Source organism: Aeromonas sp. 603607 (assembly GCF_049171595.1).
Taxonomy (GTDB): domain Bacteria; phylum Pseudomonadota; class Gammaproteobacteria; order Enterobacterales; family Aeromonadaceae; genus Aeromonas; species Aeromonas veronii.
This window is the reverse complement of sequence record NZ_JAAKOV010000005.1, coordinates 1-56,471: the sequence shown is the minus strand read 5'-3', so window position 1 is coordinate 56,471 and position 56,471 is coordinate 1. Positions and strand designations below refer to the sequence as shown.

Annotated in this window: 51 protein-coding genes (1 of these 51 running past the window's edge); 28 read left to right on the top strand and 23 right to left on the bottom strand. The window is 61.0% G+C overall.

All coding sequences use genetic code 11. From position 1 onward, the window contains the following. A protein-coding gene (pulA, locus tag G5315_RS06810) for a pullulanase-type alpha-1,6-glucosidase (RefSeq protein ID WP_421332790.1) crosses the window boundary here: on the bottom strand, window positions 1-1,290 show its start. It extends 2,775 nt beyond the left edge of the window; the window shows 1,290 of its 4,065 coding nt (coding positions 1-1,290); the start codon lies at window positions 1,288-1,290; the stop codon falls past the left edge of the window. 262 nt (window positions 1,291-1,552) lie between these two features. Between pulA and G5315_RS06805 the strand changes: the two genes are divergently transcribed. Then, on the top strand, window positions 1,553-1,966 hold the full coding sequence (locus G5315_RS06805; RefSeq protein ID WP_216952830.1) for a hypothetical protein: 414 nt from the start codon (window positions 1,553-1,555) through the stop codon (window positions 1,964-1,966). Between the two features lie 142 nt (window positions 1,967-2,108). Here the strand turns inward: G5315_RS06805 and G5315_RS06800 are convergent, their stop codons facing one another. Together G5315_RS06800 and zntB are read right to left on the bottom strand one after the other, a co-directional pair. Continuing rightward, a complete protein-coding gene (locus G5315_RS06800; RefSeq protein ID WP_005354921.1) occupies window positions 2,109-2,621 on the bottom strand; it encodes a mechanosensitive ion channel domain-containing protein in 513 nt (170 codons plus the stop codon). A 13-nt stretch (window positions 2,622-2,634) separates the two neighbouring features. Further along, entirely contained in the window at window positions 2,635-3,600 is a 966-nt protein-coding gene (zntB, locus tag G5315_RS06795) for a zinc transporter ZntB (protein WP_421332831.1), read from the bottom strand. A gap of 139 nt (window positions 3,601-3,739) precedes the next feature. Between zntB and G5315_RS06790 the strand changes: the two genes are divergently transcribed. Beyond that, window positions 3,740-4,189: a YaiI/YqxD family protein gene (locus G5315_RS06790; protein ID WP_005335916.1), complete on the top strand. Its 450-nt coding sequence runs from the start codon at window positions 3,740-3,742 to the stop codon at window positions 4,187-4,189. Between the two features lie 125 nt (window positions 4,190-4,314). After that, window positions 4,315-4,815 carry a metal-dependent hydrolase gene (locus tag G5315_RS06785; RefSeq protein ID WP_139430446.1) on the top strand — a complete coding sequence of 167 codons (501 nt, stop codon included), beginning with the start codon at window positions 4,315-4,317 and terminating at the stop codon, window positions 4,813-4,815. Between the two features lie 64 nt (window positions 4,816-4,879). On the opposite strand, the gene G5315_RS06780 is transcribed toward G5315_RS06785, so the two are convergent. After that, on the bottom strand, window positions 4,880-6,085 hold the full coding sequence (locus G5315_RS06780; protein ID WP_005363118.1) for a NupC/NupG family nucleoside CNT transporter: 1,206 nt from the start codon (window positions 6,083-6,085) through the stop codon (window positions 4,880-4,882). Window positions 6,086-6,627: 542 nt separating this feature from the next. Between G5315_RS06780 and dbpA the strand changes: the two genes are divergently transcribed. Both dbpA and G5315_RS06770 read left to right on the top strand, forming a co-directional pair. Further along, window positions 6,628-8,007 (top strand): ATP-dependent RNA helicase DbpA, encoded by a 1,380-nt coding sequence (dbpA, locus tag G5315_RS06775; protein ID WP_421332789.1) that lies wholly within the window; start codon window positions 6,628-6,630, stop codon window positions 8,005-8,007. A gap of 89 nt (window positions 8,008-8,096) precedes the next feature. Continuing rightward, window positions 8,097-8,387, top strand: a complete 291-nt coding sequence (locus G5315_RS06770) for a YkgJ family cysteine cluster protein (RefSeq protein ID WP_005363120.1) — start codon at window positions 8,097-8,099, stop codon at window positions 8,385-8,387. Between the two features lie 172 nt (window positions 8,388-8,559). Here G5315_RS06770 and G5315_RS06765 read toward each other — a convergent pair whose 3' ends face one another. Beyond that, window positions 8,560-8,967, bottom strand: coding sequence for a hypothetical protein (locus tag G5315_RS06765; RefSeq protein WP_421332788.1), 408 nt, complete (start codon window positions 8,965-8,967; stop codon window positions 8,560-8,562). A gap of 273 nt (window positions 8,968-9,240) precedes the next feature. Between G5315_RS06765 and G5315_RS06760 the strand changes: the two genes are divergently transcribed. Continuing rightward, the gene (locus G5315_RS06760; RefSeq protein ID WP_421332787.1) at window positions 9,241-10,635 is read left to right on the top strand and encodes a PepSY-associated TM helix domain-containing protein; all 1,395 of its coding nucleotides are present in this window, start codon (window positions 9,241-9,243) and stop codon (window positions 10,633-10,635) included. Between the two features lie 75 nt (window positions 10,636-10,710). On the opposite strand, the gene G5315_RS06755 is transcribed toward G5315_RS06760, so the two are convergent. After that, window positions 10,711-11,616: a 1,4-dihydroxy-2-naphthoate polyprenyltransferase gene (locus tag G5315_RS06755; RefSeq protein WP_005363134.1), complete on the bottom strand. Its 906-nt coding sequence runs from the start codon at window positions 11,614-11,616 to the stop codon at window positions 10,711-10,713. Between the two features lie 208 nt (window positions 11,617-11,824). Here G5315_RS06755 and G5315_RS06750 point away from each other — a divergent pair, with 208 nt between their 5' ends. The 8 genes from G5315_RS06750 to G5315_RS06715 all read left to right on the top strand — a co-directional run bounded on the left by G5315_RS06750 (window position 11,825) and on the right by G5315_RS06715 (window position 22,995). Next, window positions 11,825-13,147 (top strand): isochorismate synthase, encoded by a 1,323-nt coding sequence (locus tag G5315_RS06750; RefSeq protein WP_421332786.1) that lies wholly within the window; start codon window positions 11,825-11,827, stop codon window positions 13,145-13,147. A 32-nt stretch (window positions 13,148-13,179) separates the two neighbouring features. After that, window positions 13,180-14,925: a 2-succinyl-5-enolpyruvyl-6-hydroxy-3-cyclohexene-1-carboxylic-acid synthase gene (gene menD, locus G5315_RS06745; RefSeq protein WP_421332785.1), complete on the top strand. Its 1,746-nt coding sequence runs from the start codon at window positions 13,180-13,182 to the stop codon at window positions 14,923-14,925. After that, window positions 14,885-15,682, top strand: a complete 798-nt coding sequence (menH, locus tag G5315_RS06740; protein WP_421332784.1) for a 2-succinyl-6-hydroxy-2,4-cyclohexadiene-1-carboxylate synthase — start codon at window positions 14,885-14,887, stop codon at window positions 15,680-15,682. Before menD ends, menH begins: the two co-directional genes overlap by 41 nt. Next, window positions 15,675-16,535 carry a 1,4-dihydroxy-2-naphthoyl-CoA synthase gene (menB, locus tag G5315_RS06735; RefSeq protein ID WP_042081860.1) on the top strand — a complete coding sequence of 287 codons (861 nt, stop codon included), beginning with the start codon at window positions 15,675-15,677 and terminating at the stop codon, window positions 16,533-16,535. The genes menH and menB overlap by 8 nt, the downstream gene beginning before the upstream one ends. Then, a complete protein-coding gene (gene menC, locus G5315_RS06730) occupies window positions 16,535-17,464 on the top strand; it encodes an o-succinylbenzoate synthase (RefSeq protein WP_421332783.1) in 930 nt (309 codons plus the stop codon). The genes menB and menC overlap by 1 nt, the downstream gene beginning before the upstream one ends. Next, window positions 17,457-18,884 (top strand): o-succinylbenzoate--CoA ligase, encoded by a 1,428-nt coding sequence (menE, locus tag G5315_RS06725; protein WP_421332782.1) that lies wholly within the window; start codon window positions 17,457-17,459, stop codon window positions 18,882-18,884. Before menC ends, menE begins: the two co-directional genes overlap by 8 nt. A gap of 216 nt (window positions 18,885-19,100) precedes the next feature. Beyond that, window positions 19,101-21,860 (top strand): collagenase, encoded by a 2,760-nt coding sequence (locus G5315_RS06720; protein ID WP_421332781.1) that lies wholly within the window; start codon window positions 19,101-19,103, stop codon window positions 21,858-21,860. Window positions 21,861-22,047: 187 nt separating this feature from the next. Beyond that, entirely contained in the window at window positions 22,048-22,995 is a 948-nt protein-coding gene (locus G5315_RS06715) for an ElyC/SanA/YdcF family protein (protein WP_421332780.1), read from the top strand. Between the two features lie 84 nt (window positions 22,996-23,079). Here G5315_RS06715 and G5315_RS06710 read toward each other — a convergent pair whose 3' ends face one another. The 3 genes from G5315_RS06710 to G5315_RS06700 all read right to left on the bottom strand — a co-directional run bounded on the left by G5315_RS06710 (window position 23,080) and on the right by G5315_RS06700 (window position 25,382). Then, window positions 23,080-23,694 carry a superoxide dismutase gene (locus G5315_RS06710; RefSeq protein ID WP_421273719.1) on the bottom strand — a complete coding sequence of 205 codons (615 nt, stop codon included), beginning with the start codon at window positions 23,692-23,694 and terminating at the stop codon, window positions 23,080-23,082. A 17-nt stretch (window positions 23,695-23,711) separates the two neighbouring features. Next, window positions 23,712-24,191, bottom strand: a complete 480-nt coding sequence (locus G5315_RS06705; protein WP_005354955.1) for a hypothetical protein — start codon at window positions 24,189-24,191, stop codon at window positions 23,712-23,714. A 174-nt stretch (window positions 24,192-24,365) separates the two neighbouring features. Then, window positions 24,366-25,382: a chemotaxis protein gene (locus G5315_RS06700; protein ID WP_005335957.1), complete on the bottom strand. Its 1,017-nt coding sequence runs from the start codon at window positions 25,380-25,382 to the stop codon at window positions 24,366-24,368. Window positions 25,383-25,583: 201 nt separating this feature from the next. Between G5315_RS06700 and G5315_RS06695 the strand changes: the two genes are divergently transcribed. Beyond that, a complete protein-coding gene (locus G5315_RS06695) occupies window positions 25,584-26,303 on the top strand; it encodes an SDR family NAD(P)-dependent oxidoreductase (protein ID WP_421332779.1) in 720 nt (239 codons plus the stop codon). On the opposite strand, the gene G5315_RS06690 is transcribed toward G5315_RS06695, so the two are convergent. Both G5315_RS06690 and G5315_RS06685 read right to left on the bottom strand, forming a co-directional pair. Continuing rightward, window positions 26,290-28,356, bottom strand: a complete 2,067-nt coding sequence (locus tag G5315_RS06690) for a tRNA(Met) cytidine acetyltransferase TmcA (RefSeq protein ID WP_421296589.1) — start codon at window positions 28,354-28,356, stop codon at window positions 26,290-26,292. The genes G5315_RS06695 and G5315_RS06690 overlap by 14 nt on opposite strands. Continuing rightward, window positions 28,353-28,664, bottom strand: coding sequence for an HlyU family transcriptional regulator (locus G5315_RS06685; protein WP_005354958.1), 312 nt, complete (start codon window positions 28,662-28,664; stop codon window positions 28,353-28,355). The genes G5315_RS06690 and G5315_RS06685 overlap by 4 nt, the downstream gene beginning before the upstream one ends. 137 nt (window positions 28,665-28,801) lie before the next feature. Between G5315_RS06685 and G5315_RS06680 the strand changes: the two genes are divergently transcribed. The 3 genes from G5315_RS06680 to G5315_RS06670 all read left to right on the top strand — a co-directional run bounded on the left by G5315_RS06680 (window position 28,802) and on the right by G5315_RS06670 (window position 30,259). Continuing rightward, window positions 28,802-29,008 carry a bacterioferritin-associated ferredoxin gene (locus G5315_RS06680; protein WP_374838865.1) on the top strand — a complete coding sequence of 69 codons (207 nt, stop codon included), beginning with the start codon at window positions 28,802-28,804 and terminating at the stop codon, window positions 29,006-29,008. 144 nt (window positions 29,009-29,152) lie between these two features. Further along, window positions 29,153-29,629, top strand: coding sequence for a bacterioferritin (gene bfr / locus G5315_RS06675; protein WP_421332778.1), 477 nt, complete (start codon window positions 29,153-29,155; stop codon window positions 29,627-29,629). A gap of 171 nt (window positions 29,630-29,800) precedes the next feature. Beyond that, entirely contained in the window at window positions 29,801-30,259 is a 459-nt protein-coding gene (locus tag G5315_RS06670) for a methylglyoxal synthase (protein WP_005354960.1), read from the top strand. Between the two features lie 89 nt (window positions 30,260-30,348). On the opposite strand, the gene G5315_RS06665 is transcribed toward G5315_RS06670, so the two are convergent. Beyond that, window positions 30,349-31,500 (bottom strand): iron-containing alcohol dehydrogenase, encoded by a 1,152-nt coding sequence (locus G5315_RS06665; protein ID WP_335838276.1) that lies wholly within the window; start codon window positions 31,498-31,500, stop codon window positions 30,349-30,351. 244 nt (window positions 31,501-31,744) lie between these two features. Between G5315_RS06665 and G5315_RS06660 the strand changes: the two genes are divergently transcribed. After that, on the top strand, window positions 31,745-32,323 hold the full coding sequence (locus tag G5315_RS06660) for a hypothetical protein (RefSeq protein WP_421206062.1): 579 nt from the start codon (window positions 31,745-31,747) through the stop codon (window positions 32,321-32,323). Window positions 32,324-32,507: 184 nt separating this feature from the next. On the opposite strand, the gene G5315_RS06655 is transcribed toward G5315_RS06660, so the two are convergent. Continuing rightward, window positions 32,508-32,933 carry a hypothetical protein gene (locus G5315_RS06655; RefSeq protein WP_421332777.1) on the bottom strand — a complete coding sequence of 142 codons (426 nt, stop codon included), beginning with the start codon at window positions 32,931-32,933 and terminating at the stop codon, window positions 32,508-32,510. 474 nt (window positions 32,934-33,407) lie between these two features. Here G5315_RS06655 and G5315_RS06650 point away from each other — a divergent pair, with 474 nt between their 5' ends. Then, window positions 33,408-34,880, top strand: coding sequence for a C69 family dipeptidase (locus G5315_RS06650; protein WP_421332776.1), 1,473 nt, complete (start codon window positions 33,408-33,410; stop codon window positions 34,878-34,880). 61 nt (window positions 34,881-34,941) lie between these two features. Here the strand turns inward: G5315_RS06650 and G5315_RS06645 are convergent, their stop codons facing one another. Genes G5315_RS06645 through G5315_RS06635 form a run of 3 tightly spaced genes read right to left on the bottom strand, consistent with a single transcriptional unit; the run spans window position 34,942 to window position 36,544 of the window. Next, window positions 34,942-35,688, bottom strand: a complete 747-nt coding sequence (locus tag G5315_RS06645; RefSeq protein WP_156853662.1) for an SDR family oxidoreductase — start codon at window positions 35,686-35,688, stop codon at window positions 34,942-34,944. A 57-nt stretch (window positions 35,689-35,745) separates the two neighbouring features. After that, window positions 35,746-35,991: a DUF3624 family protein gene (locus tag G5315_RS06640; RefSeq protein WP_421332775.1), complete on the bottom strand. Its 246-nt coding sequence runs from the start codon at window positions 35,989-35,991 to the stop codon at window positions 35,746-35,748. Window positions 35,992-36,022: 31 nt separating this feature from the next. Continuing rightward, a complete protein-coding gene (locus G5315_RS06635; RefSeq protein WP_421332774.1) occupies window positions 36,023-36,544 on the bottom strand; it encodes a GNAT family N-acetyltransferase in 522 nt (173 codons plus the stop codon). A gap of 186 nt (window positions 36,545-36,730) precedes the next feature. Here G5315_RS06635 and G5315_RS06630 point away from each other — a divergent pair, with 186 nt between their 5' ends. Next, the gene (locus G5315_RS06630) at window positions 36,731-38,170 is read left to right on the top strand and encodes a RimK family alpha-L-glutamate ligase (RefSeq protein ID WP_005335988.1); all 1,440 of its coding nucleotides are present in this window, start codon (window positions 36,731-36,733) and stop codon (window positions 38,168-38,170) included. 83 nt (window positions 38,171-38,253) lie between these two features. Here the strand turns inward: G5315_RS06630 and G5315_RS06625 are convergent, their stop codons facing one another. Beyond that, complete coding sequence (locus G5315_RS06625; protein WP_421332773.1) at window positions 38,254-39,882, bottom strand: alpha-amylase family glycosyl hydrolase; 1,629 nt, start codon at window positions 39,880-39,882, stop codon at window positions 38,254-38,256. Window positions 39,883-39,991: 109 nt separating this feature from the next. After that, window positions 39,992-41,959 carry a TonB-dependent copper receptor gene (locus G5315_RS06620; protein ID WP_421332772.1) on the bottom strand — a complete coding sequence of 656 codons (1,968 nt, stop codon included), beginning with the start codon at window positions 41,957-41,959 and terminating at the stop codon, window positions 39,992-39,994. Between G5315_RS06620 and G5315_RS06615 the strand changes: the two genes are divergently transcribed. Beyond that, window positions 41,948-42,208: a hypothetical protein gene (locus G5315_RS06615; RefSeq protein ID WP_421294726.1), complete on the top strand. Its 261-nt coding sequence runs from the start codon at window positions 41,948-41,950 to the stop codon at window positions 42,206-42,208. The genes G5315_RS06620 and G5315_RS06615 overlap by 12 nt on opposite strands. On the opposite strand, the gene G5315_RS06610 is transcribed toward G5315_RS06615, so the two are convergent. After that, a complete protein-coding gene (locus G5315_RS06610) occupies window positions 42,205-42,462 on the bottom strand; it encodes a DUF2442 domain-containing protein (protein WP_005335997.1) in 258 nt (85 codons plus the stop codon). The two genes, G5315_RS06615 and G5315_RS06610, sit on opposite strands and share 4 nt — an antisense overlap. 259 nt (window positions 42,463-42,721) lie before the next feature. On the opposite strand from G5315_RS06610, the gene G5315_RS06605 reads away from it, so the two are divergent. Continuing rightward, entirely contained in the window at window positions 42,722-44,686 is a 1,965-nt protein-coding gene (locus G5315_RS06605; protein WP_421332771.1) for an LTA synthase family protein, read from the top strand. Window positions 44,687-44,777: 91 nt separating this feature from the next. Here the strand turns inward: G5315_RS06605 and G5315_RS06600 are convergent, their stop codons facing one another. Further along, the gene (locus G5315_RS06600; RefSeq protein ID WP_005336001.1) at window positions 44,778-45,248 is read right to left on the bottom strand and encodes an Lrp/AsnC family transcriptional regulator; all 471 of its coding nucleotides are present in this window, start codon (window positions 45,246-45,248) and stop codon (window positions 44,778-44,780) included. Between the two features lie 143 nt (window positions 45,249-45,391). Here G5315_RS06600 and G5315_RS06595 point away from each other — a divergent pair, with 143 nt between their 5' ends. Beyond that, a complete protein-coding gene (locus G5315_RS06595; protein ID WP_216980033.1) occupies window positions 45,392-45,910 on the top strand; it encodes a cyclin-dependent kinase inhibitor 3 family protein in 519 nt (172 codons plus the stop codon). Here the strand turns inward: G5315_RS06595 and metA are convergent, their stop codons facing one another. Next, window positions 45,911-46,858, bottom strand: coding sequence for a homoserine O-acetyltransferase MetA (gene metA, locus G5315_RS06590; RefSeq protein ID WP_227341866.1), 948 nt, complete (start codon window positions 46,856-46,858; stop codon window positions 45,911-45,913). A gap of 144 nt (window positions 46,859-47,002) precedes the next feature. Here metA and G5315_RS06585 point away from each other — a divergent pair, with 144 nt between their 5' ends. The 4 genes from G5315_RS06585 (at window position 47,003) to yidA (ending at window position 52,310) form a co-directional block, all read left to right on the top strand. After that, window positions 47,003-48,241, top strand: a complete 1,239-nt coding sequence (locus G5315_RS06585; RefSeq protein ID WP_201937853.1) for an HD-GYP domain-containing protein — start codon at window positions 47,003-47,005, stop codon at window positions 48,239-48,241. Window positions 48,242-48,294: 53 nt separating this feature from the next. After that, window positions 48,295-49,446, top strand: coding sequence for a competence/damage-inducible protein A (locus tag G5315_RS06580; RefSeq protein WP_421332770.1), 1,152 nt, complete (start codon window positions 48,295-48,297; stop codon window positions 49,444-49,446). Window positions 49,447-49,731: 285 nt separating this feature from the next. Next, window positions 49,732-51,399 (top strand): DUF342 domain-containing protein, encoded by a 1,668-nt coding sequence (locus tag G5315_RS06575; protein ID WP_421263139.1) that lies wholly within the window; start codon window positions 49,732-49,734, stop codon window positions 51,397-51,399. 101 nt (window positions 51,400-51,500) lie between these two features. After that, on the top strand, window positions 51,501-52,310 hold the full coding sequence (gene yidA / locus G5315_RS06570; RefSeq protein ID WP_421332769.1) for a sugar-phosphatase: 810 nt from the start codon (window positions 51,501-51,503) through the stop codon (window positions 52,308-52,310). 109 nt (window positions 52,311-52,419) lie between these two features. On the opposite strand, the gene G5315_RS06565 is transcribed toward yidA, so the two are convergent. Both G5315_RS06565 and tmaR read right to left on the bottom strand, forming a co-directional pair. Further along, window positions 52,420-55,503 carry a transglycosylase domain-containing protein gene (locus G5315_RS06565; RefSeq protein ID WP_421332768.1) on the bottom strand — a complete coding sequence of 1,028 codons (3,084 nt, stop codon included), beginning with the start codon at window positions 55,501-55,503 and terminating at the stop codon, window positions 52,420-52,422. 208 nt (window positions 55,504-55,711) lie between these two features. Further along, window positions 55,712-56,029 (bottom strand): PTS system regulator TmaR, encoded by a 318-nt coding sequence (gene tmaR / locus G5315_RS06560; RefSeq protein ID WP_005336024.1) that lies wholly within the window; start codon window positions 56,027-56,029, stop codon window positions 55,712-55,714. Between the last annotated feature and the right edge of the window lie 442 nt (window positions 56,030-56,471).

Sequence of the window (56,471 nt, the reverse complement as noted above, 5' to 3'; positions counted from 1 at the left end):
GGGCGCCTTGAGGCTGTCCCACCCTTCCGGTTTCAGGGCCGGGTCCTCGAGATCCACTACCTGACTGAACTCGGAGTTCATCGCGAGGCTCAGGGAGTAGGGATCGGTCACCTCGTAGTGCTCAACCTTGCGGCTCAGCGGATGGTAGACCTCCATATCGTAGCGATAGAACTGGCCGATCAGCTCGCTGCCCCCTTCATAACTCCAGCTGCCGCTGGCGCTGTCAAAGGTCATCGCTACCTCGCCACTCTTCTGGTGGCTGGCGTTGTAGAGGGCCAGCTTGACCGACTTGGCGGTCGGCGCCCAGAGACGGAAGGTCACCCGATTGCCCTCTACCACGGCGCCATAGCTCAGCTTGGTCGCCTCGGGAGCATAGAGCGCATCGAGGGCGCCGGCGCTCTGCACCAGGGTGGCTCCTTGCAGGATACCGTCGGCATCGGTGCCGATAGCCACCAGCTCACCCTTGAGCAGGGGCTTGAGATCTTTCCCGGCAGGCAGGGCAAAGGCGGCCGCATCCTTGAGGTGCGGATATTTGGCCTGCTGCTCGGCAGTCAGGCTGGTCGCGGTCAGGCTGATATAGGGGAAATCGAACACCCCATCGGCATTGGCCTTGATGGTGCCCGAGTCGGTGTAATAGAGGCGAACGTGGGGCTTGTCCTTGCCCCCTTGCCAAATCAGGGTATTGCCATCGATCAAATGAGCGCTGGCCCCCGCCACGCCAAAGGCGGCGGTAAAGGCTTCGGCACGGCTGCCAAACAGATCTTTCTTGCCCGCGACAATGGCCACGGTGCGATCCGGGTGCTCACTGAAGATCACCTTCATATCGCTGCCGGTCAGGTTGGCCAGATCGCCGTTGCGGGCGATAAAGTTGATGCACCCTTCCACCTTGTTGAGCGGAACGACCCAGGCCGGACCAAAGCTGTCGGCGGTGGCCGGTGTCTTGCTCTTGTCATCCCACCCGGTATTCAGGCCGCTATCTGCCGTTGCCTTGCAGGCGTCGTTGTTCCAAAGGTGCAGGCTGTAGCTGTCAAACGGTGCCTTGGCGCCTTTGGCTGCCGACTGGGTATCCACCAGTGCAATGACCACCTGATTGTCGCCGGCAACCAGCAACTCTTTCGGGGGATCCATCTTGGGCAGACGAGCGACAGGCCCATCGGTGACTTCAGGTGTAGGCGGTGTAGGGGGGACGGGGTTCACACCGGAGGCATCAGAGCTGTTGTCATTACAGCCAGACAAAAGCGCGAGCAGTGAGGCTGTTACCAGCGCCACTTTGGTCTTTTTCATATCCATATTTTTATAATTCCCGCTGTAGTTAGTCTCGATAGTCGAGCACCCGGTCATTGCCAGGCGGTGCCATATTAATCAGCGGTAATCGATTCAAATGTGAGCGAGAGGGCAAAAAAACCATCCAGTTTCAACAAGATAACGTTTTCAGACTGAAACTTCGATCCGGCTCACAGACCTCGCGGCCATTTGGCCTCATATCTGGAAAACGGCAGTCACGGGGTCAGAAAAGCAATGTCTGATCAAGTGGATAGACAAGGAGTAAGCAATGAAACGGATTGAAGAGCAGGCAAGACGACTCGATCAGGAGTATCAGGCGATCGGGCAGCTGTTCGACCAGTTCTGCCAGCAGGCAGGCGCCCTGGCCGAACAGTATCACTTCTTCAACTGGCCCGATTATGAAGACTCACCCCCGCTGAGCCGCGCCTTTACCCTGCTGGGGGAACCCCGCGAACTGCGGCTGCGCTGTCAGCCCGGTGAGCGCTCCGCCCTCAATGGCCTGATCCAGGTGGTCTCGGAGGATGGCACCATAGATGCCAGCCTCGGATTTCGCGCCGATGGCCAGTTGCTGCTGGAGTCCGGCAAACTGCTGGACAACCCGCCCGGACTGCTGCTCAAGTTGCTGCTCGGCGCAATCTGGCAACACAAGCCGCAGGCCGATCTCTCACAACAGGAGATCTAGCTGCGGAGCCAACTGTTGAGTCGTTCTGGCTATTGTGGCCGCAGCACGCATCCACAATAGCCTGTGTCGAATGAAGGCGTGGTGGATTTACACCAGAGCATCACTCCTCGCTACGCCCAGCCCCCCGGCAGCAAATGTCCTGCTACTCCGGTTGCAGCGGTTCCGCCACCTTGCCCTCCAGCTTTCTGACCGGCTTTTGCAGGATCAGGTTGGCCGGATAGGTGACCAGATCGCCGTTGTCATCACGCACCCGCACATAGAAGAGGCCAATCTCGGTGATGACGCCGGTGACCGAATCATCCTTGTCAAGGATGCGGATCCGGTCGCCAATCTTGTAGGGGAAGGCAAAGAAGATGGTGATGCTGGCGGTGATGTTGGAGAGGATCGACCACTGGGCCACCATGGCGACCCCCAATACCGCAAAGAAGGAGGACGCGAGCACCACCAGTCGGGAGAAGTCGAGCCCCCACACCCCGGCCAGTACCAGCAAGGTGGCGCAGCCGAGCAGGAAGTGGAACACATGGGCCACGTAGAGCACCCGGTTCTCGCTCACCTGCCTGCTCTGACCGAGCGCCAGCAGGCTCTTGTGAATCAGCCGCCGGATCAGGGTATGACCCAGCAACAGCAGCAGGGTCAGGCCAATTGATTGCCACATGGGTTACGCCTCCTTACCACCAGCGCCGATGTTTGAGCCAGATAGCCAGCGCGCTTGCCAGCGCCACCAGCGAACCACAGAAGACCCAGAATGCGGTCGGATTCTCGGCACCGGGGATACCGCCGAGGTTGATGCCAAACAGACCGGTCAGGAAGCTGGCAGGCAAAAAGAGCAGCGCCATCACCGACATCTGGTAGGCGCGGCGATTGGTTGCCTCCGCCATCAGATTGTTGATCTCGTCTGCCAGCACAGCGGTGCGCGCCACCCCGGCATCGAGGTCATCGAGCCAGCGCCGCAGCCGATCGGCGATATCGAGCAGACGACGGCGGTCATCCTCATCCAGCCAGCTGATCTTCTCGTTGGCCAGCCGCGCCACCAGATCCCGCTGCGGCGAGAGGTAGCGGCGGATCATGATGAGCTGCTTGCGGATCAGCGCCAGCCGGCCATTGGCGGGCATGTCGCGCATCAGCACCATCTCCTCAAGATCGAGGATCTTGTCGTGCAGCTCCTCGACAAACTCCCCCGCCCGATCGGTCAGGGCATCGCAGATCTCCACCAGCCAGTCGGCCGGCGTATCGGCGCCGCCCCCCAGCTTGAGCTGGTTGAAGACATCCTGTTCGGAGAGCAGCGGACGACGACGGCTGCTGATGATGAGATCCGGGGTGATGAAGATGCGCAGCGCCACCATCTCTTCGGGCCTGTGATCCTTGTTGTGGTTGATGCCGCGCAGGATCAGCAGCACCGTCTCCCCCATCCGCACCAGCTTGGGACGATTGCTCTGGCCGAGCAGCGACTCCCTGGCAGCCTCGCTGAGCAAGGGGGTCTGCAACAGCCAGCGCGCCGAATCGGGATTGCCGTAGTCCAGATGCAGCCAGCCGGGATGCGCCGCCGGGACTTCACTTCCCGCCGTCAGCGGCGCCATGCCACCCTTGCCATCCAGGGTCAGGGCATAAATCACTTCACCGGGCACCCGATCCATCTCGTCTCCTTCTCGTTTCATGTGCTGGCCCCAGCTTACACCAAAGGTTGGGCCGACTCAGCCCCGCGCCGGGAAGGGAGGCCTGTGTTAACATGCCAGCTCTCGTTTTCCATCCGCTTTTACTACAGGAAACCATGCCATGCCCATCTGGGTTGATGCCGATGCCTGCCCCATTCCGGTCAAGGAGATCCTCTACCGCGCCGCCCACCGCGCCCAGGTCGTCACCACCCTGGTGGCCAATCAGGGATTGCGGGTACCCCCCTCGCCCTTCATCAAAACCCAGCAGGTGGAGAAGGGATTCGATGTGGCAGATCATGTCATCGCCCAGCAGGTTCAGCCCGGCGATCTGGTGATCACCGGCGACATCCCCCTCGCCTCCTGGGTGATCGATGCCGGTGGCGAAGCGCTCAATCCCCGCGGCGAGATCTACACCCGCGAGACCATCAAGGCGCGGCTCGGCATGCGCAACTTTATGGAAGAGCTGCGCTCGGCCGGAGTACAAACCGGCGGCCCGGCCCCCTTCAATGCTGCCGACAAGCAGCGTTTTGCCAATGCCCTCGACAAGTGGCTGGTCAAAGGCAAGCTGTAAAGAGATCCTAAAGGCGCCCTGCCTGGGCGCTTTTTCGCCGTAACATCCTGATTTTTAAAATAAGAGCTGACCACAACCGTCAGGCTGGTAAGATGCGCCGCCATCTTGTCCACGCCGTAATCATCATGACCGCCCAAGGGCACCTGCTCTTCTCCGTTACCTGCACCCTGATCGCCCATAAACTGCAGCTCACTCCGGCACTGGCCGATGCCAGCCTGTGGCAGACCATCCCTGCCGCGCTGGCCAGCGCCCTGTTGCCCGACCTCGACCACCCCAAATCTGTGCTGGGGCAGCGCCTGCCGTGGATCTCGAAACCTCTGTCGCGGCTGTTCGGCCATCGCGGCTTCACCCACAGTCTGCTGGCAGTCGCCGCCGCTATCTGGGGACTGAACCAGAGCCTGCCGCCGGACACCCTGCCCATGGGGGTCAAGGATGCACTCATCGTCGGCTACCTCAGCCATCTGCTGGGGGATTGGCTCACCCCGGCGGGCATTCCGCTCTTCTGGCCCATCAAACGCCGCTTCCGGCTGCCGGGCTGGCCGCTGCGCAGTGGCGGCGCCATCGAAACCGGCTTTTGCACCCTCACCCTGCTGGTTGCCGGCTGGTGGTGCGGCTGGCAGCTGTAAGCCAGAAACAAAAAAGCCCCTGACGAGGTCAGGGGCCCAAGCAGTGGTGCGAACCACTAGAGGATCAGATCATGATGCCTGCGATAACAGCAGAGAGCAGGCTGACCAGGGTAGAACCGTAGACCAGCTTCAGACCGAAGCGGGAAACCATGTTTCCCTTCTCTTCGTTCAGCGCTTTTACCGCACCGGCGATGATGCCGATAGAGCTGAAGTTGGCGAAAGAGACCATGAAGATGGAGAGGATGCCGACGGTGCGCGGAGAGAGCTCGGCAGCCACCTTGCCCAGATCCATCATCGCCACGAACTCGTTGGTCACCAGCTTGGTCGCCATGATGGAGCCGGCTTGCAGCGCTTCACCACTCGGGATACCCAGGATCCAGGCGATCGGGTAGAAGAGGTAGCCCATGACGAACTGGAAGTTCACGCCAAATGCCATCTCGAACAGGTAGTTGATCAGGGCAATCAGGGCGATGAAGCCCACCAGCATGGCACCCACGATCACGGCAACGGTGAAACCGGCCATGATGTACTCGCCCAGCATCTCGAAGAAGTTCTCTTTCTTCGGGGTGTGGTGCTCGTCACCTTCGGCAATGGCCTTGATGTCGGTCACGGAGTTATCCGGCTCGTAGGGGTTGATCAGAGAGAGCACCACAAAGGTACTGAACATGTTGAGCACCAGCGCGGCGACCACGTAGCGCGGCTCGATCAGCTGCATATAGGCACCGACGATGGACATGGAGACGGTAGACATCGCCGTCGCAGCCAGGGTGTACATCTGCTTCTCGTTCAGGTGCGGCAGGATGTTCTTGAGGGCGATGAAGTTCTCGGACTGGCCGACGATCATCGAGCTGATGGCGTTGAAAGACTCCAGCTTGCCCATGCCGTTGATCTTGGCCAGCACGGTACCGATACCGCGGATCACCAGCGGCAGCAGACGGATGTACTGCAGAATACCGATCAGCACGGAGATGAAGACGATGGGCATCAGCACCATCAGGAAAAAGGAGAAGGCCCCTTCGTTGACCAGACCACCGAACACGAAGTCGGTACCCTGTTTGGCAAACTCCATCAACTTGGTGAAGCCGGCCGCGAAGCCCCCCACCACCGCCAGACCCACTTCGGAGTTCAGCATGAACCAGGCCAGCGCCAGTTCGACCACCAGCAGTTGGCCGATATAACGCAGTTTGATCTGTTTCCAGTTGTGGCGGTTCGCCAGCAGAGAGAGAGCAAGGACCATCACCAGTCCGAGCACAAAGTGAACGTATTCCATACCTGTAGCACCTGAGTAAATTGTAATTTTTGACCGGCGCCATCATAGACATTTGCACATTTAAAAATCAGATAGCCATCACAATCCCGCGCAATATTATGGAGGCAGGATAATACAAACGTTTTTAAATTAATTGTGCAATGAACTGATATTAATCGCGCAACACAGATAACATAAATCCTTTTAAAACATCATGTTGAGTAATGGCGGCGCCGTTTTCATGTTCTTTGAAAATATTTAATCAGCATTTTAGCAACATTCCCTGTGGCGCAGTAACTGTTCGTGGAATATTTCCCAATCATTATATTAAAATACCGAAAATAGAAAACGTTTATCCACGATAAATAATTAGATGAGTGTTTGAAAAATAGTCCTTATCGCATTGTCGGTGCTCGTCCGCGATCGGTTTGGCAACAAATGAACCTTTCATGGCCCCTCATGGCCAGCCGTTCAAAAATCCGCCACATCCGGTGCCACATTCTGGTATGATGCGCGGCCTTAGCGCTCGCGCATCCCCGTTTTCTCCGAAATAGAGTCCTTTTGTGAACAACAGCGAATTTAGCAGCCTCAATCTCTCCCCCGCCCTGCAAGAGAACCTCACCAGCCTGGGTTACCTGCAGATGACCCCGATCCAGGCCCAGAGCCTGCCCCTGGTGCTCGATGGCAAAGACCTGATCGCCAAGGCAAAAACCGGCAGCGGCAAGACCGCCGCCTTCGGCCTCGGCCTGCTGGCCAAGCTCAACGTCAACCGCCTCGAAGTGCAGGCGCTGGTGCTCTGCCCGACCCGCGAACTGGCGGATCAGGTGGCTCAGGAGATCCGTCGTCTGGCGCGCGCCCTGCCCAACGTCAAGCTGGTCACCCTGTGCGGCGGCACCCCGACCGCACCGCAGTCCGCCACCCTGAGCTTTGGTGCCCACATCGCCGTCGGCACCCCGGGTCGCATTCTCAAGCATCTGGAGCAAGGCACGCTTGAGCTCTCCGGCCTCAAGACGCTGGTGCTGGATGAAGCGGATCGCATGCTGGACATGGGCTTTGGCGAAGATATCAACCGGGTCATCAGCTATGCCCCCCAGCAGCGTCAGACCCTGCTCTTCTCCGCCACCTATCCGGAAGGGATCGCCCAGATGAGCCGCGGCGTGCAGCGCAATCCGGTCGAGGTGAGCGTGGAGTCCCTGCACGAGGGGAGCGCCATCGAACAGAAGCTTTACGAAGTGCCTGCCGGTCAGCGCCTCGACGCCCTCACCTGGCTGCTGAGTCACTACCAGCCCAGCTCCTGCGTGGTGTTCTGCAACACCAAGCGCGCCTGTAACGACGTGGCCGACCATCTGGCCGCCAAGGGCTTCTCGGCGCTGGCGCTGAACGGCGATCTGGAGCAGCGCGAGCGGGATCAGGTGCTGGTGCGCTTTGCCAACGGCAGCGCCACCATTCTGGTGGCCACCGATGTGGCGGCCCGCGGCCTCGACATCAAGGAGCTGGGCGCCGTCATCAACTACGAGCTGACCTATGATCCGGAAGTGCACGTGCACCGCATCGGTCGTACCGGTCGTGCTGGCCAGCAGGGTCTGGCCCTGAGTCTCTATCAGCCGAACGAGGCCCAGCGCGTCAACTTTATCGAAGAGTACCAGCAGGCTCCGATGCCGCTGGGTGATCTCGACAGCATCGGCCGCGACATCAAGCCAATCGCACCGCAGATGGTAACCCTCTCCATCGATGCAGGCCGCAAGACCAAGGTGCGGGCCGGTGACATTCTGGGTGCCCTGACCGGTGAAGGCGGCATTGCCGGCGCCGACGTGGGCAAGATCCAGATCTCCGAGCAATACTCCTACGTCGCGGTCAAACAGAGCGTGGCCAAGGCTGCACTCAAGCGGCTGCAGGAAGGCAAGATCAAGGGTCGCAGCTACCGCGCCCGCAAACTGGGCTAAGGTTCTTTGCAAGCCGTTAGCCAGACCACAGGCGCCTGACAGGCGCCTGTTTCATATCTCCGATGCCGCCATGCGGCAAGACAGGCACCATGACCCAAGCAATCCAAACCGATGTGAGCTGCCAGAACTGCGAAGCCTGCTGCTGCCGCCTCGAAGTGATGCTCTTTACCGATACCGGCGTGCCGGACCGTTATGTACTGGAACGGGAAGGCGAGATACCGGTCATGCGCCGGCTGGACGATGGCTGGTGCGCCGCCCTCGACCGCAACACCATGATGTGCCGTATCTACGAGGTGCGGCCGCTGATCTGCCGCGAATTCGAAATGGGTGAGCCCGACTGCGTTGACGAACGGGACAAGTGGTTTATCAAGCTGGATTGACCAGGATCCTCGAATGCACTCACCACGATGATGTGCCCCATCCATGTACGAGTACGAGGTGCGACCGCTGATCTGCCGCGAATTCGAAATGGGTGAACCCGACTGCGTTGACGAGCGGGACAAGTGGTTTATCAAGCTGGAGTGAAACCCGTCCAAACGGTGAGCGAGGTGGTCAAGCGTTCGCAGGTTCACAGGGAGCGGTGTTGAGCTGCTCCCCCAGCCACTGGATGGCCGCTGCCTCCTGCTCGAAGTAACGTACCGCCCGAAAGGGTAATCCCTTGAAGATGTTATCCGCCAGATAGCGCTTGAAGCCCCCCACGAAGACCACCGCCAGAAACTGACAGCCACTCTCGGCACACCAGCCAAACTGGCGACGAAAACGGGCCAGCACCTCGGGCCCAGCCGCTTCAAACTCGGTCGCGACCTCGACAATCCCCCAGGGGCCATCCATCAATCCGGCCAGTTCGTGACGAAAGTGCGCCTCATAGGCCATGGCACCAGCCAGATTGAAGGGGCCACTCGGGCGGCAGATCAGCATCTGGCCCCTGCGCTCCATGTCAAATTGCCCATGTGGCTGCATGACTGCTCCCATTCCGTTACCACCACCATCGCCTGCAAATTGTTACCACAAGGTAATAATTTATAAGGAAAAGTCCAGCAGCAAACAGGCTTTCCCCAAAGCGTGATCATCCTATCCTGCAAACCGTCGGCACCTCATGTTACCGACACCCCGCACCGAACCGAACCGAACTCATGATGTGTGATTGCAGTTAACGAAACGTTACTGCTATTATCCGCGCCGCCACAAACATTCCACCTGCCGAAAGGTTTGGCACCCCAACAAGGATGTGCAATGAAAAACAGGGACTCGAGTCATTACCAACGGATCTGGCGCTGGCACTTCTATGCCGGTCTCTTTGTCGCCCCTTTCCTGATCCTGCTGTCACTGACCGGGATCGTCTATCTGTTCAAACCCCAGCTCGACAACCTGATGTACCCCGAGCTGATGAAGGTCGCCCCCGCCAGCCAGACCCTGAGTGCCGACCAGCTGCTGACCAAGGCGATGATGACCATGCCCGATGCCAGCCTGCGTAAATACCTGCCGCCTGTCGCACCCGATCAGAGCGCCCAGTTCATCGTCAATCAGGGGGATCGCGAGCTGACCCTGTTCCTCGATCCCGCCAGCGGCGCCCTGCTCGGCACCATGGACAACAAGTGGAATCTGCAAGCGGTGGCTCGCTCCCTGCACGCCGACCTGCTGCTCGGCACCACGGGGGACAGGCTGATCGAACTGGCGGCAGGCTGGGGGCTGGTACTGCTGCTGAGCGGCCTCTACCTCTGGTGGCCACGCAAGGGGCCCGGGGTGGGCGGCATCCTCTGGCCCAGAGTGAACCAGCGCGGACGCCTTTGGTGGCGGGATCTGCACGCAGTGGTCGGCTTCTGGGGAGCCGGTTTCCTGCTGCTGCTGTTGCTGAGCGGCATGACCTGGACCGGCTTCTGGGGCGATCAGTTTGCTGCGGTCTGGAACCGCTTCCCCGCCGCCATGTGGAATGAGGTGCCCAAATCGGCGCCACTGGCCCGCCCCCTCAATCAGGCTCACGAGCAGACCGTCCCCTGGGCGGTGGAGAACACCCCTATGCCCAGCTCGCAGCCGGTCGATGAGGGGCACGATCACGGTGCCATGAACCACGGCGAGCATGAGGGAGTGGTGATGGCAAGCCAGCGCATTGCGCTGCAACGGGTGGTCGAGATCGCCCATGAGCGGGGAGTCCAACCGGGTTACAGCATCACCCCGCCGATCGGCGCCACAGGCGTCTACACCATCGCCCTGTTTGCCGACGATCCGCGCAACGACGCCACCCTGCATATCGATCAATACAGCGGCAAGGTGCTGGCCGATGTGCGCTGGCAGGATTACGGCCCGGTCGCCAAGACGGTGGAGAGCGGCGTCATGCTGCACATGGGCAAGCTCTACGGTTGGCCCCATCAGCTCGCCATGCTGATCATCTGCCTGATGGTGCAGGCCAGCGCCGTGAGTGGTCTGTGGATCTGGTGGTGCCGCCGTCCGCAGGGCCGTCTCGCCGCGCCGCCACTGCCTGCCAAACTCCCGCCGATGCGTGGAGCCATCGCCCTGCTGATCCTGCTGGGGATCGCCTTCCCGCTGGTGGGCGCCTCCATGGTCACCATCTGGCTGCTGGATACCCTGCTCTTCTCCCGCCGCCCCCTCAAGGTGGTGCGCGCCAGCTAAACCGGCCAAAACCAAAAAGGGCTCCCATCTCGGGAGCCCTTTGTATTGTTCGCCTTGGCGAGCTGCGACCAGCTGTCAGGAGAGCGCCAACCCGATGGAGAGCAGCAGGCTGAACAGAAACGCGCTGATGGCGGTCTTCTTGAGGGAACCAGTCAGCACCTCGCCATCGTAGCTTTCGCGAAGGGTCTTGGCCGCATCGCTGAGAGGCTTCATGGCGGGCAGGAAGATCCACGGCCAGAAGCTGGCGGGCTGGATCAGGATAAAGGCGATGGTTGCGAGCAACGCCGCCCCCAACAGTACCCAGTGATAAGCGATGGCGCGGTTGCGGCCAAGGCGCACCGCCAGAGTGATCTTGCCGCTGGCGGCGTCGGTCTCGATGTCGCGCACATTGTTGATATTGAGCACGGCGGTCGCCAGCAGGCCACAGGCGGTGGCAGGCAATAGCAGATCCCACTCCAGCGTCTTGGTGAAGAGGTAGTAGGAGCCGAGCACCCCCAGCAGACCAAAGAAGAGGAACACCGAGATATCGCCAAACCCGCGATAGCCGTAAGGGGTCTTGCCGACGGTGTAGGTCACCGCCGCGACAATGGCCGCCCCCCCCAGCACCACAAATGCCAAAATCTGCAGCCACTGGCCGCCGAAGGCACAGCCCAGCAGCAGCAGGCCACTGGCCACCGCCGCCAGCGCAGTCAGCCCCATCGCCACGCACATCTGCTTTTTGGTGATAAGACCGGAGACCACCGCCCGCTGCGGGCCGATCCGCTCGCCGTTGTCGGCGCCGGAGACCGCATCGCCGTAATCGTTGGCCAGATTGGAGAGGATCTGCAGCAGGATGGCGGTCAGCAGAGAGAGCGCCATGATGGTGCCATCGAAGGCACCACGACTGGCAGCCAGCCCCGAGCCCAGCAGGATGGAAGAGCAGGCGAGCGGCAATGTTCGCAAACGCGCCGCCAGCAACCAAACAGAGAAGGTATTTGTCATTTTGTGATGGCCAAACAATCGGATATTGATCGTGTTAAGGGTTATCGAACCGGATTTGGGTATACTTGGCCCCGGAGAGTGAAGCTCCCGCGGGCGATTTACATGGACGAATGGGCAGATAATATATAGGAAATCATCGCCCTTTGGCATAAACCTACGGCATCCAGCTACCGGATCGCTCGTTACTACCCGGCTCAGACAAGAATCCATGTTGGCTCAGACCCATATCAAGCAACAACTGGACGCCCTGCGTCACAGCAACGTCAGCGGCTTCGTACGGTTGCGAGTGGCGATCGAAATCCGCTCCTTTCTGGGCTGGCTCGCGGCGCAAACCCTCTATCCCCGCATCTACTGGCAGGCCCGTGGAGAGGCTCGTCCCGAGTATGTCGCGCTAGGCGCCATCCATGAACTGACCGAACCGCACGCCATCAAGCAGGTGTGCACTAACACAGCCAACCAGCATCATGACGACAGCCCTCGCTACTATGGCGGGCTGGCGTTCGATCCGGCCCAATCCGGCTGGCAAGGGTTTGGCCCCTGCCGTTTCGTGCTGCCCCGCATCGAGCTGGTGCGCCGTGGCGAGTGCGTCAGTCTCTGCCTCAACCTATGGCTGGATGAAAACAATCTCGAGGCCGAACTGCAGGCGGCCGAAGCCGCCCTCGATGCCCTGCGCCCGGAAGCCCCGCTGCCCGCCCTGCAAAAGCAGCCCTGGCAGCGACAGGATTGCCCCGGCCCCGCCCAGTGGCAAACGCTGGTGGAGCGCGTCACAGCCCCCGATTTTCAGGCCCACACTCCCAAGGTGGTGCTGTCGCGGGAGAGCGTGCTGACCAGTCCGAACCATGATGCGGATATCAATCCCTGGGCCATGCTCGACCAGTGGGCCCGCCACGCCCAGGACTGCTTCCACTTCGGTTTTCAATTCTCCCCCGAGCAGGCCTTTATCGCCTGTTCTCCCGAGCGGCTCTACCGCCGGGAAGATCGCCACCTCTTTACCGAGGCGCTGGCGGGCACCATTCGCCGCTCCGGCGATGAAGAGGTGGATGCCCAACTGGCCGCCGAACTGCTGGCCGACAGCAAGAACCGGCTGGAGAACCGACTGGTACACGCCGACATCCTGAGCCGTCTGGCACCACTGACCCACGATGCCACCCTGACCGAGCCGCGCATTCTCAAACTGCGGCTGCTGCAACATCTCAAGTGCGATATCGAAGCCGAGATCAAGCCCGGGGTCTGCGACTGGCAGTTGCTCGACGCCCTCCACCCGACGCCGGCGGTGGGCGGCGCTCCGCGCGAGGCAGCGCTCGCCTTTATCCGCGAGTTCGAACCCTACGATCGGGGCTGGTACGCCGGAGCCTGCGGCATGCTGAGTCGGGAGACGTCCGAGTTCTCGGTCGCCATTCGCAGCGCACGCATTCAGCCGGGCAGCGTCACCCTGTTTGCCGGTGCCGGCATTGTCGCCGGTTCCGAGCCTGTCGCCGAGTGGGCCGAACTCGACAACAAGATCGCCAATGTGCTCTCCCTGCTGGGATAGTCATTCACCCTTTTCACGCTACGAGAGCCCCTATGCCCACCCGTAAAGAGCCTGCCAGCGAAGAGTTTGCCTGCCCCCCGTTTTCGAACCAGCACGCCACCTTCAACCACGTCTGGTCCTCCCTCTTGCTGGAGGAGCTCTTTCGCCTCGGGGTGCGCGACATCGCGCTGGCCCCCGGCTCCCGCTCTGCGCCGCTGACCATGGCGGCCGCGGCCCATCAGGGCTTTCGTCGTCACTTGCACTTTGACGAGCGCGGCCTCGGCTTTATGGCGCTGGGGCTAGCCAAGGGGAGCAACCGGCCGGTGGCGGTGATCATGACCTCGGGCACCGCGGTAGCCAACCTCTGGCCCGCCGTGGCAGAGGCCCAGCTCACCGGCGTGCCGCTGATTATTCTCTCCGCCGATCGTCCTCACGAACTTATCGACAACGGCGCCAATCAGGCGATCGACCAGCAAGGGATCTTCGGCCGCTACCCCGTCTATCAGCAGAACCTGCCGAGCCCCACCCCGACCATTCCGGCGGCGTTTGTGCTGAGTTCGGTGGACCAAGCCTTGGCCAAACAGGCGCTCACCCCCGGGGTGGTGCACTTCAACTGCATGTACCCCGAGCCCCTCTACCCGGGCGAGCACTATCAGGATTTCTCCGACTATCTGGCCCCCCTCGGTGACTGGCTCGGCTCGCGCAAGCCATGGAGCCCGTGGCAGCAAAACGAGCCGAACTGCCCACCTCAGGCAGAGTGGGAAAGCTTTCGGCAACAGCGCGGCATCGTTGTAGCTGGCCGCATTACCGACCCGAAGCAGGCACAGGCCGCCGCCGCGCTGGCGGAGCAACTCGGCTGGCCGCTGCTGGCGGATCTGCAGAGCCAGATCCGCTTCGACAGCCGCAACCTCATCCACATGGATATGGCGCTCAACGACCCTGAATTCGTCGCCGAGCTGGGCCGGGCCGAGGTGCTGCTGCAATTTGGCGCGCGGCTTGTCTCCAAGCGGCTCGGCCAGTTCATCAAACACCATTCATGGCAGGATTACTGGCTGGTGGATCCGCAACCGGCGCGGCTCGATCCCGACTACCGGCTGCGCAACCGGCTGCTCTGCAGCGCCAGCGCTTTCGCTGCGGCCCATCCGGCCACCATACAAGACCCTTGGCACACATTGGCCAAGCTGCAACACAATGCCAGTCAGCAGATCGCCGCTGCCTGCGAGCACTTCTCCGAGCTCGGGGTCTGCCATCGCCTCAACCGCCTGATCGAAGGCCAACTGTTTGTCGGCAACAGCATGCCTGCTCGACTGATGGATATGCTCGGCGAAACGGGCAAGGGGCCGAGCCGGGTGATGACCAACCGCGGTGCCTCCGGCATCGACGGCCTCATCGCCACTGCTTACGGATTTGCGCAAAGCAGCAACCAACCCACCACCCTGCTGCTTGGGGATCTCAGCGCCCTGCACGATCTCAACAGCCTCGCGCTGCTCAGCAAGGCAAGCCGACCGCTGGTGGTGATCTTGCTCAACAACGATGGCGGCAGCATCTTTCGTATGTTGCCGGTGCCCACCGAAGGGGAGCTGCTGGAGAGCTACTACCGGCTGCCCCACGGTCTCAGCTTTGAACATGCCGCCGCCATGTTTGGCCTCGCCTATCGGGCGCCGACCACACTGGCCGAGTTCGAACAGGATTACAGCGCCGCCCTCCAACATGGCGTTACCTTGATCGAGATCCGGGTACCGAGCGAGCAGGTGGCCGATGATCTCAAGGCGCTGGGGGCCGCCATCCGTGGCAAATAAAAATGCCCATGTGCCGCTGGTGCTGCTGCACGGCCTGCTGGGGGATGGCGGCGACTGGCAACCGGTGATCGACCGGCTGCCCGCCATCCACTGCATCGCCCTCGATCTGCCGGGTCACGGCCAGCATAGCGATCTCAACGTCAACGACTTTGAGCAGAGCCACCAGTGGCTGGTCACCGAGCTGGCCAGCCGCAACATTGAACGCTATCTGCTGGCGGGTTATTCGCTGGGGGGGCGACTGGCCCTCTACCACGCCAGCCGCGAGCCCGCCGGGCTACGGGGGCTGCTGCTGGAGAACTGCCACCCGGGGCTACCGGCCAGTGAGCGGGCCGCCCGCATCCAGCACGATGAACAGTGGGCGCGGCGCTTTGAGCAGGAACCACTGGCTGACGTGCTGGCAGACTGGTACCGGCAAGGGGTGTTTGCCGATCTTGACGATGCGGCCCGGGCCAGCCAGATCGCCCACCGCCTTGGCAACGACGGCCTGGGCATCGCCACCATGCTGCGCGCCACTTCGCTCGGCAAGCAGCCGGATCTCGCCCCCTGGCTCATGGCGAGCCAGCTGCCGGTTACTTATGTGAGTGGCAAGCGGGATCACAAATTCCATCAGCTGGCTTGCCAGCTGGCGAACCAAAATCGCAGAATCAACCACTTGGTGCTGGATGGCGGCCATAATCTGCACGCCCATCAGCCTGATAACTTTGCCCGACTCCTCGCGGAGTGGGTCAACCAACAAGAAGAGACGAGTCATGATTGAAGCAATGACGGAAGCTGAACTGTATGCTCCGGTTGAGTGGCAGGATTGCTCCGCCGGTTACGAGGACATCCTCTATCACAAGTCCAACGATGGTATTGCCAAGATCACCATCAACCGTCCCCAGGTGCGCAACGCCTTCCGTCCCCGTACCGTCAAAGAGATGCTGCAGGCGCTGGCCGATGCCCGTTATGACGATCAGATCGGCACTATCATCCTGACCGGTTTTGGCGAGAAAGCCTTCTGCGCCGGCGGCGACCAGAAGATCCGTGGCGACTACGGTGGCTATCGCGATGACGAGGGGACTCACCACCTCAACGTGCTCGACTTCCAGCGCGACATCCGCACCTGCCCGAAACCTGTGGTTGCCATGGTGGCCGGTTACGCGGTCGGTGGTGGCCACGTGCTGCACATGATGTGTGACCTGACCATCGCCGCCGACAACGCCCAGTTTGGCCAGACCGGCCCGAAAGTGGGCTCCTTCGACGGCGGTTGGGGCGCCTCTTACATGGCTCGTATCGTCGGCCAGAAGAAGGCCCGCGAAATCTGGTTCCTCTGCCGCATGTACGATGCCCAGCAAGCCCTCGACATGGGTCTGGTCAACACCGTTGTGCCGCTGGCGGATCTGGAGCGTGAAACCGTGCGCTGGTGCCGCGAAATGCTGCAAAACAGCCCGATGGCGCTGCGTTGCCTGAAAGCGGCGCTCAACGCTGACTGTGATGGTCAGGCGGGCTTGCAGGAGCTGGCGGGCAATGCCACCATGCTGTTCTACATGACCGAAGAGGGTCAGGAAGGCCGCAACGCCTTCAACGAAAAGCGTCGCCCCGACTTCTCCAAATACAAGCGGAACCCCTGATGACACTAGCCCTGTATCGCTATCAACTGCCTTTTACCCAGCCACTGACCTTTCACGGCAAGGTGGAGGTGGCGCGAGAGGGGCTGTTGGTGCGCATCAACGACGGCTGGGGGGAAATTGCCCCCCTGCCCGGCTTCTCGAAAGAGAGCCTGCAACAGGCAGAGGCAGAAGCCCTCGCCACGCTGGCAGCACTGGCCGCCGGCGACACCCCGAACCCCGTGCTGCCGTCGGTGCAATTTGGCCTCGACTGCGCGCGCCGGACATGGCCCGAGCAGCGCAACCCGCTGCCGGAGCCCTATCCCCTCATTCAAGGCTCCCCCCAGGAGCTACTGCGCAACTGGAAAGAGTGGCTGCACCGCACGCCCGGCAAGGCCAAGCTGAAGGTGGCACGCTACCCGATGCGTGACGAGTTGGCGCTGATCCGCCTGCTGTGCGACCGCATCCCCTCCCTCAAGCTGGTGCTGGACGCGAACCAAGGCTGGACCCGCGAGGAGGCGTGGACCTTCTGCGGCCACCTTGACCCGAACCGCATCGAGTATCTGGAAGACCCCTGCGCCGACTTTGCCGACATCGCCTTTGTCGCCAACCGCACCGGCATGCCGGTGGCGCTGGACGAGCTGCTGGCACAAGGCACGCCGTGGGAGCCGATCCCGCAACTGCGCGCGCTGGTGCTCAAGCCTACCCTGCTCGGTTCACTCGCCAACTGCGAAGCGCTGATCGCCCGCGCCCGCGAACTGCGGCTCAAGGTGATCATCTCCTCCTGCTTCGAATCGGATCTGGGCCTGAACCAGCTCTTTCATCTGGCGGGCGAATGGGCGCCGGAACAGGCGCCGGGTCTGGATACCCGCCGCTGGATGGCAGGCAATCTGCTGGGGGAAGATGGCAAACCGGATCTGAGCCGACTGGAGCAACTGTATTACCGTGATTGACCCCTCCCGTTCACCCGAACAGACGCCTTGCCCGGTACGCCACCGGGCAATCACAGCCCCGAACCGCATTGCCATCCACACCGCCTCGCCTCTCAGTTACCGCCAGCTCGATGCTCGCCTCAACAGCCTGTGCCAACAGCTGGAACAAGCCGGAGTGCGTCGTGGCGATCATCTGGTAGCGGTGGTGCGCGGTGCGCTGGAAGATGTGCTGCTGGCGTGGGCCTGCGTGCGCAGCGGTGTGGTGTTCTGCCCGCTCAACCCCGCCTTTCCTCTCGAAAAGCAGCGCGAGCTGGCGGTGCAACTCGATGCCGATGCCTTCTGGTCGGCAGGGGAGATCCCGGCAGGCAACTGGCAGCCCTTGCCGATCGACTTCACGCGCGAACTGCCAGCAAGAGAGGAAGCGTGGCCGCTGGAATCGACCCAACTCAACAATATGATCCTCACCTCCGGCTCCAGCGGCACGCCGAAAGCGGTGGTGCACCGGCTCTGCAACCACCTGGCCTCGGCACGCGGCTCTGCCCCCCTTATTCCCCTCGATGAGGCCTGCGGCTGGCTGCTCTCCCTGCCGCTGTTCCATGTCGGCGGCTACGCCATCCTGTTTCGGGTCTTTCTGGCGGGCGCCACGCTGGTACTGGATCAACGTGAACGCTCCCTCAAGGAGCGGCTGGAGTGCCAGCCCATCACTCACCTCTCGCTGGTGCCGACCCAGCTCTGGCGCCTGCTGGCAGAGGGTTTTGACCCCGCCCGTACCCGCCTGCGCGAGCTGCTGCTCGGTGGCGCCGCCATCCCGCAACCGCTGGTGAAGCGCCTCTGCGCCATGGGGCTCGAACCAAAGGTGAGTTATGGTCTCTCCGAGATGGGCAGTCAGGTCTGCACCGCTATCCCCGGCGATGCAGGCGTAGTTGGCAAACCGCTACCGGGACGGGAAGTGTGCATCAGGGAGCAGGAGATCTGCGTGCGCGGCGCCACCCTGTTTGCCGGTTACTACCGGGCTGGCGAGCTGGAACTGCCCCTCGATGGCGAAGGCTGGTTTCATACCCGCGACAAGGGGAGGTTCACTGCGGCAGGGGAGCTGCTGGTAGAGGGACGGCTCGATAACCTCTTCATCTCGGGTGGCGAAAACATCCAGCCCGAAACCATCGAGCAGCGACTGGTAGATCATCCCGCTGTCGCCCAGGCGCTGGTGGTGCCGGTACCGAGCGACGAGTGGGGGCAACGCCCCGCCGCCTTTATCGACTGGCACGGCGAACCGGTTCCCGACTCCGAACTGGCAGCCTGGATCCGCAGCGCCCTGCCCGGCTTTATGGTGCCCGACCACTGGCTCCCCTGGCCCGAGCTTGGCGGCAATCTCAAACCCTCTCGCCAACTGCTGGGCAAGGTTGCCCGACAACAGACCACTCGGGCACGACAAGCTGAATGAGATCGGACTCACATTTTACCGATCTTCTTTGAAAACAAAAAAAGAAACATGTGAGTCCTCACTGCGGCGCCAACCCACGAGAATCCGATCAGACTCAAAAAGTCACCATCTTATTGATTTATCTGATTTTTAATTGGCAATTGATATCCCTTTGGAACCGTTTAAATTGCCTTGCGATTACTCGCAAGACAATACACAAACAACAAAGGGATAAAAATGAACCGTTCAGGTACCAGGTGGCTGCTGCTGGCAGGCCCCCTGCTTTTGGCGACATCCTCGGCGCAAGCCAACTACTCCCCCAATGACTGGCGACAGTATCAGCTGACTGGAGAATCGAGCCGGCAACTGGCCGCTCGCATCACCGAGATCACCTACGAGCTCAAGGCGCGCAGCAGCAATGCTCCTTACCAACAGCTTAGGGTCTACCGTCGCTTCGACTGGCAGAGCAGCGATCTCGCCGCACTGGCCGAGCAGCAGTGTGGCGAGCCGCAGCTCAAGGTAGATGCGGGCTGGCAGATCCGCTTCGTGCGCTGTGAAGATCGGATTCCGGCGGGCAAGCTGATCCCGGCCAGCAGTTATGACTTCGGTTATGGCCTCAAGCAGGGTCGCTGGGAGCAACTGGCGGGCACGCCGACCGCCCAGCGGCAGGATCGTCTGCCGCTGCCACAAGCCATCATCCTGGGTCAGAGCGAGAGGGAGCTGGATCGCTGCGAACTCAACGCGCAGGGCCGCTGCGCCGAGTCGGAGTGGCACTATCAGCCGCAGGATTGGCAGCAGTTGCAGGTACTTGAAGAGACCCCGAGTGAGCGGGATGGCCGGTTGGAGCAGATCTTTTTCCGTCTGCAACCGGTGGCAGGCAGTCAGGCTGCCGCTCAGGTCAGCGAGATCCACGTCTGGCGCCGCTATCAATGGCAGCTGGATCAGCTCACGCCTCAGCAGGAGTGTGATGAGCCGCAGGAGCGCAAGGAGGGGAGCAACACCATCCGCTATCGCATCTGCCGTCAGGTGATCCCCGCAGGCAGCGAGGTTCAGGTAACGTTGCAAGATAGCGGCTACCAATACCCGGTCGCCGGCGGCGAGTGGCAACCCCTGCCAGAGAGCAAAGAGTGGCAGGAGAGCCGGGTGCTCAATCGCCCCATCGTGCTGGCCAGCAAGGAGGAGCAGCTGGAGTGCCGCCGCGCCAACGGTCGTCTCTGCTCCGAGCCCGAGCAGCCCGATGTGGATCTGCTCGACAGCGATGCCGCCAAACTGGTGGCCGACGTGAGCGGCCAGAACAGCCCTGCTTGGCAGGCGGATTACGGCCACGATGACGCCAAGCTGATGGCGGTGGTGCGCGGCATGCGTGCCCTACTGGCGGCCAACCAGCCGACCCATCCGGCAATGGACAAGCTGCTCTACTATGTGCGCGCCCACAACTACCACGGCGGCGTTGGCAAAGAGAGTGATCAGGCTGCCCGGGCACTAGCCGGGGTAATGATTGATCTGCTCAACCACCCATTGCTGCTGGGAGCTGAACCGCAGGATCAGGCTGGCACAGTGCTGGAAGCCTGGAGCGTGGCAGCGCAGGGACAACTTGGGCAAGCCGCCTTCCGCCAGAGTGCCGCCCCCATGCTGGCCCAGCTCAACCAGGCGCTCGGCTATGCGGTGCAACATGCGGCACAGATCAATGGCCACAAACCCTGGGCCGATGGCCTGTTCGAGCTGCTCAATCTGGTCGATCAGAGCGCCTCTTACGGTCAGCAGGCTGACTTCAGCGCAGCTGTGCTGCAGCAGGAAGCGGCATTGCGCCAGAGCCTGCTGCAACTGGGCCTGAGCGAGCTGGCCCTCTGGAAACAGCGCGATGGCTCACGGGATCTGTTTATCTTCAACAACATCCTCGATGCCCACAGCCGCCTCTACCAGATGATGCGCTACCTCCATCACACCAGCCCGGATAAGGCGATCGCCTATCGCCAACAGCTGGATCGCGATGTCATCGCCATCATGCGCCAGCAGGGACTGATCCCGGGCGGCCAGCATCCGACTACCATGCTGGAAGAGGTCTCCCTGACCCTCTCCAGCTACTACCTCACCTACACGGATCGCACCAGCGAAGCCTGTGTCAGCGGCGAGTTCGCCGGGCTTTGTACCCCGATCCGCATGGAAGATATTCTGCCGTTCGAGCACACCTGCTCACCCACCCTGCGTCTGCGCGCCCAGGATCTGACCTTGGCTCAGGCCGAAGGGATCTGCCGCGAGCTGGGTGATGAAGAGCAGCGCTTCCACCAGCAGATGGAGACAGGCTGGCAACCGGTGGCCGATGATCACAACGAGGCGCTGGAGCTGGTGATCTTCAACTCCTCCGCCGACTGGGGCCGCTACGGCAGCGCGCTGTTTGGCGTCTCCACCGACAATGGCGGCATCTATATCGAGGGGGATCCGGCTCGGCCCGGCAATCAGGCCCGCTTCTTCGCCTATGAGGCGGAGTGGAAACGCCCCGCCTTCCAGGTGTGGAACCTGCGCCACGAGTACGTTCACTATCTCGACGGCCGCTTTAACCAGTACGGCAGTTTCGGCCACTATCCGCTCAACCGCACCACCTGGTGGGCCGAGGGGATTGCAGAGTACATCGCCCACGGCCAGTGCTTTGCCCGGGGTCTGGATAACGTGGCAAACCGCCCCGCCAACCAGCGCCCGACACTGGCGGCGATCCTCCACCTTGACTATGAGCAGGGTGGCGAGATGGTCTACTCCTGGTCCTATACCGTGCACCGCTTCCTCAACGATACCGGTCGCGGCGCCAGCTGGCTGGCGCTGGCACAGGCGCTGCGCAATCCGGATCGGCAGCAGGCGATGAGCGACTTCGAAGGGGAGCTGGACCGGCTGATCGCCAACGACAGCGACGCCTATCAGGCGTGGCTCGCCCGGGATCTGCTGCCCTGGTGGCAAGCACACAAGGAGTCAGACGCCTGCAAGGGTAACGACTCCGCCCACTGATAAACCTTCACCGACCAGAGGGGCTGCCATTGCAGCCCCTCTCTTTATCCTCCCGCTCTCCCGGCCTCTGCTGCGACAACCTCTGCCCGAATGAGGTGCCCGCCCGTTATCAAGCCTGACGCCAGCGGCCGAGTTGTAATAGAATGCCGATAGCCACTCCCAACTTCAGACCCTGACCGCACCGCGCATGAAGAAGTTTGCCAAGATCCTCCTCGCCTGCCTCGTTTTGCTGCTGGCCCTGATTGCCATGCTGCTGGGCTACAGCGAGTGGATCGTCTCGGATGCCCGTCACTACACCTACGATCAGGTAGACAAGGTGCCCTACAACCGGGTTGCGGTGGTGCTGGGTACCTCCAAATATCTCTCCGGTGGCGGCCCCAACCACTACTTCAAATACCGTATCAAGGCGGCGGCCGAGCTCTATAACAATGCCAAGGTGGACTTCATCATCGTCTCCGGTGACAACGCTACCGTGCAGTACAACGAGCCACGCCAGATGCGCCGCGCCCTGATCAAGGCGGGCATCCCCGCCTCCGCCATCTATATGGATTTCGCCGGATTCCGCACCCTCGACTCAGTGGTTCGCGCCAAAGAGGTGTTCGGCCAGGAGCGCTTTACCGTGGTCTCCCAGGGCTTTCATAACGAGCGGGCCATTTTCATCGCCCGCCATTTCGGTATCGATGCGGTCGGCTTCAATGCCGAGGACCCCAGCGCCTATCAGGGGGTCCGCACCCGGGTGCGGGAAGTCTTTGCCCGTCTGATGGGGCTGCTCGACCTCTATGTACTGGACAAGGGGCCCAAGTTCCTCGGGGCACCGGTCCCCATCGGTCTGCCTGTGCCTTGCCAGTCACTGAGCACCATCGGCAGCCTGCAACCCTGCCTAAAACAACCCAAACCGGCGGTGGATGAGGCCAAGCCAGCGGCAGTCTCTGCCGCGGTTGCCACCGAGTCGGCTACTCCATCTGCCTCGGCCGCGACAGCACAACTCAACCCTGCTGTATCCGCTGCGGCAACGACTGAGCCGGTCACTCCCGCCAAATCCGCGGCACAAACCACCGCCGAGATGCCCAGCGCGGCCTTACCCACATTGCCGATGACCCCTTCAGCCGCCAGCTTCAGCACTGCCACACCATAAACAGACGACCCGCCAACTGGCGGGTCTTGTTATTACTGCGCGGGTTGTGGCGGCTGTACTGCAAACCAATTCCCAGCGACCAAGTCAGCCTCGCGCCGCCTGATAGCGGCGGGCCACTTCGGCCCAATCCACCACCTGATAGAAGGCAGCTATATAGTCAGGACGCTTGTTCTGGTACTTGAGATAGTAGGCGTGCTCCCATACATCCAGCCCCAGGATCGGGGTATGGCCATGCATCAGGGGACTATCCTGATTGGCACTGCTCTCCACCTGCAATCTGCCCGCCTTGTCCACCACCAGCCAGGCCCAGCCGCTACCAAAACGGCTCAGAGCCGCCTGAGTGAAGGCCTGCTTGAAGGTATCGAATCCCCCCAATTCCCGCTCGATGGCCAGAGCCAGCTCACCACCCGGCTCACCGCCCCCCTGCGGGCTCATCACCAGCCAGAACAGGGAGTGGTTGGCATGGCCGCCGCCATGGTTGCGTACCGCCCCCTGCAAGGTGGCAGGCAGAGTATCGAAGCGGCGCAGCAGAGCCTCTACCGGCATTGCGGCCAGCTCTGGCGCTCCTTCCAGCGCGGCGTTGAGGTTGTTGATATAGGTCTGGTGATGACGGCTGTGATGGATCTCCATGGTCAGTGCATCGATATGGGGTTCCAGTGCGTCGTAGGCATAGTTCAGGGCTGGCAGGGTATGGCTCATGATGACCTCTGTTCGGATTAATGGAGCCGGGATGAGGGCTCGCTCTGACACAGGCAGTGACCGAGCGAACGCATGATCCCGGCGTGGCTGCCGTGGCGCTGTACGAACGTCAGCAACTCGGCTCGGGTTGTGCGGGTATGGCGCAAAGCAGCCTCTCGCAGGCGAGAGGAGCAAGCGGGGGAGTGACAGGTCGCCAGCAGGCAGTCGTGCACATAGCAGAGCAGGTCGGCGGCGCGATCGGGCAGAGTCATGGCCACCAGCAGATCCGCCAGATTGTGGTGAGCCACGACCAGCGCCGCCACCGCCTCATCCGCGTCGTGCCACTGCACCAACTGCTGACGAGCCAGCCAGAGCGCCTGCTGATAATGAGCCAGAGCCTGATGATACTCGCCGCAGTCAAACAGCCGGTTGCCCTCTCGGGTCTGCTGTTTCCAGTGACTCATGCTGCTGCCACCTTCGGTCGACTCGACCCACCCCTTCACCCAGGTTGCTGTCATATGCTTCACACCAGCAAATGATAATAATTATCATTACATGAATCATATCCGGGAGACAAGGGGCGTCGGGATCGCAGCAAACAGCCAAAACCGCGCGGCCACCCCTTGGCAAGGAGTGGCCGCTTGAGGCACCGGTCAGTGGATTCGACCGGCTAATTGGAAGTTAATGGCAGATCAGATGTTGTTGGCGGGCGAAGGCGGGGCAATTCCCAGCAGCATGTGATCCATCATCCCCACCATGCGCCCTATCTCGGGCTTGGTGATGGTATCGTTGGCCCCCAGTTGCAGTGCTTTCTGACGGTTGTCATCGCTCATCAGGGAGGAGAACATCACGATGGGCATCTCCTTGTAGGAGGGGGTATCCCGCAGTCGCTTGAGCAGGTGCATACCATCCATGCGCGGCATCTCCACATCGGTGATCACCGCATTGACGAAGCCGGTCACCGGCATTCTCTCCTCCTGGGCCAGACGATCGAAATCCGTCATCATCTCCAGTCCCTCTCCCCCGTCCTTGGCCGTGATCACGTTGTAGCCAGCGGTGCGCAGGGTGGTCTCGATCATCTTGCGGATAAAGGCCGAGTCATCCACCACAAGAATGGTCTTGCCCTGGCGCAGTGCCATCATGCGATCGTCGATGAGCACCTTGCGGTCCTGAGTGACGTCGTACTTCTCCATGCTGAGCTCGGGGTTGATGTCGGCGATGATCTTCTCGAAATCGAGGATCATGATGAGGTTGCCATCACGCCTGACCACTGCCACCACGCAGTCGTTCTCCCCCGCCTCCAAAAACTGGCTGGGGGACTCCACATCCTCCCAGGAGACCCGGTGGATCCTGCTGACACTATCGATCAGGAAGCCGTTGGCCATCTTGTTGAAGTCGGTGACGATCACCACCTTGTGGCTGGGATCCGGGTTGGTCTTGATGCCAAGCCACCCCGCCAGATCCACCAGCGGGATCAGCCGATCCCGCAGGGAGAAGACCCCCACCATATGGCGCTGGGCATTGGGATAATCTGTGGTTTCCGGCACCCGGATCACCTCGCGTACCTTGGCGACGTTGATCCCGTAATAAGCGGTTTTTTCACGGCCGTCCGGTAGCTGCTTCTTGAGGTGAAACTCGATGATCTCAAGTTCGTTGGTGCCACTTTCGGTCAGGATAGATTTACGCTCTTCCCCATCTTTGGACATCATGGTGACTCTCATTCTGGTTGCGCGGGCAGCAGACCGCTGCGGTTTTCCTTCAGTATAGGAATGGAATTCACCCAACGGCTCGGATCTCGGCAAGATTGCAGCGTTAACCGCTTGATCCCGCAGGCTGGCGGGAGCGTATCTGCCAATCAGGACAACATTGGCGGATGGTGAAATCCATCATGTACTCACAAGGAGCCTGAGATGAGTGAAGGCATAGTCGTGATTGGCGCTTCTGGCGGGATCGGGGCGGCTCTGGTGACACACTGGTTGGCGGCGGGTGTCGGGCCAGTGATTGCCATCAGCCGTCAGCCCGCACCTGCTGGCCTCTCATCGCCGGCCCTGCACTGGCTATGTTGTGATTACAGCGATGAGCAGATGGCAACTGCGGTAGCCCGCATCGCGGAGTTGGCACCGAGACCGCACAGGGTGGTGATCTGCAACGGCATCCTGCATCAGGGGGAGATCCAGCCAGAGAAGCGGCTCGAAGCAATCAATCTGGATGCCATGACCCGTATCTACCAGACCAATGCCTTGCTGCCGCTGCGCTGGATCAGCCAGCTGTTACCGCTGTTTGGCCGCGAGCCTTGCACTCTGGCCGTTCTCAGCGCCCGGGTCGGCAGCATTGGTGACAACCGAGCGGGCGGCTGGTATGGCTATCGTGCATCCAAGGCAGCCCTCAACATGCTGCTCAAGTGTGCCGCCATCGAGCTGGCCCGGCGGGCCCCAGGCGTCAAATTGCTGGCCTTCCATCCCGGCACAGTGGATACCCAACTCTCCCGCCCGTTTCACGCCAATGTACCGGCGGGAAATGTGCAGAGTCCCGAGCTGGTAGCCGACCATCTGATTAACCTGATGAACCGGCTGCAACCGGATGGCGAGCTGAGCTTTCTCGACTGGCAGGGCAAACCTATCGAGTGGTAGGGGAACTCAAGAGACGCGCCAGCAGCGCCCGCAACCTCTTGATCACGGCGGGCTTGCCAGCCAGTTGCAACCTCGCAGCCAGTCTTCCCCAGTCGGCATATTGCCAGATGGCTGCGATCAGCAGATAACGCTCTTCAGGGGTCAGTGAACCCAGCACAGCCAGATTGCGCGCCAGCCACAGCTGCAAGCTGGATTGGCTCAGTTCGAACGGCTTGTGATGCAGGGCAAAGCACTCAACCTCATCGCGCTCGAACTCGCCAAGCTCCGCTGCGGTGACGGTACTGCCTTGCAGGCATTGCCATACCAACTCGGGATCCAATCCTTTCAATTCACCCGCCAGCAAGGTCGGCAGCTGGCGAATGAAACGCTGCTGCCATTGATTCAACTCGATCTCATGCTCGGGTTTCAGCGCTTTGAGCAGCAGGGCTGCGTGGCATCCGCTGGCGGCATCCCGTTGCAGGCCGATGCGCAGCACCTCCAGCCCTGCCTTGCGCCAGAAAGGGAGCAGGTCGGCGCTGGCCGAAAAGGCCGAGCCGAGGTAGTCGATGCCAATCTGACGATAGTGCTCCTCAAGCTTGCCAAGCAGCAGCGAACCCAGTCCGTGCCGGTGCAGCCCGGGGTGGATGGCGATACGCATCACCCGGGCGTAGCTGCGCCCCCCCGCCGTTTTAAAACCAGCGTGGGCCAGCAGCGACTGGGGCAGCAGATGGCCGCGCGGACGGCGGCGACCGGCCCAGATCTCCTCGGCCAGCTCGGGCTCTATCTCCCCTTCCCGCGCCACCAGCACCACACCCAGCAGGCTCGCATCCTGCTCCAGCAGATGGATGTCGAGATCCGGGCTCTCCAGCAGGGATCTGAGATCGCTCGGCGTAGTCTGGTAGTGAGCCAGCACCAGCAAGCCGAACAGCTGGTTGAGCAACGTCTCATCGCTCGCCAGCGCCTCTTGGCTGACCAGACGCCAGCTCGGGCTGGTAGGCGGCAAGGGCGTTGCCACTTCGGCATCAAGCCCCAGCAGGCGGAAAATCAGCGGCTCCAGCGGATCACGCTCACTCCAGCGAATGGGCTCAGAGAGGTGGATCTCCTGCCACTCCGGGGTCTGGCTATCGAGCACACGCTTGAAGCGCAGGTGAAAACCGCGCCCCGTCCCCTCGTAACCATGCTCGGTGGTGGCAAACACGATGCGGCTGTGGCGGGCCAGCATGGCCTCGAGCAGCGGGGTCGGAATGGCGGCCGCTTCATCCACCAGCAGCAGATCGGGATTAATCGCCTCGTGCACCAGCCGATCCGGCGAACAGTAGCTCAACCCGGTCAGCTGTTCCGGCGTAGTATCTAGCCCGCAAGCGGCGTGGGCAAACAGGGTCGCCACCGTTGCCTGCGAGGGGGCCGTAACAACTATATTCAGCGAGGGTTGCTGGCGCAGCAGCTCGGCGGCAGCCAGGCCCAGCAGTGCACTCTTGCCACGGCCACGGTCGGCGCTCAGCACCAACGGCCGACGACGATGGCCGTGCAACACCTTGTGGATGGCGGGCAGCGCCCGCGCCTGATCGCAGCTCAGTCTGCGTTCGGGCCCAAGCGGTTGCCATGGCTGCGAGCAAACCGGCGGCTCCAGAGAGAGGGCTGGATCACCTTCCAGCAACCGAACCAGTCGGGCGATAAAGCCGTGGCCGGCCCGGCTCGCCTCTTCCGGCTGGGCCACCAGCCGGATCCGGTCAGGATCCGGCCATGCAGGCCACTCTACTCTTGGCGGGGTCAGCAGCAACAGCAAGCCACCGGCGCATAGAGTGCCCGCCAGCGCCCCGAAGGCATCGGGGTGAAAGCCGCTGAAGGCGTTGAACACCAGCGTGTCGCACTCCTGACCGAGCCGCTGCAGCGCCTTGGCAGCGGGTTGCGGGGCATAACACTCGGGCCCGGCACCCAGCCAGAAGACGGTCTCGCCGAGCAGGGATTGGGCGCGGGTAATGCAGTCGGCCTCCTCCCCCTCCAGCCAGATCAGGCGCCGTTCACCGGCGCGGGCCAGCGCCTCGCGCAGCAGGGTGACCTCTTGCAGTGTCATGAAGCTTGGCTGTCAGCCGGTTTGCGGGGCTCGAACATGCGATCTCCCATCTGATCGATAAAGGTGTGGGCCTTCTGCACCATGAAACGCTCGGCATCGGCCGGATTGGCAAACAGATCGGAGCGGATGAAACGATGGGTTTGCAGCACGCCGTCCAGCTCCTTGGTGATGCGGCCAGCCAACCGATACTGGCCACCTTCTGCCATGGGCTCTGGATAGATGAGATAGCCGGCATATTCGGTGGGAGTGACTTCCGGCGCCTTGGTCGGCTCGCCCCCGAACAGGGCGCTGAACAGTTTCTTGAGCATGGTGATCTCCTCTGGTTGCCAGCATTGTCCCCAAGGGGTTGCACAGTGGCAAGCAGGGGATCTTATTACCAATGGTTATTTGCACTACGAACTATTCTCATTTAGATTTCATTTAATTTCAGCGCGAGGTAACCACCATGTATGTCTGTTTGTGCCGCGGCATCACAGATACCCAGATCCGCAAAGCGGTGCAGTCAGGTAAAAGCGAATTCCGCCAGCTCAAGCAGTCGCTCGAGGTGGGCGCCCAGTGCGGCAAGTGCGTGCGCATGACCATGGAGATTATCGCCGTCGAACTCGACAAGATGGAGCAGGAGCAACCCGTGCTCTACTACGAAGTGGCCTGATCTGGATACCTCTTTTCTGATGCGACCCGCCAACAGGGTCACCCCTTTTCTCAGGCGAGCCGGCTCGCCAGACCTCTTGTTGTCACTTTTCTGGACTAAGCTCTAACGATCGGAGCCTCAGGCACGAACCAAGGAGCACTGTCGATGAAAGGAGATCCCAAGATCATTGCCCACCTCAACAAGGTGCTGGCCAATGAGCTGATTGCCATCAACCAATACTTCCTGCACGCCCGCATCTACGATGACTGGGGCCTCAAGGCGCTCGGGCAGAAGGAGTATCACGAGTCTATCGATGAGATGAAACACGCCGACGAGCTGGTGAAGCGGGTGCTGTTTCTGGAAGGGCTGCCCAATTTGCAGGATCTGGGCAAGCTGCGCATCGGTGAAACGGTGGAAGAGATGCTGCGCTGCGACCTCTCGCTGGAGATGGATGCCATTCCCGACCTGAAAGTGGCCATCGCCTACGCCGAATCGGTGCAGGATTACATCAGCCGCGACCTGTTTCAGGAGATCCTGGAAGATGAGGAGGAGCATGTGGACTGGCTGGAGACCCAGCTCGATCTTATCGATCGCATCGGGCTGGAGAACTACCAGCAGTCGCAACTGCACCACGGCTCCTGAGCCAGCAGGCCAGCAAGCAAAGAGACCCGCCAGCGCGGGTCTCTTCATTTGAGCAGCCATGACCCGAAAACTTTTCGACAGGATCACAGTTAATACGCCCGACGCAGCATCTGTCATGGCTTTCGATTAGGATACGGCTCTCTTCCAATAACAATGCTACGGACGATTTCCATGGAACAGATTGCACGCGAGATGGCGCCCCACAAACGGGTGGCTCTGGTGGCTCACGACAACATGAAGACCCCTCTGCTGAACTGGGTGATGCGCCGCAAGGAGGAGCTCAAGCTCCACCACCTCTATGCGACCGGCACCACCGGCACCATGCTCGGCAAGCAGGCGCAACTGCCCATAACCTGCCTCTTCTCCGGCCCCATGGGGGGCGACCAGCAGCTCGGCGCCCTGATCGCCGAAGGGAAGATCGACGTGCTGATCTTCTTCTGGGATCCCCTCAATGCGGTGCCGCACGATCCGGATGTGAAGGCGCTGCTGCGGCTGGCTGCGGTGTGGAACATCCCAGTCGCCACCAACGAGGCGACCGCCGATTTCATCATGGACAGCCCCCATATGCGGCAGGCATTCAGCGTACAGATCCCGGATTACGCCGGTTATCTGAAGGCGCGCACCGAGTGATCGGCTAACCCGTCATGCAAGAGGGCCGCAACAAGCGGCCCTCTTTAATTGGGAAAATGCATCAGCCAGGGAAACAAACCGGCGCCGACTTATAGCGCCCGGGCGAGAATGCGTGCCACCCGATCGGGGTCGATATCCTGCTGCTCACCGAGCGCGGTGCGCCCCACCCGCTTGAGGTTGGAGCAGACCGCCGGAATGCAGCTTTCGCTGAGGCCATAGTCGGCAAGCCGGGTCCCCAGTCCCATCTTCTGGAAGAACTGCTCGGTGCGGATGATCGCCTCCTCGATGCGCAGGGCCTTGTCCTCGCGGGTCGAATGCCACACCCGCTCGGCAAACTGGGCCAGCTTGTCCTGCTTCTGGCTCGCCCGCTCACGGAGCAGCGAAGGGAGCACCACCGCCAGACTCTGGCCATGATCCAGCCCGTAGAGCGCCGTCAGTTGATGGCCGATGGCATGAGAGGCCCAATCCTGCGGCACCCCGCAACCGATAAGGCCGTTGAGCGCCAAACTGGCCGCCCACATCAGATTGGCCCGCACCTGATAGTTGGTCGGCTCCGCCAGCGCCTTGGGGCCGTTCTCCACCAGCACCTGCAGCAAGCCTTCCGCCAGCCGATCCTGCACCTCGCCTCCCACCGGAAAGGTGAGGTACTGCTCGGCGATATGGACGAAGGCATCCACCACTCCGTTACCGGTCTGGCGAGGCGGCAGACTGTAGGTGGTCGCCGGATCGAGCACCGCAAATTGCGGCTGCACCAGCGGACTTCTGAAGGAGATCTTCACATCCCCCCGGCTCACCACCGAGGTGGGATTGCTCTCGGAGCCGGTCGCCGGCAGAGTCAGCACACAGCCCATCGGCAGCGCCTTGTGCACGCTCGCCTGCTTGCCGCAGATATCCCAGGGATCACCCCCCTCGTAGCAGGCGGCGGCCGCAACAAACTTGGTGCCATCGACTACCGAGCCACCACCGACCGCCAGCAGGAAGTCGATGCGCTCGCGCTTCACCTGCGCCACCGCCTCCATCAACAGCTCGAATCTGGGGTTGGCGCCGATGCCGGGAAACTCCTGCCACGTCACCCCTTCCAGGGCCCGGGTCAGCTGCTCATAGACGCCGTTTTGCTTGATGCTGCCGCCGCCGTAGAGCACCAGTAGCCGGCTGCCGGGGGGGATCAGTTCGGGCAGGCTGGCGATCTGCCCCTCGCCGAAACAGATGCGGGTCGGATTGGCATATTGGAAGTTGTACACGGCGGACTCCTCGACTGGCTCAATGCGCGAACATTGTGCGCCTGCAGCCCCGCCAGGTCAAAAACGGGAGCTGGCTATCAAAATGGAGATTGCCGGTCTTGGCCGAGGCATTTTCAGGCATGGCTCTGCTATGGTCTGTCAGGAGGGCGGGCAGCACCTTGGCAATCAGGCTTCCCATCACTTTCCCATCCTGCTGCCCCCGTCACGGTTATCCACTCCCTCGCCATACAGGAAGGTCTGAAACATGAAACTGAAGCATGCATGGATTGCAGGTCTGTTTACCCTCTCGACCACGCTGGCTCAAGCCGCCGAGATCACCACCGAAATCGCCTCAACCCCGGGGCAGGCCAGTCTGGTTGAGGCGGTCACGGCGAGTGCCACCGTGACCGCCATCGATATGGAAACCCGCAAAGTCACTCTGAAAAACGCAGAAGGCGAAACCTTCGATATCTTTGCTGGCGAACAGGTTGCCAATCTGCCGAACATCAAGGTCGGGGACAAGGTCGCACTCAAGTATCTGCAGATGCTCGATATAGAACTACTGAAAGGCACCGCCGGCATCAGAAAACGGATAGTAGAAGTGGATGGCGAACGCGCCGGAGCAGACCAGAAACCGGGGGCCGGTGTCGGCATGAGAGTAACTATTTATGCCGATGTCATCGGGCTGGACAAACAACAGCAGACCGTCACCGTCAGGGGGGTGGATGAGACCATGACCATCAAGATCAACAACCCGGAGCAGTTTAATCTGGTCGCAGAAGGTGATCAGCTCAAGGCGGTCCAAACCAAGGCTATCGGGATCGGCATAGTCGCTACCGAGTAGTCCCGTTCAGGCCGCATCGGCACACTGGCACATCACTCGTTAACAACATGCATCTATACAAAGCGGGAGGCAATATGGCCTCCCGCTGTTCATGATCCAGCCTATTCACTCCATCCACAATGCCGGGCAAGATCTTGCCTCTTCTCAACCGATTTGCCGACCAAATCGGTACGCTGCTGCCACTCTATTTCTGACCGGTCAGGCGACCCATCGCCTCTTTCAGCATCGCCTCTTTCTGCTCGTTGAGCGGCTTGCTCTGCTCAGCCCGCTCTTCCGAGGTCAGCTTCTTGTTATCGGCGATGGTCTTGAGCTTCTCTTCGATCTCGTTGAACTTCTTGCGATCGAAACCAAGCGCCTTGTCCACCAGCTGCTGCACCACGCCCCCCTTGTCGGAGCTCATATCCAGCGCCGGTGGCAACTTGTTGTTCTTGGCCAGATGTTCGTAGGTCAGCACCTGCTGGGCCTGGCCGGTCATGCGCTGGGTGGAGAGGCTGACCATCTCCTCCCAGCCACCGCCCTGACCGCCGCTACTGGCACTGTTGAGGGTAGCGAGGGCGCGGTTGTTGGAGGCGCTCTGGGCAAGCTGCTGGCTGTAGGGTTTGATATCCATGGGGGCTCCAATTCAGTGCGCATCTGCGGCAATGGGCACAGGCTGATCCGGTCACATGGGGCGTCATGCCCCACCATTATCAATGAAACCAGCAAGTTACAGGCCAACTTGTCAGATGGTGCAAGATCCCGCGCTATGGCGTATCTCACCACGCCCCACACGCAAGGCTGGCGTCAGAATCATGACTCATCTGCTGCCAGCTCACGCTGTTTTGGCACATTTTGCCGTCCACGCGCCACGATGCCAGAGAAAAGTCAGGAACCGCAGCTCGATCACAAAATAAACAACCACTCAGGAATACAATTTTGGCGCACATCACAACCAGCCAGCCGTGTCATGGATGATCTGTTCGCAAAACCAATAACAGGCAGACCAATCTGCCGAGCTCACTCCGCTGCCAGTTCGGAGTTGCAGCCTCTCCACACCTCATCCCCTCGTCTGACTCTCACTCACCGCAACCCTTCGGGTACACCTATGAAAAAACACACCTTGAGTCTTCTCTCTGCCACCCTGCTCACCCTGCTTGGCACCAGTGCCGACGCCTGTACCGGCCTTATCGTCGGCAAGGGGGCCAGTGCCGATGGCAGCGTGATGATCGCCAGAAACGAGGATTTTGGCGTCAACAACTGGAACAAGTACCTCGCCTTCCGGCCCGCGCAGCAGAACGAGGGCAAACTCTGGAAGCTGGGCAACGGGCTGGAAGTGCCGATGCCCAAGGCATTTTTCGCCTACTCCTCCATCCACGACTGGGATGCCACAACCAGCGACCCGGCAGGCAAATATTATGAAGAGCGCGGCATCAACGAGTTCAACGTCGCCATCTCGGCCACCACCAGTGCCGAGGTCAACGACAAGGCCCAGAAAGCCGATCCGCTGATCGAGAAGGGGATCATCGAGGCCATCATCCCGACCCTGATCCTGCCGCAGGCCAAGACGGCCAAAGAGGGGGTCGAGCTGCTCGGTCGCTATGTGGAGCAATATGGCGCCGGTGAGGGCAACAGCCTCTATCTGGCGGATGTGAACGAGGCCTGGCTGATGGAGATCGGCTCCGGCCACCACTGGATCGCAGTGCGGGTGCCGGACGACAGCTACGCCATGGTGGCCAACGGCCTGCGGATCCACGGCGTCAATCTCGATAGCGCCGATGTGCTGCACTCACCCAAGCTGTTGGAGTTCGTACGCGAGCACAAACTGCTGGATAACGCCGACCCGAAAGAGTTCAACTTCGCCAAGGCGTTCGGGGTCATTGCTGACCCCTACAACGTGGATCGGGAGTGGCTCGGCCAGAAAATGCTGACTGCCAGCCACCCGCAGCCGACCCGGCAGGCGCAATATCCGCTCTTTATGAAGCCGGATGCCCCCATCGCCGTGCCGGACGTAGCCAAACTGCTGAGCGCCACCTATGAGGGCACGCCGCTGGCGGGCAAGGCGGAGCGGCCGATCCGCATCGATCGCCAGCTGGAATCCCACGTCATCCAGCTGCGCAAGGAGATGCCCAAAGAGCTGCAGGGATTGATCTGGCAGAGCTACGGCGTGCTGGCCGAATCTGTGATGGTGCCGCTCTACAACACGCTGGAATCCTACCCCCTGCCCTATCGCACCGGCAGCGACAGCTACTCCGATGACTCTGCCTACTGGCAGTTCCGCAGCCTGACCGCGCTGGCCAGCGCCGATCCGGACAAGTACCTGCCGCTGCTGCGCGGCGTCTGGAGCAAGAAGAGCAGCAAGCTTTACAAGGAGGTCGCCGTCCTCGACCAGAGCCTCAAGCAGGCCTATGCCAGCGACAAGGCTACCGCCATCGGGTTGGCTACCGACTACTCCTATGGCCAGTTGGAGCAGACCTATCAGATGGCCAAAACGCTGCGCTACAAGCTGATGACGGATCTGACCAAGCGCAGCGAGAAGAAGTATTCGCCGGAGGAGTTCAAGAAGATCATGAGCCTGTAATCGGCTCGCCAACGCAAAGAGGCTCCCGAGGGAGCCTCTTTCGTTTCAGCCAATGCAGCGATCAGCGGCGGCTGATATTGAGCGGGCCGAAGGTCTGCGCCACCGGCATGATCTCGATGCTGTTGATGTTGACGTGGGCCGGTTGCTGGCTCACCCAGAGCACGGTATTGGCGATATCTTCCGGCTGGATCGCCTCCACCCCCTGATAGACGGAGGCCGCCTTGGCATCGTCACCATGGAAGCGCACGTTGGAGAACTCGGTGCCGCCGCACAGGCCCGGCTCCACGTTGGTAACGCGGATGGCGGTGCCCGCCAGATCGGCGCGCAGGTTGAGGCTGAACTGCTTCACGAACGCCTTGGTGGCGCCGTAGACGTTGCCGCCCGGATAGGGGTAGGTGCCCGCGATGGAGCCGATGTTGATGACATGGCCGCGATTGCGCGCCACCATGCCCGGCAGCAGCAGGCGGGTGAGCAGGGTCAGGCCGCTGATGTTGGTGGCAATCATCTGCTCCCAATCTTCCAGATCCGCCTTGTGGGCCGGCTCCAGCCCCAGCGCCAGACCGGCGTTGTTGACCAGCAGATCCACCTCGCTCCACTCGGCTGGCAGGCCGGCGATGGCGGCGCGGGTGGCCGCCTTGTCCTGCACATCGAACGCCAGCGGCAGGAACTGCTCGCCCAGCTCGTCAGCCAGCGCAGCCAGCCGCTCGGCGCGGCGACCGGTGCCGATCACCTTGTAGCCCGCCTGCACCAGCTGGCGGCTGATGGACTCACCAAAACCGGACGAGGCGCCCGTTACCATTGCAATCATCTGAACCTCCATTAACTCAACCGATATTGTTATTTATGTTGTTAAAACCAATCTGATTTATTCATCGCTCAATTCACGTCCGGTCGCCTTGCGCCAGACAAATACCACCAGATGGAGCAGCAACAGGCCCGAGCCACCCAGCGCAAACAGCAGGCCGGTGAGGGCGTTGACCGAGGTGTCGGCGCCGCACCACCACCAGACCAGCCAGCCACTCAGACCAATGATGAAGGTCTGGATGGCGCAGACCGGACAGCGCCCCAGCTTGGCCCTGATGGCGGAGGCAAGACAGTTGTCGCAGCTCATCCTGCTCCTCGATTCTGCTCGTTCAACATGATCAGTTGGCCCGTGAAGACGGCTTGCGCGCCTGAGTGCGAGCCACTCTGCGCCGCTCACGCTCCTCGTCGCTAACCAGCGGCAGCACCAGTCGGTGGGCATGCTGGTCGCGGCCATAGTAGTCCGCCAGCCGCTGCTGGGGACGAAATCCCAATCCCTGATAGAGCGCCAGCGCCTCAGCGTTGGCATCAGCCACCTCCAGCCGGATCGCCCCCCAGCCAGCGGCCTTGCCCTCGTGGATCACCTGCTCCAGCAGACGGCGGGCCCAGCCCAGACGGCGCACCGTCCAGCGGATGGCCAGCGCCTGAATGACCAGCCGCTCCCAGCCTCTGTGCTCAAGCAGGCAGAGATAGCCCATCAGCTGATGTTTCTCGTCCAGCAGCAACAGGGTGCGCCCCTTGGCATGGGCCAGCAGATAGTGCCAGCGGCTGCGGCCAAAGGCGACTTCAGGGGGAAAACAGTAGCGTTCCAGATTAACGATGGCGCCCAGATCATCGGTTCGGGCCGCACGTACGGTCAACACGGGGAGTCCTTGTTCGGTTATTTATCCTCAGCACCAAAAATGCGACTTGTATCACAAGTTACCAAGGCGTCATATTAGGCACTGTAACCTCTTGTTTCCCCTCGCGCCATTGTCGTGCTTGTCGGTGCATCGAAGCCCACTGGGGATCCTGCCTGTTCAGGCAGTCTGATCTGTGGAGCCGAAAATATGAGTACCTATGTCATCGTCGAAGAGCTGGGCGACTGGCCTTGCCATGCCGATTATCTTCTGACCGCCCGCACCTATCTGCAACATGGCGTGCCGACCACCGGCGGCCGACCCCGCATCATCAACCTCTGCCGCAATCTGGAACACCTGAGCGCAGGCTACTACTGCTCGCTGCTGGCCCAGGCCCGCGGCCACCACTGCCTGCCAGGTCTGCAGGCCATCAGCCGACTGCAACCCCAGCAGCCACCGGCCAAGCTGTGGCGCAAGGCGCAGGGGTGGCTAGCCCAGCAGAGCGAGGATCGGATCCGGGTGCGCGCCATCTTCGGCCAGTGTGAACAGAGCGAGCTGGCGGGGCTGGCCCGCTACTACTATGGCCTGAGCCAGTTGCCGCTGCAGGAGCTGACCCTCAAGCGCGGTCGCCACGGCTGGTCGGTGCGCCAGCAGCAGAGCCTGTCACCGCTGGAGCTGAGCCCAAGCGAGAAAGAGTTGATGCTGCACCACGCTCAGGCACTGGTGGGGACCGGTGACGAGGAGCAGGCGGCGCCGCTCTACCAGCTCGCCATTCTGGTCGACCCCGATGATGGCCGTGCCAGCAGTGATGGGCTGGCGCTGGAGCGCTTTATCCGGGCTGCTGCCGCCCAAGGCATCCGGGCCGAGATCCTGCCACCGTCGGCCATCGAGCGGCTGCCGGAGTTCGACACCCTCTGGCTGCGTGCCGAAACCGCGGTCGGCCACTACACCTTCGAATTTGCCCACCGTGCCGAGCAGCTCAAGATGCCGGTGATCGATAGCTCCCGCGCCATCCTCGCCTGCAGCAACAAACTCTATCTCTACGAGCTGATGGTGCGCAGCGGCGTGCCCATGCCGCCCACCATGGTGGTGACCCGCCGCGGCCGCCACCATGTGGACGAGCTGGTACAGCGGCTCGGCCTGCCGCTGATGGTGAAGGTACCCGACGGGGCACAGGGGCGCGATCTCGCCATGGCCAGCGACGAGCAGCAGCTGGCCCGCCTGCTGGACGAGGGGCTGGGCCGCTCCGCCCTGCTCTTGGTGCAGAGCCGGATCCCCGCCGAGTTCGACTGGCGCATCGGCTTTCTCGACGGCTCGCCGCTGTTCGCCTGCCGCCGCTACCGGCCCGAACCGGGCAACCGCATCCGCCGCCGCAAGCACCCCCTCGACATGAGCCGCATCGAGGCGCTGCCGCTTAACGAGGTGCCGGAGCGGGTACTGCAGACCGCTCGCCGTGCAGTGCATCAGCTCGGCAATGGCCTCTACGGGCTCGATTTGCGCCAGCAAGGGCGTGACTGCGTGCTGCTGGAGATCGTCGACAACCCCTGGATCCGCGGTGATATCGAAGACAAGGAGGCGCAGGATCTCTACGAGAGACTGGCCCGCGCCTTCCGCCAGCGGCTGGAAAACCGGGGCCAGAGCACCGCATAACCCGCCATGACTTTGTCGCCCACAATGACAGAGAGGGCCCCGCGATGGGGCCCTCTCTCATATCAAAGCGTGCTGTGGCTGACTTATTGCAGACGCAGGAAACGCCCGCTCAAGGGCGGTATCTCCACCGTCACGCTGCTGCCGCCGATGGCCAGACTCTCGCCGCTTTGCAGATCCACCAGCGCACTGCCGCTGCGCAGCTTGCCCGCCGGCAGGTTGTAGCTGAGCGCCGTGGTGGAGAGGTTGAGCAGGTAGACTATCTGCTCCCCAGCCGTCTGCTTGATGTCACCATAGAGGCTGCCATCGGCCACCAGTTTGACTCGCTCTCCCTGATAGAGGGCGGGGTGGGCGGCGCGCATCGCCAGCAGCTGGGCCAGCCACTCTTTCAACTCGGCCTGTTCGCTACTTGGCACAAAGCCGGTGACAGCGGGCACTTTGCCGTCGCTGCGGGCCACATGATCGTCGCACAAGCCCTGCGCCGCACAGTCACCACCAACCTTGGCGGCAAAGCCCGGCACCTCGTCGCCAAACTCCTCGCCATAGTAGAAGGTGATGGGGCCGGAGCGAGCCGCCATAAAGCTGAAGGCCGCCTTGTGGCGCTGCCAGTACTCGGTCGACTTGAAGTTGCCGCGCTCCAGCAGATCGCCAAAACGCACCAGATCATGGTTGCCCAGCATCAGGTTCGGCATGGCATGATTCGGGTAGTTCTCCACCTTGTTCCAGCTGGCATCGAGCACGCTGGCCCCCTGCCCGCCCTTGCCGGACTCCTCCACCGCCAGCGCCTGCACGATGCCGTAGCGCAACGGGAAGTCAAAGGCCGAGGAGAGCGCCGGATTGTCGCTGCTGCCGTAAGCCTGGGCGCGAATATCGTCAGCCCCCTTCCACACCTCACCCACCATGTAGCCAAGGGTGCCCCACTGCTGACCGGCGGCCTTGCGCGCTGCGCTGGCCTGCTCCACCTCGCTGCGAATGGCGCGCCAATCATCCAGCCCAAGCTGATAGGCCTGATCGAGGCGCCAGCCGTCGATGCCGTACTGCTCGACCCAGTAGCGGGCCACCTCCTTGAAGTAGGCGAGGCTCTCCGGCTTGCTGTAATCCACCAGCTGGCCGGGATAACCCGCACCGCCGCTGGTTAGGGCTGGCAGACGCCCCTCTGGCGAGGGCTTGCTCACCCCCACCTTGTTGACGTGGCCAAACACCCCGTCGAGGAAGACATAGAGGCCGCGCTGGTGCGCCCCGTCCACCAGCTGCTTGAGCTTGGCATTGCTGCCGAAGTTGGGGTCCACGGTGAAAAAGTCGCAGGCGAAGTAGCCGGTGGCATCGAGCTTGTTATCACCGCCCTGACCAGCGCAGGAGTCGAACACCGGGGTGAGCCAGATGGCGTTGACGTTGAGGCTCTTGATGTGGTCGAGACTGTCGATGATCCCCTGCAGATCGCCGTTGTGCTGGGAGGGGCCATAGCCGACGCCGTAGTTGGCGCTGCCGTCACCATCGGCAAACGACTCCACCATCACCTGATAGATGCGCAGGTTGCAGGCGGGTTGATCGTCGCCATAGCAGGCACGACTGGCCGTCGCGACCGGAGGGTGGGTGACCGGCGGATTGACGACGGGGGGAGAGCTCTCCCCGCCTGAACTACCGCTGCCGCCGCAAGCCGCAAGTAACAGGGCGGCCCCGAGCAGGCCGCCATAGCGTAACGTTCCCTGTTTCATTGTTATGTTCCCGCTGTGAGAGCAGGCGTCTGATACGCCTGTTTTCCACCATGATAGCGAGGCTCACACAGCGGTGTCTGTGACTGAAAACGTTATCTGACTCAACTGGTTAGAGCACACCCGCCGAGGCAAACCGGTAGTTGAGCGAGAGCCAGTAGGAACGGCCCGGCTCGGGGATGCGGCCGCTCTGCTCGTAGCCCAGCCCGGCCTGACTGCTGTGCACCGACTTGGAGAGGTGCTCGTAGTAGAAGGTGTCGAACAGGTTGTCCACCCCGGCCGAGAGCTGCCACCCTTTGGCAAACTGCCAGGCGCCGCTCAGGTTCATGGTGAAGAAGCCTGGGGTCTCCCCCTGATCCTGACCCGCAACGGTACCGGACCAGAGATCTACCCGATCCTGCGCCGCCACCGCGCGCCCCAGCAGAGTGAAGTTCAGCGCCTCATTTGGCTGCCAGCCCAGCGCCAGCTTGCCATCAAGCGGCGGCATCTGGGCCAGCGGTTTGATGTCGCTCTGGTTTTCGCCATAGACCACCGCCAAACCACCATCGAGACGCCACTGCTCGGCAAACTGCCAGCGCCCCTCCAGCTCGCCACCCCGGGTCTGGGCATCGATATTGCGCACCTTGTTCGACTTGCTGTTGTAGAGCAGGTAGTCCTTGATGTCGGCGCTAAAGAGGGAGAGGGTCAGGTCCAGCTCGCGACTGCGCAGGGCCAACCCAGCATCCCACTGGCGACTGCGCTCCGGGTTGAAGGTGAACGGGGTACTGTCCTTGCTGCGCTCCCAGTAGTCCGGCGCCCGCTCCGCCTGCCCCCAGGCCAGATAGCTGGACCAGCGGGGCGACCACTGGTACTCGTAGCGGCCAAATCCGCTGTTCAGACTCAGGGTATCGCTGTAGAGGGTCTGTTCACCGGAGCCATAGCGGGTGGTCTCTACCCTATCCTGGCGGTAACCGCCCTTGTAGCTGTGAGCCCCCTGCTGACGACCCAGTTCGGCGAAGCCGCCCTGCTGCTCGAAACGCAGGGTGCGCTGGCGATCCTTAGTGGCATAGTCGACCCCACTCCGACTGCGGTGCTGATCCCGGTTGCTGTCGAGCCCGGCGGTCAGCAGCCAGTCTGCTGGCAAGGCGATGTCGTTGGCCCAGCGACCGCCGGTGTTGCGGCGATCCGGGTTGGAGAGCATCTTCATGCCGCTGTTTTGCCGCAGGCTGAAGTTGTCCATGATGTGGTCTATGTAGTTGTCCCACAGGGTCAGCTCGCTGCGCTGCCAGTGAGTGGTGATCTGCTCCTGCTTCAGCTTCAGCCCGAAGGATTCGCGATCAAACATGGGGCCATCCATGGTGCGATCCGCATAGGCGGCGCGGGCGTTGCTGCGCTCGGCGGTGAGTTCCAGCCAGGTGTGCTCCCCCGGCGTCCAGCCCAGCTGGGCGGTGCCGTTCTCGCGGCGATAGAAAGATCGCACCTTGTTACCGTGACCATCGCGGTAATCTTCGCTGTCGGAGTGGGTGAACTGACCGCGCAGATAACCGTCGGTCGAGCCCGCCGTCATATCCATCATCTGATCATCGCGGCCAAAACTGCCATAAAGGGCCGAGGCATCGGCCTTGAGGCCCGGTGCGGTGAACTCGGGCCTGTCCCGCTCGAACAGCACTGTTCCCGCCAGGGTGGCACCCTGCTCAAGGGATTGCGGCCCCTTCAGCACCCGGATCCGGTCAAAGGATTGGGGGAACACATAGGCCGTGGGCGGGTCCATCCGGCCGCCACACCCACCGGCCAGCATGCCGCCATCCATCTGCACGTTGAGGCGGGACATCCCCATCCCCCGCAGCACGGGATCGCCACCGAGCCCCCCTTTGCGCACCATGCTCATGCCGGTGACATTCTTCAGATAACCGGCGCCGTCGGCTGCAGGCATGGGGGAGCCGGGCTTCTTGGGATCCAGTGTCACCTCCAGGGTGCTGGCGGGGCGGGTTGCCACCACCACCATGGGATCCAGCTGTTGCACCGGTTCCTGACCGGCAGCGCCGTGACAGGCGAGCCCGCCCACCAGCAGGGCAAGAGGTGTGCGCATATGACAAGCCATACATTTTCCTTATGTATTTGTTTGTTTTGTTATTTTCATTCAACCGACCAAACCTTTCAGCAAGGGAAAGGTTTGCCATCTGGCCGCAAAAAAGGCCTGCGGCGCGAAAGCGGCAAGCCTCTGTCAGATGAAGCGAAGGCAAGTTGGCAAAATGTTGCGCAGGTTTTACCCAAGTTGGCTCAGAAAGGCAAACGGGCAAACATTCCAGTAACAGGAATCTGGCGTTGGCTCACAAAAAATGGGGATTAGCTGAAGGCCTCCCGCTCATCGATGGGAGAGATGAGGTGATAGACCTCATGAGCGGATAGCGTGCAGCCAACAGGCCACTCCAGCTGGTGGTGACGGTTGATGAAGACCCGGGCGCAGTGACGCTCGCTCTCCAGCTTTGCAAACAGCGGCTGGGTTCGCCAGGGGGTCAGATCCAGCACACCCGTGGTGCCATCCGATAACACCAGAAACAGGCGCCATCCCCGCACATACTCGACATCGATAAAGACCGGCATCCCTTCGGCTCCGATTGAGATAATTCGCGGCAATTATAAACACCAGCGCTCCATCCATACACGCTGCGGCTCACATTTTACCCAGCAGATTATGCTGTGCTCATTAGTGGCGCGACATCACATTTTTAGATGATAAATGTGTTAATGCCGACTTTTAACAAACTTGAATGCAACCTTAACCAATTCGATCTGTCATAACCTCACAACAACTAAAAAAACGTCTGTGGACAGACGTTTAGAGTCTCATTCAGGAACAAACATGACAAATCTAAAACAGCGACTCGGCCCGTTCTGGCCCTTCGCCGTCTTCTGCGCGCTCGCGCTTTTCTCTCTCTCTTTCAGCCGAATCGCCCTCGGTATATGGCAACTGGAACGTGTGGATGCCGTGGCCGGTTGGCAGGAGATGCTGCTGCAAGGGATCCGGGTCGACTTTGCGACCCTCTGCTGGGTCTGGGGTGTCCCCGCCATGCTCACTCTGCTGCTGGCAGGCCCCCATGCCATCGGCCGAGGCTGGCTGCAACTGATGCGCGTCTGGCTGACCGTCGGACTCTGGCTGATGCTGTTCCTCGAGATCTCCACCCCCTCGTTTGTCACCGAGTATGGCGTGCGTCCCAACCGTCTCTATGTGGAGTACCTCATCTATCCGAAAGAGGTGTTCGCCATGCTGTGGGCAGGCCGCAAAGCCGAGCTGCTGCTGGCGGTACTCTTCAGTGGCGCCGTGCTGACCGGTGGCTGGTGGCTGAGCGGCCGTCTGGTGCATGGCCTCAGCTTCCCCCGCTGGTATCTGCGTCCGGCCTTCGCCCTGCTCATTCTGGCCATAGGTTTTCTCGGTGCCCGCTCCAGTCTCGGCCACCGCGCCCTGAACCCGGCTATGGTCGCCTTTGCCGAGGATCCGCTGGTCAACTCGCTCACCGTCAACTCCGCCTACTCCCTCTTCTTTGCCATCAAGCAAATGGGCGCCGAGGAGGATGCCGGCCAGTTTTACGGCGAGATGACGGAGCAGAAGGTGCTCGAGGTCATGCGCAAGGAGAGTGGCCGTCCGGCCAGTGATTTCAACTCCGAACTACTGCCCAGCCAGACCTTCAATGAGGCGAGCTTCCAGGGTAAACCGAAGAATCTGGTGATCCTGCTGCAGGAGAGTCTGGGTGCCCAGTTTGTCGGTTCCCTCGGCGGTCTGCCGCTCACCCCCAACATCGATGCCCTATCGCAGCAGGGCTGGGCCTTCGAGCAGCTCTACGCCACCGGCACCCGCTCGGTGCGCGGTATCGAGGCGGTACTGACCGGTTTCACACCGACCCCGGCACAGGCGGTGGTCAAACTCGGCAAGAGCCAGACCAACTTCTTCACCATCGCGGATCTGCTCAAACAACGGGGTTACGACACCAGCTTTATTTATGGCGGCGAGAGTCACTTCGACAACATGCGCAGCTTCTTCCTCGGCAATGGCTTCACCACCATCGTCGAGCAGAAGGATTTCGACAATCCGGTGTTCAAGGGGTCATGGGGGGCTTCCGACGAGGATCTGATGGCCAAGGCCGACGAGACCTTCAAGGCGTTGCACAAGGAGGGTAAACCCTTCTTCAGTCTGGTGTTCAGCTCCAGCAATCACGATCCGTTCGAATTCCCGGACAACCGCATCGAACTGTTCGAGCAGCCCAAGCAGACCCGCAACAACGCGGCCAAGTATGCGGATTACGCCATCGGCGAGTTCTTCAAGAGGGCGAAACAGTCCGAATACTGGAAGGACACCCTGTTCCTGGTCATCGCCGATCACGACAGCCGGGTCAGTGGCGCCAGTTTGGTACCCATCCCCCGCTTCCATATTCCGGGGGTTATCGTGGGCGACAGCATTGCGCCGAGGAAGGATCCGCGCATCGTCAGCCAGATCGACATGGCGCCGACCCTGCTCTCCCTGATGGGGATCAGTGCCGACTACCCCATGCTCGGCAAGGATCTGAGCCGCATGCCCGCCGACTGGCCGGGGCGCGCCATCATGCAGTACGACAAGAACTTCGCCCTGATGCGCGGCAAGGATGTGGTGATCCTGCAACCGGAACGGGCGGCAGAGGGCTATGTCTACGACAATGCCAGCGAGAAGCTGACTCTGGCGGCGCAGCCGGACGCCTTGAAGGAGGATGCTCTCGGTCTTGCCCTGTGGGGCAGCATGGCCTATCAGAAGAGCCTCTATCAGACGGCCAAGGATGAACGCACCGCCGCCAATTGAGCCGCTCGTGCTGCTTCAACCCATAGCAGAATAGAAAAAACCGCCAGCTGGCGGTTTTTTCCATCTATCCATACCGTCGGCCCACAGGCCGTTATGGCTGGGGAAAGCAGGGCAGGGAGCGGCTGAACTTGTGCTCGAATACCAGCGAGGTTTCGAGGTGCACCACCTCTTCGCGGGAGGTGAAGTGATCGAAGACGAAGTTGCGCAGGTGCTCGGTATCGGAGACACAGAGGTGCACCAGAAAATCATCCTTGCCCCCCATGTGGAACAGGCTGATCACTTCGGGCAGCGCCAGAATGGCATCGCGGAAAGCATCGATGATCTGGCGGCTGTGGCGGGCCAGCTGCAGGGAGACCATTGCCTGAATGTGACCCCCGAGGGCCTGATAATCCACTTCACAGTGCGCTCCCTTGAGCACGCCATCCTGCTGCAACTTGCGCACCCGCTCCAGACAGGTGGAGGGGGCAACGCCCACCAGCGCGGCCAGATCCTTGTTGGTCATGCCCGCATCCCGAAACAGATGGGCCAGGATATCCAAATCCAGTTGATCCAGGTTTCTCATCTTAACTCCTTGAACCGCTCAATTTTTTAGACTCTGCCCGTAAACCGGGGCAAACACAACGGCCATTGACATCCCCCCTGCCCCGCCTATCCTTGGCGCCATTCACCGGCCGCAGCCCTGTGGCCACCACGCGAGGATCCGCCATGCACCCGTATCACCCTTTCTGGAGCCTTGAGGTTCCCCGTGTCGATGGTCAGCTGCTGCTGACCCCCTGCCCCGGCACCCAGCAGGTGCCGCTGACCCTGGCGCTCGATCAACTGCGGCTGGCCGGTGCCCACGGGGTGGTGACCCTGATGACGAGCGCCGAGTTGACCCGACTCGAACTGGCGCAGCTCGGCCAGCAGGTCGAGCACGAAGGAATGCGCTGGCTCCACCTGCCCATCGAGGATGATCTGGCCCCCGATGCAGCCTTCGAGGCCGCCTGGCAACAGGCGCTGCCGCAGCTGCGCGAGCTGCTGGGGGATGGCAAACATCTGGTCATCCACTGCAAAGGGGGCAGCGGTCGTACCGGTCTGGTCGCCGCCGCGCTGCTGATGACCCTCGGCCAGCCACAGCAAGAAGCGATGGCCGCTATCAAGGCCCACAGACCCAAGGCGTTTACCCTGGCCTGCCACCGCCAATGGCTCGACCAGCTGGCCCAGCGGCTGGAGCTGGGCGACTGACTACTTGCCCCCTTGGTCATAGGTGAAGACCTTGCCGATATCCTCCACCCGATAGCTGGTGAGCTGATAGACGTAGTAGTTGAGCCAGTTGGCAAACAGCAGATGACCATGGCTGCGCCAGCTGGCGCGCGGGGTCTTGCCCGGATCGTTATTCGGGTAGTAGTTGACCGGAATAGCCGGGTCAAGGCCCGCCGCCAGATCCCGTTGGTACTCCCCATCGAGAGTCAGGGCGTCGTACTCCGGATGCCCGGTGACAAACACCTGACGACAATCCTTGGTCGCCGCCAGATAAACCCCCGCCTCTTCTGACTCGGCAAAAATCTGCAGATCGGTGTGGGCGCGGATCAAATCGCCATCAAACGCCGCATAGCGGGAGTGGGGCGCGACAAACTCGTCATCGAAACCACGCAGCAGCGGTTCGTGCTCATCGAGGCGATGATGATGATACACACCGGAGAGCTTCTCGCCACGGGTCTGCTTCTCCATGCCGTAGAGTGCCTTGAGCGCCGCCTGCACCGCCCAGCAGAGGAACAGGGTGGAGGTAACATGCTGATGGGACCACTCGATGATCTCGACGATACGCGGCCAATAGACCACCTCCTCGAACTCCACCAGCCCGAGCGGCGCGCCGGTAATGATCATGCCGTCGTAGTTGTTGCCACGCACCTGCTCGAAGTCGTGATAGAAGTTCTCGAGATGGGCCTGCGGCGTGTTCTTTGACTCCCTGTCATCAATGCGCAGCAGATCCACATCCACCTGCAGCGGCGAGTTGGAGAGCATCCGCATCAGCTGGATCTCGGTCTCAATCTTCTTGGGCATCAAATTGAGGATCAGTACCCGCAGCGGGCGGATGTTCTGGGTGACGGCCCGGGATTCCGTCATCACGAAGATGTTCTCCTGCCCCAACACTTCGGCTGCGGGCAACTGATCCGGGATCTTGATCGGCATGCTTACTCCCTGTACTGCATCGGTAAATATGTCTGGACATCCAGAAGCCTATAATAAAGCTCCCACCCTGTCATCAGATACCTTTTGTATTCACTCTCGCCTTTGACTAGCATACGGCTCAGTATCTCCCCTGCATCCAAGATAATGACCGGTATCAAGATTTCCGTAGATCGACTGCAAGTCGGCAACTATGTCTCCCTGCCACTGGGGTGGCGCGAACACCCGTTCCTGTTTTCCAGCTTCAAGATCAAGAATGAAGAGGAGATCGAGCTGATCCGCCGACTCGGTCTGAAACTGGTCACCATCATTCCCGACAAGAGCGACGTTCCGCCCAAGCCCCTCAATCAGGTACAGCCTCAACCACAAGAGAGCGCAGACGCCGCCCAGCGCCAGGCTCAGATGCAGCAGGAGAAGGACCGCCGCATCGAGCAGTTGCAGCAGTATCGTCGCAACCTGCAGCAGTGCGAGAAACAGTTTCAGCAGTCGCTGGCCCAGGTGCGCAGCGTGATGAGCAAGCTCCAGTCCCGCCCCCTCAATGCCATCGGCGAGGCGCAGGAGCTGGTCAACGCCATGACCGAGCAACTGCTCTCGGTGGACGAGATGGTGCTCCATCTGGTCTCCGACAGCGAGGATGGCAACAACCTCTACTTCCACTCCCTCAACGTCAGCGTACTCAGCATGCTGCTGGCCAAGGAGTGCAACATGTCTGCCGACCAGATCCGCCATATCGGTATGGGGGCGCTGTTCCACGATATCGGCAAACTGAAGATCCCGAGCCAGATCCTGCGCAAGACCGAGCCGCTCACTAGACCGGAGCAAAACCTGATGGCCCAGCACCCGCGCTACGGGCTGGATCTGCTCAATCTGGCCAAGGATTTCCCGTCGGAAGCGAAGGGGATAGTGCTGCACCACCACGAATATCTCGATGGCAGCGGGCCGGAAGGGCTCAAGGGCGGCCAGCTCGATCAGCTCACCCAGATGGTGTCGCTGATCAACGAGTACGATAACCTCTGCCACATGCAGGCCAAGGTGCCCTACTCGGCCCTGAGCGGCCTCTACAAGCAGCGCAAGGCGCAGTTCAATCCGGAGTACCTCAGCATGCTGATCCGGTTGATGGGGATCTACCCCCCCGGCAGCGTGGTGCAACTCTCCAACGGTCAGGTTGGGCTGGTGATGTCGGTCAACGCTTCCCGCCTGCTCTACCCCTCGGTGCTGGTGTACGATCCGCGCATTCCCCGTCAGGAAGCCGCCATCATCGACCTGCAGCAAGCCGAACTGTCGATCGCCAAGGTGATCCACCCCAAACGGCTGCCGCCCGCCGTGTTCGAGTACCTCAATCCGCGTACCCGGATCAGCTACTACTTCGAGCACAACAAAGCCTGATTGTGTTGGCCCGAGGCCAACCATTGCCACCCGTTTAATCCAAGGAGCCTGCCATGCGTATCGAGATCATCAGTACCGGAGACGAAATAGTGACAGGTCTGGTGGTGGATACCAACGCGGCCTGGCTCAGCGCTCTGCTGCTGGAACAGGGGTGGCAGGTGCGCCGTCGCCTGACGGTGGGTGACAACCTCGCCGACCTGAAAACGGTGCTGCAAGAGAGTGCCAGCCGCGCCGAGGTGGTGCTGGTGTGTGGCGGACTCGGGCCCACTGCCGACGACCTGACCGCTCAGGCTGCCGCCGAGGCCTTTGACCAGCCACTCACCCTCTTCCCCGACTGGCTCGCTACCATCGAAGCGCGCTACGCCAGCCGTGGCCGCCCCATGGCACAAAGCAATGCCAAACAGGCCTGGTTGCCACAGGGGTGCGAGATCCTCGACAACCCGGTCGGCACCGCCTGCGGCTTTGTGGTGCGAAGTGGCCAGAGCCAGCTCTTCTTCACCCCGGGCGTGCCGTTCGAGTTTAAGCAGATGGTGCGCGAGCAAATTCTGCCGCGCCTCAAACAGCTGGCCGGGGCACAGATCGATACCGAGCTGCGTCGCTTTTACACCTTCGGCGTCTCGGAGTCGGCCCTCAGCGATATGCTGGATGGCGCCCCCTGGCCGATGGGTATCGAGCTGGGTTACCGATCCTCCATGCCCCTTATCGAGCTGAAACTGATCGGCCACGGCGCCAGTGCCGCTGATATGGAGAGTGCCGAGCGCCGACTGCTGGATACGGTCCGCCCCTGGCTGGCTAGCTGCGGAGATACGGAACCGGCGCAGCAGATCCTCGCGCTGCTGCAAGGCAGGCCGCTGTCTCTGCTGGAGGGAGAGAGTGGCGGCGCCCTGCTGGCGCTTTGTCACGGCCATTCCCGGCTGGAGGCCAACTTCAGTACACAACTGGCCGATGAGCTGGCGCAGCTACCGACGACCGATGCGGGCCTGCAACTGACCATAGGGCGAGAGGGGCCAGAGGGAGTGCCACTGCTGCTCAGCGCCGATGGCATGCACATCGGTCAGACAGTCAAGGTCAGCCACCCCGACCCGGAGAGCCGCCGCAAGATCCTCGCCTTTGCCGCCCTCGACATGCTGCGCCGCCACCTGTTGGACGAGCCGGTACTCGGCAAGTACCTCACGCTGGACAGAACGACACAACGCGGCGGTTAACCACAATCCCTCACCCGGCCCGTGCAGGCCATGCCGCTGGCTGATATATCCGGTCACTCTCCGGCATCCCTCTTGGCGTCATCACCGAACAGAACGCCATTTATACGACCACGATTTATCCGTCTCTTGTCACCGATCCGACCTCAATTCATTGACCATTCAGAAGAAATATCTGAATACTGCCCACTCTCAGGGTTGGCGACTCGCTTTATTCATCACAGAGAGATTAAATGACAGTAGAGGGGAAAACCGAGCGCCCCTCTCCCCACCAGGCAAGGAGATGCGGTGTTAAGCAAAGAGTGGCTGCTGCTATCAAGCGATATGGAACTGGTCTGCCTGCGGATTGCCGCCGGTCTCACCAAACCTGTCACGGAACAGGATGTGCAGGCTCTGCTGCTCGCTTCCAACTGTCGCCGCTATCAGCCGCTGCCCGAGGGGATCAAACAGGCCATCAGCCTGCTCAATACCCTGCTCACCAACCCTGCCGCCCCCGTCCCCGCCAACCCCATCCCCATCGGCAAGCGTCAGGATGCCCGACTCGCCGTAATAGTGGAGAAGGATCGCATGAGCGCCATCGCCCAGATCACTGCCGACTGGGGGGGCAAGTATGTGACGCTGGAACAGCTGAAAGAGGCGATCGCCATCAGCGAAATCAAACAGGGGGTGAGTGAGCAACTGCTCACCGCCGCCATCCAGTCCGCCAGGGAGGCATCCCCCGGCACCCTGCTCAAGCTGGTCATCGCTCGTGGTCAACCTGCACAAAATGGTGAGGACACCCGTTACGAGCGGCTGGTGGAGACTCCGGCCGAACGGATCCTCAAACCACAGGAACTGGATCATGGCAAGGTCGACCTGCGGGATCTCGGCTCCATCGTCACCGTCAAAGCCGGGGCGCCTTTGATGCGACGTCATCCGGCCACCCAGGGAGTGCCCGGCTTTACCGTGACAGGCCAGGAGCTGCCCGCCAAGAATGGCAAGGACAGCCCGATGAGCGCTGGCGAGGGCACCTTTATCTCCCCCGACGATCCCGATCTGTTGATCGCCGGTCGGGCAGGCCTGCCCTGTCAGGAGAAAGCGGGCATGAAGGTGGATGAGGTGCTCACCGTCAAACAGGTAGATGTTCGTCACGGCCACATTACCTTTGAAGGGGGGTTGATCGTCAATGGCGACGTCAATCCGGGCATGAAGGTGCGGGTCAGCGGCGATATCGTCATCGGTGGATTTATTGAAGGGGGCGTGATCGAGGCCGGCGGCAGCATCACGGTTCGCCACGGCATCATTGGCCGCCGCAACGAGCAAGGGGAGTACCTCTGTCAGCTCAATGCGCAGGGGGAGATCCACGCCAGCTACGCCCAGTATGCGCAACTTGAAGCTGGGGGCGACATCCAGATCCAGAGTCAGCTCAGCCACTGTTATAGCCGCAGCGGGCAGGATATCAAGGTGGGTGACAGCAGCATGCGCAAAGGCACCCTGCTGGGTGGCACCAGCATAGCCAACCGTCTCATCATGGCCCCCAGCCTGGGGGCCGAGGCCGCCAACCATACCCGGTTGCAGATCCTCGGTGGCTATTTCACCCACAAGGAGCAGGAGATCCAGCTGAAGGTTCGTCAGCAGGAGTGCCAGGCTCAACTCGACAAGATCAAGGCGCTGGTGATGAGGCTGCTGCAACTGCCCAGCGATAAACGCAATCCGGATACCCTGCGCAAACTCAAACCAATCCGGGATCACCAGTTGGCAGAGCTGACCCTCATCCACGAACAGATCACGATAAACCATGAAGAGATGCAGAGCTTGATGGCACAAATGGAGGTGATCGCCACCCAGCATCTGTTTTCCGGCATCGAGGTCGAGATGGCCTGCTTCAAACGCAAAGTCACCATCACCCGAGGCCCTACCCGCCTGACTATTCACGACGAGCAGCTGGAGATGACCCCTTACGAGGGGCACAGCTAGGTGAACCATCCGCATCGACCGTGATCCCGCCGTCGATTTTCGCTACACTCGCCACTTCCTTGGCCCCACCGGGCGGGCCAGCCAGACTCAGGTAGTGAGAGATGTACAAGCTGATCGCATTGGATATGGATGGCACCCTGCTCAACCCGCAGGGCCAGATTACTCCCCGCACCCACGCCACCATCACGGCCGCCAGTGCCAAAGGAGTCACCGTAGTGCTGGCCTCCGGCCGGCCGCTGGAAGGGATGAGCCGCTATCAGGAAGAGCTCGGCCTCACCACAGAGCATGACTATGTCATCTGCTACAACGGCGCCCTGGTGCAACAGGTTGCCGATCAGCGCATCATCCGCAGCCAGCTGCTGACCGGCAGTGACGCCAGCGCCATAGCCAAACTGGCTGATGAGCTGGAAGTGAACGTTCACGGTTTCTCGGTAACCCAAGGCCTCATCAGTCCCCGTGTCAGCACCTACACCGAGCACGAATCTCGCCTGATCGGCATGCCGATCAATCTGATCGACTTCGCCACCCTGCCTGCCGACGAGCAGATCATGAAGGTGATGATGATCGACGAGCCGCCCCAGCTCTCCCGGGCCATCGAGCGACTGCCTGCAGAGCTCTATGAGCGCTATACCGTGGTACAGAGTGCCCCCTTCTTCCTCGAGTTCATGAACAAGCAGAGCAACAAGGGAACCGGCGTGGCCGCACTGGCCGAGCACCTTGGCCTGACCGCCGATCAGGTGATCTGCGTCGGGGATGCGGGCAACGATCGCCACATGATCGAATACGCAGGCCTCGGGGTTGCGATGGGCAATGCCACCGACGAGATCAAGGCTCTCGCCCAGCACACCACTGCCCGCAACGATGAAGATGGTGTGGCTCAGGTGATCGAGCAGTTCGTACTGAATGCCTGATCGCAATCGAGCGCAGCGGCGCCCGATAAGGAAATAAAAACGGGGAGGCTGTCAGCCTCCCCGTTTTTTCTGGTCAGTTATCTGCGTGATGAGCGGTAATTCGTGCGCATCACTGGTTCGCCAGACACTGGGTATGGGAGCCCGGTTGCAGGTAGGGCATCAACAGGGGAGCCATCCCCTTGAGCACCTGTACCGGCAGCGCCGAGGTGAAACGGAACTTGTCAGACTGGCTACCCGGTACATAGGCGGTCAGGGTACCGAAGTGATCCTCACCCAGATAGAAAACGAAGGTCGCGGTGCGGTTGCGCGCCAGCGAGCTGGTCACGTTGCCATAACGGCCCACTGTTTCAATCCGGTTATCCCCAGTCCCGGTCTTGCCCCCCATCTGCAGCACAGTGCCATCCGGCAGGGTAAAGGCTCCGGCGATACGTCTTGCCGTGCCCCCTTCAACGACCTTGGAGAGCGCACTGCGCAGGGCGGCCGCCACCTCTGCTGGCATCACCCGGGTACCCTCGGTGTGCTGCGGCTCAAACTCGGTCTCGAAGGGCGTCCCCTTGGCGAACGAGAGGTGCTCGATACGCAGGGTTGGCGAGCGGACACCGCCATTCTGGATAATCCCCATCAGCTCGGCCAGTGCAGCCGGACGGTCACCGGAGCTACCCAACGCGGTCGCCAGCGAAGGCACCAGATGGTCGAACGGATAACCGAGCTTGGCCCAGCGCTGATGGATATCGAGGAAGGCTTCCACCTCCAGCATGGTGCGGATCCGGCTGTCACGGGCACTGCGATGACGGGTCTTGAACAGCCAGCTGTAGACCTCTTGCCGCTCGTCACGACTGGCTGCCACCGCATCGGCAAAGGTGGCCTTGTCGAACTCCTTGAGATAGGCCAGCAACCACAGCTCCAGCGGGTGAACCCGGGCGATGTAGCCCTGATCCGGTAGTGAATACTTGCCCGGTCCATAGCTGACGTAGAGCTGATTAATCCGCTTGGCACTCAGCTTTTCTCGCGGCAACCGCTCCGCCAGGAAGGCAGCAAATGCGGTTTCGCTGGCTTCCGGCATCAGGTAGCGGTGAACCGCCGCCAGACGTACCTCACTCGGCTTGAGACCGTCGAGGAAGGTATCGAGTTGCTCCTCGGGAGTCTTGCCGCGATATTTGCGCCAGAAGCGCAGCAGATAGGTCTGGCCCTCTTTGTCGGCAAATTTGGCCAGATACTCCTGACGGCGGGGATCCTTGTCATCCTTGAGCAACTGGGCACGGTTGCCCTCCTTGTAGAGGCTGTAGCGCACGATATCGCGCATCAGCCGTACAAAGGGCAAGTTAATTGACTCACGCAAAGAGTCACGCAACGTCGGAATACGATTGTTATCCTCGCGGCGGAAGTTGTTGAAGGTGTGCATGCCGCCACCGGTAAAGAACCCTTCGTTGGGGCTGGCGGAGTATTTGCGATCCAGCGCCGCTTCCAGCATCACAGGCAGGCTCTTGTCCTGAGCCGTCATCAGATAGGAGATGGCCCAGCGGCTGAGGTTGTCCTGAGAGACGGCAGCCAGCTTGCGCAGATTCTCGACCGGCATCCCGGCATAGTTGTCGTGCAGCTCGGCCACGATCTCCAGATAGGTGGTCAGCACCCGCAACTTGGCGGTTGAGCCCAACTCCAGCTTTGAACCTTCGTTGATATCGAACGGCTGATCGGTGTTGTCGGTCTGCACCCGCACCTTGAACCCTTCCGGCGACTTCTCGAACAGGGTGAAGCTGTAGCGCACATCGCCGGTCTTCTCCGGCGAGAGCAGGCGCTCACCAAACAGCCCTACCTGAGCGGCAAACGTCGGGTCGGCCAGCTGTTGCAGATAACGGGAGATTTCGTTCTGCAGCGGCATGTTGAGGCTGGTATCGGCGGTCAGATCCATCCGGTCGAGGTCATAGAGCTGTACTCCGAGCTGACGGCTCAGGCGAGTACGGGCAACCTGCAACCCCTTGTTGTTGTTCACCCGGGTGATAGCCGGGGACTGCAGGAAGTCACGAAACGTAATCTTGGCCTTGAGCGCCGCCTCCATCAGAGGTGGCGTGATCATTCCCTCCTGCACAAACAGGCGCAGGTAGCTGTCGGTCAGGGTAGCCAATGCCTCTCGCCCTTGAGCCAGATAGTAAGAGGGACGGCGGTGCGCAATCATCAGCGAGACGACCTGACGCAGGGCAAGCCCCTGTTCGGCCAGCGGTGTGTTCTGGTTGCGGGCGGGGTCCAGAAGACGGTTCACGTCATCGACATTGGCACCAAACCAGACCCAGAGACCATCTCCCAGACCATGCACTTCACCATATCCCGGCGCAGCCGAGAGCGGTACCGAGTTGAGGTAGGCCCAGGCGACCAGTTTGCGCGCTTCGAGGGTTTCCGGCCCGAGACGATAAGCCCGCACGCTGGCAGAGGCCATCTGACGGATCTTCTCGGTCGGCGACAGGGTCAGGCCATCCGGCGAGTGGCGATACTTCTCCACCTGGGTCGCCAGGGTACTGCCACCGGCAGATTGATCCTGCATATCGAGCGCCTTGCCCACTTGAGAGAGCGCGGCCTTGGCAAAACGGGGCCAGTCGACCGCCGGGTTGGCCAACGGCTCTTCGTTGCTCAGCAAGTCGCGGTTCTCGATAAACAGCAGCGACTGGATGACAAGAGGCGGAATGGAGTCAAAATCAGGATAGTGATGGGTCGGATACTTGAATTGATAGAAAGGTTCTGCGCGGCAATCGTGCAGCGTCAGGCCAGCCTGCACCTTCTCGGTATAGGGCACGAAGAAGCCACGACTGGCGTAGTCATAGAGCGCGTCGGAGAAATGCACCTGCTTGCTGACTTCATAGCCCCGCTGAAGCAAACGCTCCTGCATCATCGGCAGTTGCACATAGCCGAGCCGCTTGTCGAACGGGCCATCCTCAGGGAAAGCGATCTGCTTGCTCTGGCCTGGCTCGACCTGATAGGTGAGCTTGGCGGCATAGCGGGAGATCTCCTGAGATTGCAGCTTCGAGGTTTTCATCTCATAGCCAACCAGAGCGATCACCGCCCCCAGGCACAATAAAAAGAGAAAACAGAACAGCCAACGCCACCAGGGACGACGCTTGCGCTTTGGGTTCCCGTCCGAGGTCTGGACAGATGAATCTTGAGATGCCACTTGTGTCAAATCCGTCTGTTCTGATGCGCCCATATCAGCCCCACCATGGTTGCGCAATTTATTGTGTTTCACTCAAGCTTAGTCTTTTCAAGTCAATGGCTTGAAACTATTGACCGCTTTGTAGTGATGGTAACAGGGCAATTCTAAAAAGGGGAGCCGATTGTTGCAGGAGTGGCAGAGATCAGAGCTGATAACAAAACACCGGCCAGTGGCCGGTGTCTTTTAAGCAAAAGCTGAACGCTTACTTGTGAGAGCTCATGCCCTTCAGTTTGGTGCTCAGCTCTTTACGCTCTTTGGAAAGCTCGGCGTTCTTGATGATGTGGTCATCCACGCGCTCTTCATAGTCGGCACGCATGTTGGCGATGATTGCCTGCACATCATCAATGCTCATGCCCGGCTTGATGTAGTCGCTCAGGTTGTCGAGCAGCAGCACGCGCTTCTGGTTGTCACGGATCTTTTTCTCGTTATCCGCAATTTCACGCTTGAGTTTGTTCTGGCGACGGGACATACGCACATATTCCAGTACATCGCTGAAGGTGGACTTGTTTACTTGTTCCATATCGATACCACTGACTTAAGGTTGATAAAAACTGGCCAAGTTACACCTGGAACCCGGCAAACTCGGCGCGGGACAGGCAAACTCAAGATGCCCTTACTCTACCGAGTTATAAGCGAGATACAACCCTAATCGCGCGCCATGAACAGAGTTTGGCCAAAAGTAAACCAGTTAAAATAGCCAGTAATCCATCAGATAAGGGCTTGATATAGATAGAAAATGGAGGAAATGACAGGATTTTTAGTTCTCTTCCTGCAGATAAATGCTAATACTGGCTGTTTAACACGCTAAAAACACCAACGCGCGGTCGTGAGACTGGGCTTTGTGTTGGTTCTGGTGTGCAACCATCGGGGTTAGTGGGTAAAAACCGCCCATAGCAAAAAGGCCTTCCCAGATGGGAAGGCCTTTCAAATTAGTGGCGGAGCGGACGGGACTCGAACCCGCG

What these genes read in the sequence shown, in the direction of transcription:
- G5315_RS06720 (WP_421332781.1), top strand. Translation starts at nt 19,101, where the DNA reads ATGAACCGTTCAGGTACCAGGTGGCTGCTGCTGGCAGGCCCCCTGCTT.
- G5315_RS06710 (WP_421273719.1), bottom strand. Translation starts at nt 23,694, where the DNA reads ATGAGCCATACCCTGCCAGCCCTGAACTATGCCTACGACGCACTGGAA.
- G5315_RS06580 (WP_421332770.1), top strand. Translation starts at nt 48,295, where the DNA reads ATGCGTATCGAGATCATCAGTACCGGAGACGAAATAGTGACAGGTCTG.
- G5315_RS06700 (WP_005335957.1), bottom strand. Translation starts at nt 25,382, where the DNA reads ATGATGTCCAAAGATGGGGAAGAGCGTAAATCTATCCTGACCGAAAGT.
- G5315_RS06625 (WP_421332773.1), bottom strand. Translation starts at nt 39,882, where the DNA reads ATGAAACAGGGAACGTTACGCTATGGCGGCCTGCTCGGGGCCGCCCTG.
- tmaR (WP_005336024.1), bottom strand. Translation starts at nt 56,029, where the DNA reads ATGGAACAAGTAAACAAGTCCACCTTCAGCGATGTACTGGAATATGTG.
- G5315_RS06680 (WP_374838865.1), top strand. Translation starts at nt 28,802, where the DNA reads ATGTATGTCTGTTTGTGCCGCGGCATCACAGATACCCAGATCCGCAAA.
- metA (WP_227341866.1), bottom strand. Translation starts at nt 46,858, where the DNA reads ATGCCGATCAAGATCCCGGATCAGTTGCCCGCAGCCGAAGTGTTGGGG.
- G5315_RS06600 (WP_005336001.1), bottom strand. Translation starts at nt 45,248, where the DNA reads ATGAGAAACCTGGATCAACTGGATTTGGATATCCTGGCCCATCTGTTT.
- G5315_RS06785 (WP_139430446.1), top strand. Translation starts at nt 4,315, where the DNA reads ATGACCGCCCAAGGGCACCTGCTCTTCTCCGTTACCTGCACCCTGATC.
- G5315_RS06690 (WP_421296589.1), bottom strand. Translation starts at nt 28,356, where the DNA reads ATGACACTGCAAGAGGTCACCCTGCTGCGCGAGGCGCTGGCCCGCGCC.
- G5315_RS06565 (WP_421332768.1), bottom strand. Translation starts at nt 55,503, where the DNA reads ATGGGCGCATCAGAACAGACGGATTTGACACAAGTGGCATCTCAAGAT.
- G5315_RS06750 (WP_421332786.1), top strand. Translation starts at nt 11,825, where the DNA reads ATGTTGGCTCAGACCCATATCAAGCAACAACTGGACGCCCTGCGTCAC.
- G5315_RS06715 (WP_421332780.1), top strand. Translation starts at nt 22,048, where the DNA reads ATGAAGAAGTTTGCCAAGATCCTCCTCGCCTGCCTCGTTTTGCTGCTG.
- zntB (WP_421332831.1), bottom strand. Translation starts at nt 3,600, where the DNA reads ATGGATCGGGTGCCCGGTGAAGTGATTTATGCCCTGACCCTGGATGGC.
- menC (WP_421332783.1), top strand. Translation starts at nt 16,535, where the DNA reads ATGACACTAGCCCTGTATCGCTATCAACTGCCTTTTACCCAGCCACTG.
- G5315_RS06760 (WP_421332787.1), top strand. Translation starts at nt 9,241, where the DNA reads ATGAAAAACAGGGACTCGAGTCATTACCAACGGATCTGGCGCTGGCAC.
- G5315_RS06770 (WP_005363120.1), top strand. Translation starts at nt 8,097, where the DNA reads ATGACCCAAGCAATCCAAACCGATGTGAGCTGCCAGAACTGCGAAGCC.
- G5315_RS06585 (WP_201937853.1), top strand. Translation starts at nt 47,003, where the DNA reads ATGACCGGTATCAAGATTTCCGTAGATCGACTGCAAGTCGGCAACTAT.
- G5315_RS06605 (WP_421332771.1), top strand. Translation starts at nt 42,722, where the DNA reads ATGACAAATCTAAAACAGCGACTCGGCCCGTTCTGGCCCTTCGCCGTC.
- G5315_RS06670 (WP_005354960.1), top strand. Translation starts at nt 29,801, where the DNA reads ATGGAACAGATTGCACGCGAGATGGCGCCCCACAAACGGGTGGCTCTG.
- G5315_RS06685 (WP_005354958.1), bottom strand. Translation starts at nt 28,664, where the DNA reads ATGCTCAAGAAACTGTTCAGCGCCCTGTTCGGGGGCGAGCCGACCAAG.
- G5315_RS06705 (WP_005354955.1), bottom strand. Translation starts at nt 24,191, where the DNA reads ATGACAGCAACCTGGGTGAAGGGGTGGGTCGAGTCGACCGAAGGTGGC.
- menD (WP_421332785.1), top strand. Translation starts at nt 13,180, where the DNA reads ATGCCCACCCGTAAAGAGCCTGCCAGCGAAGAGTTTGCCTGCCCCCCG.
- G5315_RS06650 (WP_421332776.1), top strand. Translation starts at nt 33,408, where the DNA reads ATGAAAAAACACACCTTGAGTCTTCTCTCTGCCACCCTGCTCACCCTG.
- G5315_RS06645 (WP_156853662.1), bottom strand. Translation starts at nt 35,688, where the DNA reads ATGATTGCAATGGTAACGGGCGCCTCGTCCGGTTTTGGTGAGTCCATC.
- G5315_RS06780 (WP_005363118.1), bottom strand. Translation starts at nt 6,085, where the DNA reads ATGGAATACGTTCACTTTGTGCTCGGACTGGTGATGGTCCTTGCTCTC.
- menB (WP_042081860.1), top strand. Translation starts at nt 15,675, where the DNA reads ATGATTGAAGCAATGACGGAAGCTGAACTGTATGCTCCGGTTGAGTGG.
- G5315_RS06655 (WP_421332777.1), bottom strand. Translation starts at nt 32,933, where the DNA reads ATGGATATCAAACCCTACAGCCAGCAGCTTGCCCAGAGCGCCTCCAAC.
- yidA (WP_421332769.1), top strand. Translation starts at nt 51,501, where the DNA reads ATGTACAAGCTGATCGCATTGGATATGGATGGCACCCTGCTCAACCCG.
- G5315_RS06620 (WP_421332772.1), bottom strand. Translation starts at nt 41,959, where the DNA reads ATGGCTTGTCATATGCGCACACCTCTTGCCCTGCTGGTGGGCGGGCTC.
- G5315_RS06805 (WP_216952830.1), top strand. Translation starts at nt 1,553, where the DNA reads ATGAAACGGATTGAAGAGCAGGCAAGACGACTCGATCAGGAGTATCAG.
- G5315_RS06790 (WP_005335916.1), top strand. Translation starts at nt 3,740, where the DNA reads ATGCCCATCTGGGTTGATGCCGATGCCTGCCCCATTCCGGTCAAGGAG.
- G5315_RS06765 (WP_421332788.1), bottom strand. Translation starts at nt 8,967, where the DNA reads ATGCAGCCACATGGGCAATTTGACATGGAGCGCAGGGGCCAGATGCTG.
- G5315_RS06615 (WP_421294726.1), top strand. Translation starts at nt 41,948, where the DNA reads ATGACAAGCCATACATTTTCCTTATGTATTTGTTTGTTTTGTTATTTT.
- G5315_RS06755 (WP_005363134.1), bottom strand. Translation starts at nt 11,616, where the DNA reads ATGACAAATACCTTCTCTGTTTGGTTGCTGGCGGCGCGTTTGCGAACA.
- G5315_RS06800 (WP_005354921.1), bottom strand. Translation starts at nt 2,621, where the DNA reads ATGTGGCAATCAATTGGCCTGACCCTGCTGCTGTTGCTGGGTCATACC.
- menH (WP_421332784.1), top strand. Translation starts at nt 14,885, where the DNA reads ATGATCTCAAGGCGCTGGGGGCCGCCATCCGTGGCAAATAAAAATGCC.
- bfr (WP_421332778.1), top strand. Translation starts at nt 29,153, where the DNA reads ATGAAAGGAGATCCCAAGATCATTGCCCACCTCAACAAGGTGCTGGCC.
- G5315_RS06610 (WP_005335997.1), bottom strand. Translation starts at nt 42,462, where the DNA reads ATGCCGGTCTTTATCGATGTCGAGTATGTGCGGGGATGGCGCCTGTTT.
- G5315_RS06660 (WP_421206062.1), top strand. Translation starts at nt 31,745, where the DNA reads ATGAAACTGAAGCATGCATGGATTGCAGGTCTGTTTACCCTCTCGACC.
- G5315_RS06630 (WP_005335988.1), top strand. Translation starts at nt 36,731, where the DNA reads ATGAGTACCTATGTCATCGTCGAAGAGCTGGGCGACTGGCCTTGCCAT.
- G5315_RS06595 (WP_216980033.1), top strand. Translation starts at nt 45,392, where the DNA reads ATGCACCCGTATCACCCTTTCTGGAGCCTTGAGGTTCCCCGTGTCGAT.
- G5315_RS06695 (WP_421332779.1), top strand. Translation starts at nt 25,584, where the DNA reads ATGAGTGAAGGCATAGTCGTGATTGGCGCTTCTGGCGGGATCGGGGCG.
- G5315_RS06640 (WP_421332775.1), bottom strand. Translation starts at nt 35,991, where the DNA reads ATGAGCTGCGACAACTGTCTTGCCTCCGCCATCAGGGCCAAGCTGGGG.